The 57,671-nt window shown below is 37.2% G+C and carries 56 protein-coding genes, 1 tRNA gene and 1 pseudogene (1 of these 58 running past the window's edge); 32 read left to right on the top strand and 26 right to left on the bottom strand.

Going from position 1 to position 57,671, the window contains the following annotated elements:
- From ABR854_RS22370 to ABR854_RS22350, 5 genes are all read left to right on the top strand, one after another.
- Positions 1-381, top strand: partial view of an OmpA family protein gene (locus tag ABR854_RS22370; protein ID WP_350268079.1) — the 3' portion only. It extends 1,500 nt beyond the left edge of the window; 381 of the gene's 1,881 nt are visible here — the last part of the coding sequence; its start codon lies beyond the left edge, outside the window; it ends in the stop codon at positions 379-381.
- 139 nt (positions 382-520) lie between these two features.
- Positions 521-1,462 carry a thioredoxin-disulfide reductase gene (gene trxB, locus ABR854_RS22365; protein WP_064197294.1) on the top strand — a complete coding sequence of 314 codons (942 nt, stop codon included), beginning with the start codon at positions 521-523 and terminating at the stop codon, positions 1,460-1,462.
- 104 nt (positions 1,463-1,566) lie between these two features.
- Positions 1,567-2,691 (top strand): peptidoglycan DD-metalloendopeptidase family protein, encoded by a 1,125-nt coding sequence (locus tag ABR854_RS22360; RefSeq protein WP_350268078.1) that lies wholly within the window; start codon positions 1,567-1,569, stop codon positions 2,689-2,691.
- A gap of 96 nt (positions 2,692-2,787) precedes the next feature.
- Positions 2,788-3,507, top strand: a complete 720-nt coding sequence (gene bshB1, locus ABR854_RS22355; protein ID WP_350268077.1) for a bacillithiol biosynthesis deacetylase BshB1 — start codon at positions 2,788-2,790, stop codon at positions 3,505-3,507.
- 230 nt (positions 3,508-3,737) lie between these two features.
- Positions 3,738-4,712, top strand: a complete 975-nt coding sequence (locus ABR854_RS22350) for an NAD-dependent epimerase/dehydratase family protein (protein WP_350268076.1) — start codon at positions 3,738-3,740, stop codon at positions 4,710-4,712.
- Here the strand turns inward: ABR854_RS22350 and ABR854_RS22345 are convergent.
- The 8 genes from ABR854_RS22345 to ABR854_RS22310 form a co-directional block, all read right to left on the bottom strand.
- Entirely contained in the window at positions 4,709-5,893 is a 1,185-nt protein-coding gene (locus ABR854_RS22345) for a glycosyltransferase (RefSeq protein ID WP_350268075.1), read from the bottom strand. The genes ABR854_RS22350 and ABR854_RS22345 overlap by 4 nt on opposite strands.
- A 41-nt stretch (positions 5,894-5,934) precedes the next feature.
- The gene (locus tag ABR854_RS22340) at positions 5,935-7,044 is read right to left on the bottom strand and encodes a glycosyltransferase family 4 protein (protein WP_350268074.1); all 1,110 of its coding nucleotides are present in this window, start codon (positions 7,042-7,044) and stop codon (positions 5,935-5,937) included.
- A 13-nt stretch (positions 7,045-7,057) separates the two neighbouring features.
- Positions 7,058-7,132 (bottom strand) — tRNA-Val (locus ABR854_RS22335).
- Between the two features lie 151 nt (positions 7,133-7,283).
- The gene (locus ABR854_RS22330; RefSeq protein WP_350268073.1) at positions 7,284-8,600 is read right to left on the bottom strand and encodes an MFS transporter; all 1,317 of its coding nucleotides are present in this window, start codon (positions 8,598-8,600) and stop codon (positions 7,284-7,286) included.
- Positions 8,601-8,629: 29 nt separating this feature from the next.
- Positions 8,630-9,421: a sterol desaturase family protein gene (locus ABR854_RS22325; RefSeq protein ID WP_350268072.1), complete on the bottom strand. Its 792-nt coding sequence runs from the start codon at positions 9,419-9,421 to the stop codon at positions 8,630-8,632.
- Positions 9,422-9,424: 3 nt separating this feature from the next.
- Positions 9,425-10,189 carry a LamB/YcsF family protein gene (locus tag ABR854_RS22320; RefSeq protein WP_350268071.1) on the bottom strand — a complete coding sequence of 255 codons (765 nt, stop codon included), beginning with the start codon at positions 10,187-10,189 and terminating at the stop codon, positions 9,425-9,427.
- Positions 10,170-11,006: a 5-oxoprolinase subunit C family protein gene (locus ABR854_RS22315; RefSeq protein ID WP_350268070.1), complete on the bottom strand. Its 837-nt coding sequence runs from the start codon at positions 11,004-11,006 to the stop codon at positions 10,170-10,172. Before ABR854_RS22315 ends, ABR854_RS22320 begins: the two co-directional genes overlap by 20 nt.
- Positions 11,007-11,042: 36 nt before the next feature.
- Positions 11,043-12,059: a LacI family DNA-binding transcriptional regulator gene (locus tag ABR854_RS22310; protein ID WP_502881225.1), complete on the bottom strand. Its 1,017-nt coding sequence runs from the start codon at positions 12,057-12,059 to the stop codon at positions 11,043-11,045.
- 344 nt (positions 12,060-12,403) lie between these two features.
- On the opposite strand from ABR854_RS22310, the gene ABR854_RS22305 reads away from it, so the two are divergent.
- From ABR854_RS22305 to ABR854_RS22275, 7 genes are all read left to right on the top strand, one after another.
- Positions 12,404-13,591, top strand: coding sequence for a glycoside hydrolase family 88 protein (locus tag ABR854_RS22305; RefSeq protein ID WP_350268069.1), 1,188 nt, complete (start codon positions 12,404-12,406; stop codon positions 13,589-13,591).
- Positions 13,592-13,660: 69 nt separating this feature from the next.
- Positions 13,661-16,798 carry a SusC/RagA family TonB-linked outer membrane protein gene (locus ABR854_RS22300; RefSeq protein ID WP_350268068.1) on the top strand — a complete coding sequence of 1,046 codons (3,138 nt, stop codon included), beginning with the start codon at positions 13,661-13,663 and terminating at the stop codon, positions 16,796-16,798.
- Between the two features lie 58 nt (positions 16,799-16,856).
- The gene (locus ABR854_RS22295) at positions 16,857-18,476 is read left to right on the top strand and encodes a RagB/SusD family nutrient uptake outer membrane protein (RefSeq protein ID WP_350268067.1); all 1,620 of its coding nucleotides are present in this window, start codon (positions 16,857-16,859) and stop codon (positions 18,474-18,476) included.
- Between the two features lie 128 nt (positions 18,477-18,604).
- Complete coding sequence (locus tag ABR854_RS22290) at positions 18,605-20,479, top strand: heparinase II/III domain-containing protein (protein ID WP_350268066.1); 1,875 nt, start codon at positions 18,605-18,607, stop codon at positions 20,477-20,479.
- Positions 20,480-20,512: 33 nt separating this feature from the next.
- Positions 20,513-21,340 carry a sugar phosphate isomerase/epimerase family protein gene (locus tag ABR854_RS22285; protein WP_350268065.1) on the top strand — a complete coding sequence of 276 codons (828 nt, stop codon included), beginning with the start codon at positions 20,513-20,515 and terminating at the stop codon, positions 21,338-21,340.
- A gap of 22 nt (positions 21,341-21,362) precedes the next feature.
- Positions 21,363-23,279, top strand: coding sequence for a heparinase II/III domain-containing protein (locus tag ABR854_RS22280; RefSeq protein ID WP_350268064.1), 1,917 nt, complete (start codon positions 21,363-21,365; stop codon positions 23,277-23,279).
- Between the two features lie 21 nt (positions 23,280-23,300).
- On the top strand, positions 23,301-23,972 hold the full coding sequence (locus ABR854_RS22275; RefSeq protein ID WP_350268063.1) for a 3-keto-disaccharide hydrolase: 672 nt from the start codon (positions 23,301-23,303) through the stop codon (positions 23,970-23,972).
- A 68-nt stretch (positions 23,973-24,040) separates the two neighbouring features.
- On the opposite strand, the gene pxpB is transcribed toward ABR854_RS22275, so the two are convergent.
- Positions 24,041-24,709, bottom strand: coding sequence for a 5-oxoprolinase subunit PxpB (gene pxpB / locus ABR854_RS22270; RefSeq protein ID WP_350268062.1), 669 nt, complete (start codon positions 24,707-24,709; stop codon positions 24,041-24,043).
- 82 nt (positions 24,710-24,791) lie between these two features.
- Positions 24,792-26,660 (bottom strand): LTA synthase family protein, encoded by a 1,869-nt coding sequence (locus ABR854_RS22265; protein WP_350268061.1) that lies wholly within the window; start codon positions 26,658-26,660, stop codon positions 24,792-24,794.
- A 108-nt stretch (positions 26,661-26,768) separates the two neighbouring features.
- Between ABR854_RS22265 and ABR854_RS22260 the strand changes: the two genes are divergently transcribed.
- The 4 genes from ABR854_RS22260 (at position 26,769) to ABR854_RS22245 (ending at position 30,332) form a co-directional block, all read left to right on the top strand.
- Entirely contained in the window at positions 26,769-27,056 is a 288-nt protein-coding gene (locus ABR854_RS22260; protein ID WP_350268060.1) for a hypothetical protein, read from the top strand.
- Between the two features lie 131 nt (positions 27,057-27,187).
- Positions 27,188-29,071, top strand: coding sequence for an ABC transporter ATP-binding protein (locus ABR854_RS22255; RefSeq protein ID WP_350268058.1), 1,884 nt, complete (start codon positions 27,188-27,190; stop codon positions 29,069-29,071).
- 103 nt (positions 29,072-29,174) lie between these two features.
- Positions 29,175-29,630, top strand: coding sequence for a VOC family protein (locus ABR854_RS22250; protein ID WP_350268057.1), 456 nt, complete (start codon positions 29,175-29,177; stop codon positions 29,628-29,630).
- 66 nt (positions 29,631-29,696) lie between these two features.
- Complete coding sequence (locus ABR854_RS22245) at positions 29,697-30,332, top strand: DedA family protein (protein WP_350268056.1); 636 nt, start codon at positions 29,697-29,699, stop codon at positions 30,330-30,332.
- Positions 30,333-30,394: 62 nt separating this feature from the next.
- Here the strand turns inward: ABR854_RS22245 and ABR854_RS22240 are convergent, their stop codons facing one another.
- Positions 30,395-30,913 carry a gamma carbonic anhydrase family protein gene (locus ABR854_RS22240; RefSeq protein WP_350268054.1) on the bottom strand — a complete coding sequence of 173 codons (519 nt, stop codon included), beginning with the start codon at positions 30,911-30,913 and terminating at the stop codon, positions 30,395-30,397.
- Positions 30,914-31,190: 277 nt separating this feature from the next.
- On the opposite strand from ABR854_RS22240, the gene ABR854_RS22235 reads away from it, so the two are divergent.
- Positions 31,191-32,018 (top strand): universal stress protein, encoded by an 828-nt coding sequence (locus tag ABR854_RS22235; protein ID WP_350268053.1) that lies wholly within the window; start codon positions 31,191-31,193, stop codon positions 32,016-32,018.
- Between the two features lie 51 nt (positions 32,019-32,069).
- Here ABR854_RS22235 and ABR854_RS22230 read toward each other — a convergent pair whose 3' ends face one another.
- The 4 genes from ABR854_RS22230 to ABR854_RS22215 form a co-directional block, all read right to left on the bottom strand.
- Complete coding sequence (locus tag ABR854_RS22230; protein WP_350268052.1) at positions 32,070-34,445, bottom strand: PA14 domain-containing protein; 2,376 nt, start codon at positions 34,443-34,445, stop codon at positions 32,070-32,072.
- 41 nt (positions 34,446-34,486) lie between these two features.
- Positions 34,487-36,010 (bottom strand): DUF1501 domain-containing protein, encoded by a 1,524-nt coding sequence (locus ABR854_RS22225; RefSeq protein ID WP_350268051.1) that lies wholly within the window; start codon positions 36,008-36,010, stop codon positions 34,487-34,489.
- Positions 36,011-36,013: 3 nt separating this feature from the next.
- Positions 36,014-37,903 carry a DUF1800 domain-containing protein gene (locus ABR854_RS22220; protein ID WP_350268050.1) on the bottom strand — a complete coding sequence of 630 codons (1,890 nt, stop codon included), beginning with the start codon at positions 37,901-37,903 and terminating at the stop codon, positions 36,014-36,016.
- A gap of 217 nt (positions 37,904-38,120) precedes the next feature.
- Positions 38,121-38,546: a hypothetical protein gene (locus ABR854_RS22215; RefSeq protein WP_350268049.1), complete on the bottom strand. Its 426-nt coding sequence runs from the start codon at positions 38,544-38,546 to the stop codon at positions 38,121-38,123.
- Positions 38,547-38,815: 269 nt separating this feature from the next.
- On the opposite strand from ABR854_RS22215, the gene ABR854_RS22210 reads away from it, so the two are divergent.
- The 3 genes from ABR854_RS22210 to ABR854_RS22200 all read left to right on the top strand — a co-directional run bounded on the left by ABR854_RS22210 (position 38,816) and on the right by ABR854_RS22200 (position 39,672).
- On the top strand, positions 38,816-39,088 hold the full coding sequence (locus ABR854_RS22210) for a hypothetical protein (protein ID WP_350268048.1): 273 nt from the start codon (positions 38,816-38,818) through the stop codon (positions 39,086-39,088).
- Positions 39,089-39,196: 108 nt separating this feature from the next.
- The gene (locus ABR854_RS22205; RefSeq protein WP_350268047.1) at positions 39,197-39,340 is read left to right on the top strand and encodes a hypothetical protein; all 144 of its coding nucleotides are present in this window, start codon (positions 39,197-39,199) and stop codon (positions 39,338-39,340) included.
- A complete protein-coding gene (locus ABR854_RS22200; RefSeq protein WP_350268046.1) occupies positions 39,340-39,672 on the top strand; it encodes a hypothetical protein in 333 nt (110 codons plus the stop codon). The genes ABR854_RS22205 and ABR854_RS22200 overlap by 1 nt, the downstream gene beginning before the upstream one ends.
- 252 nt (positions 39,673-39,924) lie before the next feature.
- Here ABR854_RS22200 and ABR854_RS22195 read toward each other — a convergent pair whose 3' ends face one another.
- Positions 39,925-40,077, bottom strand: coding sequence for a hypothetical protein (locus ABR854_RS22195; RefSeq protein WP_350268045.1), 153 nt, complete (start codon positions 40,075-40,077; stop codon positions 39,925-39,927).
- Positions 40,078-40,134: 57 nt separating this feature from the next.
- Between ABR854_RS22195 and ABR854_RS22185 the strand changes: the two are divergent.
- The 12 genes and pseudogenes from ABR854_RS22185 to ABR854_RS22130 all read left to right on the top strand — a co-directional run bounded on the left by ABR854_RS22185 (position 40,135) and on the right by ABR854_RS22130 (position 45,644).
- Positions 40,135-40,562 (top strand): annotated as a pseudogene (locus ABR854_RS22185) (DUF4494 domain-containing protein).
- A 4-nt stretch (positions 40,563-40,566) separates the two neighbouring features.
- A complete protein-coding gene (locus tag ABR854_RS22180) occupies positions 40,567-40,800 on the top strand; it encodes a hypothetical protein (RefSeq protein ID WP_350268042.1) in 234 nt (77 codons plus the stop codon).
- Positions 40,801-41,161: 361 nt separating this feature from the next.
- Complete coding sequence (locus ABR854_RS22175; RefSeq protein WP_350268041.1) at positions 41,162-41,905, top strand: hypothetical protein; 744 nt, start codon at positions 41,162-41,164, stop codon at positions 41,903-41,905.
- A 206-nt stretch (positions 41,906-42,111) separates the two neighbouring features.
- Positions 42,112-42,570 (top strand): hypothetical protein, encoded by a 459-nt coding sequence (locus ABR854_RS22170; protein ID WP_350268040.1) that lies wholly within the window; start codon positions 42,112-42,114, stop codon positions 42,568-42,570.
- Entirely contained in the window at positions 42,567-42,833 is a 267-nt protein-coding gene (locus tag ABR854_RS22165) for a hypothetical protein (protein ID WP_350268039.1), read from the top strand. The genes ABR854_RS22170 and ABR854_RS22165 overlap by 4 nt, the downstream gene beginning before the upstream one ends.
- The gene (locus ABR854_RS22160) at positions 42,833-43,228 is read left to right on the top strand and encodes a hypothetical protein (RefSeq protein ID WP_350268038.1); all 396 of its coding nucleotides are present in this window, start codon (positions 42,833-42,835) and stop codon (positions 43,226-43,228) included. The genes ABR854_RS22165 and ABR854_RS22160 overlap by 1 nt, the downstream gene beginning before the upstream one ends.
- Positions 43,229-43,432: 204 nt before the next feature.
- Positions 43,433-43,879, top strand: a complete 447-nt coding sequence (locus ABR854_RS22155; RefSeq protein ID WP_350268037.1) for a hypothetical protein — start codon at positions 43,433-43,435, stop codon at positions 43,877-43,879.
- Between the two features lie 73 nt (positions 43,880-43,952).
- Positions 43,953-44,255, top strand: coding sequence for a hypothetical protein (locus ABR854_RS22150; RefSeq protein WP_350268036.1), 303 nt, complete (start codon positions 43,953-43,955; stop codon positions 44,253-44,255).
- 95 nt (positions 44,256-44,350) lie between these two features.
- Entirely contained in the window at positions 44,351-44,716 is a 366-nt protein-coding gene (locus ABR854_RS22145; protein ID WP_350268035.1) for a hypothetical protein, read from the top strand.
- 71 nt (positions 44,717-44,787) lie between these two features.
- On the top strand, positions 44,788-45,066 hold the full coding sequence (locus ABR854_RS22140; RefSeq protein ID WP_350268034.1) for a hypothetical protein: 279 nt from the start codon (positions 44,788-44,790) through the stop codon (positions 45,064-45,066).
- Between the two features lie 24 nt (positions 45,067-45,090).
- Positions 45,091-45,324: a hypothetical protein gene (locus ABR854_RS22135; protein ID WP_350268033.1), complete on the top strand. Its 234-nt coding sequence runs from the start codon at positions 45,091-45,093 to the stop codon at positions 45,322-45,324.
- Positions 45,325-45,389: 65 nt separating this feature from the next.
- A complete protein-coding gene (locus tag ABR854_RS22130; protein WP_350268032.1) occupies positions 45,390-45,644 on the top strand; it encodes a hypothetical protein in 255 nt (84 codons plus the stop codon).
- A 131-nt stretch (positions 45,645-45,775) separates the two neighbouring features.
- Here the strand turns inward: ABR854_RS22130 and ABR854_RS22125 are convergent, their stop codons facing one another.
- From ABR854_RS22125 to ABR854_RS22080, 10 genes are all read right to left on the bottom strand, one after another.
- Complete coding sequence (locus tag ABR854_RS22125) at positions 45,776-46,327, bottom strand: hypothetical protein (RefSeq protein ID WP_350268031.1); 552 nt, start codon at positions 46,325-46,327, stop codon at positions 45,776-45,778.
- Positions 46,328-46,329: 2 nt separating this feature from the next.
- On the bottom strand, positions 46,330-46,653 hold the full coding sequence (locus ABR854_RS22120) for an STAS-like domain-containing protein (RefSeq protein WP_350268030.1): 324 nt from the start codon (positions 46,651-46,653) through the stop codon (positions 46,330-46,332).
- Positions 46,637-47,668, bottom strand: coding sequence for a hypothetical protein (locus ABR854_RS22115; RefSeq protein ID WP_350268029.1), 1,032 nt, complete (start codon positions 47,666-47,668; stop codon positions 46,637-46,639). Before ABR854_RS22115 ends, ABR854_RS22120 begins: the two co-directional genes overlap by 17 nt.
- A 317-nt stretch (positions 47,669-47,985) precedes the next feature.
- Positions 47,986-48,471, bottom strand: coding sequence for a hypothetical protein (locus ABR854_RS22110; RefSeq protein WP_350268028.1), 486 nt, complete (start codon positions 48,469-48,471; stop codon positions 47,986-47,988).
- A 12-nt stretch (positions 48,472-48,483) separates the two neighbouring features.
- Entirely contained in the window at positions 48,484-49,677 is a 1,194-nt protein-coding gene (locus ABR854_RS22105) for a helix-turn-helix domain-containing protein (RefSeq protein WP_350268027.1), read from the bottom strand.
- Between the two features lie 265 nt (positions 49,678-49,942).
- Positions 49,943-51,793 carry a hypothetical protein gene (locus ABR854_RS22100; protein ID WP_350268026.1) on the bottom strand — a complete coding sequence of 617 codons (1,851 nt, stop codon included), beginning with the start codon at positions 51,791-51,793 and terminating at the stop codon, positions 49,943-49,945.
- Positions 51,794-51,839: 46 nt separating this feature from the next.
- Complete coding sequence (locus ABR854_RS22095; protein WP_350268025.1) at positions 51,840-52,889, bottom strand: hypothetical protein; 1,050 nt, start codon at positions 52,887-52,889, stop codon at positions 51,840-51,842.
- Positions 52,890-52,897: 8 nt separating this feature from the next.
- Positions 52,898-56,494 carry a phage tail tape measure protein gene (locus ABR854_RS22090; protein WP_350268024.1) on the bottom strand — a complete coding sequence of 1,199 codons (3,597 nt, stop codon included), beginning with the start codon at positions 56,492-56,494 and terminating at the stop codon, positions 52,898-52,900.
- Between the two features lie 58 nt (positions 56,495-56,552).
- Complete coding sequence (locus tag ABR854_RS22085) at positions 56,553-56,987, bottom strand: hypothetical protein (RefSeq protein ID WP_350268023.1); 435 nt, start codon at positions 56,985-56,987, stop codon at positions 56,553-56,555.
- A 3-nt stretch (positions 56,988-56,990) separates the two neighbouring features.
- Positions 56,991-57,671, bottom strand: a 681-nt coding sequence (locus ABR854_RS22080; protein WP_350268022.1) for a hypothetical protein, incomplete at its 5' end; no start/stop codon positions are given.

The following is a 57,671-nucleotide window of genomic DNA, read 5'->3' as shown; positions in this document are numbered from 1 at the left end:
GATGGAAAAATAATTGATATTTTGCTCGACCCAATCAAAAAAGACGTAAAAACGGTATTGAATAATATCTTTTTCGATTCTGGAAAAGCTGAACTACGCCCCGAGTCATTTACCGAACTTGATAAACTGCAACTATTATTAACACAAAACCCGTCTTTGCAGGTAGAGATTTCGGGACATACCGATGATGTAGGAAAAGATACTGAAAATCAGCTACTTTCAGAGAAAAGAGCCTTGTCTGTAGCTGATTACCTTGTAAAAAAAGGTATAAACATACAAAATATTAAGGTTAAAGGCTACGGGAAAACAAAGCCCATCGTCCCGAATACTTCCGAAGAAAACCGTCAAATCAACCGACGAATCGAAATGAGTATTTTGTAAAGTTGGCGTTTAGGTCTTTTTTGCCGAACTTTGCGATATAATTAATTTGTTAGACAATAAATAATTTAGGAATTTTTCTTTCAACAGAAATTTTCATCATTCAATTAAACAAGTCCCCCTTTAGGGGCGGAGGGGTTATATGACACAAGAACAAGTAGATGTTTTAATTTTGGGTTCAGGCCCAGCGGGTTATACAGCAGCAATTTATGCAGCACGTGCAGGACTAAAACCAATGATGTATCAAGGTGGACAACCTGGTGGGCAGTTGACAATCACAACCGATGTTGAAAACTTTCCAGGCTATCCAGAAGGAATTCAAGGTCCTGAAATGATGGAAGATTTTAGAAAACAAGCTGAGCGTTTCGGACTTGATAATCGTTACGGAATGGCAACAAAAGTTGATTTTTCAACACCAAATGCCCATAAAGTAATAATTGATGATACTATCGAGATTACAGCGAAAACTGTCATTATTGCCACAGGAGCTTCGGCAAAATGGCTTGGTTTAGAATCAGAGCAACGTCTCAACGGCTACGGTGTTTCGGCATGTGCAGTGTGTGATGGATTCTTTTTCCGCAAACAAGATGTAGCAATTGTAGGTGCGGGCGATACTGCTTGCGAAGAAGCTCACTACTTATCGAAACTTTGCAATAAAGTATATATGTTGGTGCGTCGTGATGAATTCCGTGCATCGCAAATCATGCAAAACCGTGTAAAAAACACACCAAATATTGAAATATTATTCAATACTGAAACGCTCGAAGTATTGGGAGAAGATGGAGTAACAGGGGCAAGATTGAAAAATACAAAAACCAACGAAGAAAGTACAATTGATGTAACTGGTTTCTTCGTTGCGATTGGCCACCAACCCAATACACAAATTTTCGCAGATTATATCACACTTGATGAAGCAGGCTACATTGAAACCGAAAAAGGAAGTACTCGAACTAATATTGAAGGGGTATTTGCTTGTGGTGATGCTCAAGATAAAATCTATCGTCAGGCGGTTACAGCAGCAGGAAGCGGCTGTATGGCAGCCCTCGACGCTGAGCGATATTTAGCCTCTCAAGGCTTGCATTAATCAGATTTATTACTTAAACTTGTTATTAAATGTGTCCATTCAGTAATTTTTGGCATACTTTTAGTAACAAGTTTGGTGCTGCCTTATAACCAAAACAAAAAAATATGAAAAAGGCTATATTACCAATTATCATTGCATTGGCTTTTTCAAGTGCAACTTTTGCCCAACGTGAGCGAGGGTTAAAATTGAATAAACCAAATATTCCTTCTAAACAGAAAGAATCAAATTCTAAAGACAAAAACTTCAATAAGGACAAAAAAGAAGATGATGAATTTAGTTTTGAGGAAGAACCAAAACTTCGATTTGTCAACGAATTTGAAACACCCAAAGTGGTTGAATCTGCACCTGCAGTCAAAATCGAACCTATCAAAGAACTCAATACTGCGGTCCATGAAGATACTTCAAGTATTGATGAAGGTGAAGTGCAAATTGTTGAAATCGAAGATGAGGCTCAATTCGTAGGAAGTGACGAAATGGTAAAAATTGCCAGTTATTTCTCAGTTTGGGATACTGACTCTGTTGATCCTTATGGTATTGATGCCAAAGAGTTTGATGATGTCGTTCCGATTCAATTATATGATATTTCACAAGGAAGATACTGGGCTGGGCCATTAAGTAAAGGTGTAACCAACTCGCCATTTGGATGGAGATGGAAACGTTGGCATACTGGTCAAGACCTTGATTTAGAAACTGGAGAACCAGTTTATGCTGCATTTGATGGAATCATTAGGGTTGCAAGTACCCGTGGAGCTTATGGAAGATGTGTCGTAATTCGTCATTATAATGGACTCGAAACACTTTATGGACACCTATCAAAAATCAATTTTGAGCCAAACACAATCGTAAAAGCAGGTGATGAAATCGGTAAAGGTGGAAGTACTGGACGTAGCTCGGGGCCTCACCTTCATTTTGAGACCCGTTACGAAGGAAATCCATTTGACCCAAGAAATATTTTCAACTTTAGTCCGAGTCAAATCAATATAGTTTCGCAAGATTTCTTAATGACATCTCGTGTGTATGATTATCTGAGAGGTGGTGCAAGTAAAGGTGATTTCGAGTACGATGAACCAGTTGCAATTAATAGAAAAATGTGGTACAGAGTGCGTTCAGGTGAAAATCTTAGTGAAATTGCAAACAAATTCAATACATCGGTTGCTGAAATTTGCAAACTAAATAAAATACGCTCTTCTTCTCGCTTACGTGTTGGCTATCGGCTACGTGTAAAGTAAGAATTAAAAGAAAATACAATGAAAATCAGCGACGTGAAACTTTTTACGTCGCTTTTTTTTTATATCATAATACAGTTCAACAATATCAAGTAACAAATGAAATTAGATTTAGTTGTGTTGGCCGCTCATCCCGATGATGCAGAAATGTCGTGCGGAGGAACAATTGCCTCAGCCATAGCACAAGGAAAAAAAGTAGGCATCATCGATTTTACCAAAGGCGAACTCGGCACCCGTGGCACTCCTGAAATCAGAGCATCTGAAGCAGCAGCAGCATCAAAAATCCTGAATATATCAGCCAGAGAAAACCTTGGTTTTAGAGATGGTTTCTTCAAAAACGATGAAGAGCATCAACTAAAATTAATAGCTGCTATCCGCCGTTATCAACCAGATATAGTTTTGGCAAATGCTATCGAAGATCGCCACCCAGACCACGGAAAAGGTGCCGCTTTGGCAGTAGATGCTTGTTTTTATTCGGGTTTAAGAATGATTCATACATTCGAGACTGATGGAACCCCTCAAAAAGAATGGCGACCCAAAGCATTGTATCACTACATTCAAGATAGATTTATCAAACCAGACTTGGTTGTTGATATTTCAGATTATTGGGAGGTGAAAGAAGCATCTATCAGAGCTTATAAAAGCCAGTTTCATGACCCGAATAGCACAGAACCTGAATCGTATCTAACAAGTCCTGAATTCTTAGAATTCTTAAAAGCTCGTTCACAGGAAATGGGGCACATGATTGGTGCAAAATTTGGTGAAGGATATACTAAAACAAAGATAATCGGCATTAAAACCCTCTTTGACTTGATATAATAATTTTTAGATTTTAAAATATAAAACCCCAAGCAACAAGAATACTTTGATGTTAAAAGTTGTAGATAAATTACATATTTAGTGCAAAAAATATATATTAAGTGGTATGATTTATCTAAATAGTAATCATTTTAATAAATCTTTGTGTCTTTTATATAATTTTTAGGTTTCATTTATTAAATTTGTACTTTATTTAGAATTTAAAATATTCATTTCGATAATTAAATTACATGAAAAGAGCATTAGTTTGTGGAGCAGGTGGTTTTATTGGCGGCCATTTGGTTAATCGCTTGAAAAGTGAAGGTTATTGGGTAAGAGGTGTAGACTTAAAATATAATGAGTACGGTAACGGAAATGCAGACGAATTTGTAATTGGAGATTTGACAGACCCCGTTATTTGTCATCAAGTAGTTGAAGGTGGTTTTGATGAGGTATATCAATTGGCTGCTGATATGGGTGGTGCAGGATATATTTTTACTGGCGAAAATGATGCAGCCGTAATGCATAATTCGGCACTTTGTAATCTAAATATGTTGCATGCAGCACAACAAGGTGGAGTAAAAAAAATCTTTTATTCTTCATCGGCTTGTATGTATCCTGAATATAACCAACTTGATCCAGAAAACCCAAAATGTTCAGAAGAATCAGCATATCCTGCTGCTCCTGATAGCGAATATGGTTGGGAAAAACTTTTCAGTGAACGTTTGTATCTGACTTATCAACGTAATTTAGGTATCAATGTCAAAATAGCTCGTTTCCATAATATTTTTGGACCACAAGGTACTTGGAGAGGAGGTAAAGAGAAAGCTCCAGCCGCAATTTGCCGTAAGGTAATAGAGGCAGTTGATGGCGGAACTATCGAAATTTGGGGTGATGGAAAACAAACTCGTTCGTTTTTGTATGTTGACGAATGTGTTGAAGGAATCCGCCGTTTGATGGAGTCTGATTTCTCTGGCCCTGTAAATATTGGTTCTGAAGAAATGATTTCAATCAATGATTTTGCTAAATTAATTGCTGAAATTTCTGGTAAAAACATAACCATCAAGAATATCACAGGCCCGGAGGGCGTTCGTGGAAGAAATTCAGATAATGCTTTGATTCAAGAAAAATTGGGTTGGGCACCATCTAACTCACTGAGAGATGGAATCACCAAAACATATCATTGGATTGCTGAACAAGCAATTAAAGAAGTTGAAATGGCTTAATTAATTTCAAGTAAAGATTTAATAAAATTTTCACTACTGTGATTTTTTACAAAAACACTTGCTCTTTCGGGGTAAGTGTTTTTTGTGTTTTGGAAGCTTATAATCGCCTGTTTTATTTCTTCTGGATTGAATCCATCAACAGTTATGCCTAAATTGTATTCACGAGTAAGGTCTCCCACAACTCCAAATTTTGTTGCCAAAACTGGTTTATTATGTCTTGCTGCTAAGCCAATTACACCGCTTGAAGAAAAGAAATTGATATATGCTACCGATACAACATCACTTTGCCCAACGTACGCTTCCATTTCATCATCATCGACAAATCTACTTTCAAACTCAACTTGTAGTTCTGGTCTTATAGTTTTTGCAGTATCTAACGCTTGCATTAATGCAGCTCGATTTGCTTCATGGATTTTTCCTACTACCAAAAGGCAAGTATTTTCTGCATCACCGGCTGTGAGTTGTTGCATTGCTTTTAGTAAATTCACTACATTTTTTTTCTCATCAATAAATCCAAAGGCCAAAAAAATCTTTTTATGAGCAGCAATCTTGTATTTTTCTCTGATAACTAAGCCTTCACGAGTTGGATAATCATATACTGGGTCTGGAAGATAGGTGAAAATTTTCGTTCCCAATGTCTCATTCATATTTTTGATAGTTTCTCTATCATTGAATATAAAAACCTTTTTTAGCTGAGCATTGCGGCACATCCACCAAGTAGTAAAAAGTTTTCTTGCCTTCGTAATAGTCGATTTTTGTTTGGCTCTTAAAGTCGAATCTTGTGGAATTACACGTGGGTATGGATTGAACATTATTCCACTGAGTTGGCACGGAAAACGACTACTTCCAATCGTATGCTGAAACATATCAAGCATCATCATAATTACTCTATTTGCTTGATAATCAGTTGCATAGCGAGTAATGTGTTTCCAAATTATTTGGGTAGACTTGATAATCGTCAAGCCTGAATTAAATGGTGCAAATTCTTCTTCAGTAAAGAAAGTTATTTTCACATTCTTGGCAGTTGTTTTTACTGAGGGAATGTTTTGTGCATCGGGATTGAGTAGAAATATATATTCATCGTTTGATGGATGATTTTCTAAAAATCGGAGGATATTCTGTATATGACCTAAATTATGACCAACTAATCTGACATATATATCACAAATAATAATTCGCATATTTTAAGTTTTTTAGGCTTTTGTTTAAGTTATTTGAAGTTTTACAGCACACTTTTATAGACTTCAAGTGTTTTTTTTGCAGTAATTGTTGGTGAAAAATCTTGCAAACGTTTTCTGCCTTTTTGTATTAATTCTGTTCGTAAATCAGCATTTTCAATGACTTTCTCAATCTGAAAAGCAATATTTTCTTTGTCATCAGGATTAAAATATAGAGCAGCGTCCTGTCCAACTTCTGGAAAGCAAGAGCGGTCGCTTAAGATAACTGGGCAATCACAGGCAAATGCTTCAATGATAGGAATTCCGAAGCCTTCGTATAAAGAAGGATAGACAAATGCTATTGCATTTTTATACAACTGATAAAGCACATCATCACTATCAATTTCATGGTGAAGAATTTGTTTTTCTACTTTTAATCGAATAAATAACTCTTGTTCAGATTGGGTAAATTTGCCATTTCCAGAACAAATTAGATATAAATCATCTTGTTTCTTCAGAATAGGGGCTATTGATTCAATATAAATATCAAAATTTTTGTAATTATATCTACTCCCAACATATAGTAGGTATCTTTTTGGGGTTGAAATTTTAATAGTAGGATTGGGTTGAAAAGTCAAAAAATGAGTAGAATGATAGATTACCTCTACTTTTTCGGGATCAACTCTGAAGATATCCAAAATATCCTGCTTTGTATTTTCTGAAACGGCAATGATTTTTGAGGCTTTATCTAAGATTTTTTTCTTCTGATTTATATCAAATCCATCTAAACCTGCATATTGAGTAGAGAATTTTTCAGGAATTACATCGTGATGAGTGATGACAAAAGGTTTTTTTCCAAGAAAAGCTTGAAAATAATCTTTGAAATAAGTTGGATGAAAAACATCATAATTCTGCCGAGCAATTTGTACTGCACTATTCAGTCGATTGATATGCGAAAAAAGCATATTGGTTTTGGCATAACCCAAGAAAAAACTGAAAGGAGTTACGTGCTTTATCTCACCATTTTTTAGGTAATCATTATTCGAAAATAAGAGAGCTAAATCAACCTCAACACCTTGTTCGTATTTTAGATTATACATCAAGTCGTAGAAATATCTTGCTACTCCGCCATATTTTGAACCTGAAAATGATTGGTGGTCATAAAGAACTTTCATAAAGGAGAAAAAGTAGGACGTATCGGGCTCGAACCGATGACCTTCGCCTTGTCGAGGCGACACTCTAAACCAACTGAGCTAACATCCTGTTTTTGAATAAGTTAGTAGTACATTTTTCAAACAAATCATTTGATATTCAAAACTAATATCAAATATTCTGATACTATTATAACTGTACTGCAAAAATTGTATCACAAAGATATGATTTTTATGCTTTTCTACCAACCATTCTGACGGTTTTAATGATAAACTTTTTTTGATGGCACTCGCATCAGTAATATAAATCCAACAATAAAAAATACTAAAATTGTTAGAACTGAGTTTCGCATATTGCCAGTTAGTTGTCCAACGAAACCAAAAATAAGTGTTCCGAGTGTGATAGCAACTTTTTCTACAATATCATAAAATCCAAAATATGATGCAGTATCAGTTGTATTATCTGGAATTAATTTTGCAAAAGTAGAGCGAGAAAGCGATTGAATTCCGCCCATTACTAAGCCTACTACCGCTGCAATGACATAAAATTCATTTTGAGTAGTGGTGAAATAAGCTGCCAAAGGCATAAATGACCAAATGAATATAAAAACCAAAAGTCCTTTAGTATTTCCGAATTTGCTCGACAACCATGAGGCCAAATATGAGCCAGGAATGGCAATCAGCTGAATAAGCAAAAGTGTAATGATGAGTCCCTGCTTCTCGATGTGCAATTCTTTATCCGCAAAAATTGTAGCTACATAAATAACTGTCATTACACCCATATCATAGAATAAAAACGCCATTAAAAACTTAGTGATGAGTTTATTTTTTCTGACTTCTTTAATAACCTTGATTAATTCTTGAACACCAGTGGTTAGACGGCCTGTTTTAAATGACTTGGGCTCATCTTTCGGCAAATAATAAAACGGAATTTGAGCGAATAAAGCCCACCAAAGTCCAACAGTTAAGAATGAAATTCGAGCTGTGAAACCTGAGTCAGAATCAGCCTGAGTTAAACCAAATAATGTAGGCTGCATAATCATTAATAAGTTGACTATCAGTAGTATAACGCTGCCAATGTAGCCCATCGTAAAGCCTTTTGCACTTAGATTATCAAAACGGTCTTCGGTAGCAATTACGGGGAGAAATGAGTTATAAAAAACAATACTTCCACCCCAACCAACAATCGAAAGCCCGAATGCAATAACGGCAGGGTTTACATTTCCCCTCGTAAAAAAATAAAAATAGGCACAACTGGCTGCTCCGAGATAACAGAAGATTTTCATAAAAAACTTACGACGCCCACTCGAATCGGCCAGTGGTGTAAGAATTGGGTTGAGAATAACGAGTAGGAGTGTAGCAGCTGAAATTGTGTAGGAGTATAAAACCGAATTTTGAATCTGAATTCCAAAGAAATCTACAATATCATTAATGACCTTTCCGTCTGCATCTTTTTCGGAAGTGGTTGCCAGAAAATACATCGGAAAAACAACTGTTGTTATTACGAGGTTATGTACTGAATTCGCCCAATCATACATTGTCCAAGCGTTTAGTACCTTCTTTTTATTTTTTTCAAACATTGTTTTAATAGTAAGTTAGTTTGACGGTTTTAATGTTGAGATAAAAGGTCAGATTGTGTTCTTTCTTTTAGTGCTATAAATTCATTTTCGTAATTTTTGTCAAGTGTTCCCATTGCTCTATCCCAAAAACTAAAGTATAGTCCGTAATTATTTCTGAAATAATGATGGTGCTGATTGTGCATCACCGAGCTATTGAGCCATTTCCAGAACCAATGTTTATGTCCATTTTTCGGAAGCCATTCCCAACCTAAATGTCCATAAACATTATAGGAAGTCATAAAAACAAGGAACGAAAGCATGATGATTGGGTGCAAAGGTAGCACAAAAGCGAAAACGACAAAAATTCCTGCTTCAACAAAGCCTTCGAGTGGCTGAAATGAAAAGGATGTCCATGGACTTGGGTTAGTAGATTGGTGGTGAACTTTATGAAAGTACTTAAATAGTTTCGGGTGATGCATCAGGCGGTGCATCCAATAGAAATAGGTATCGTGAATGAGCAATGTCAGAAAAAACGATAGTATAAAATATCCCCAACCATAGTCAGAAATTTTGTAGTAAGTCAGTGTATAAGGTGAGATTATTGGGTTGAAAAGCAAAACACCAACGATTCCGAAAATGAGAAATGTTATTAACGAATAAAGTATTTCACGCTGATAATCAGTAGTTTTTGGGAATTTTAATTGAATCTTTTTGTAAGAGATTTTATTTTTTAATCCAACGTAATATATCAGAAATGAGATGCCAGCAATGACTAAATAACGCACAAGGCTTGAAGTAAAAATGAAAGTGAAGAGTTGATATAGGTTTTTAGGAAGGAGCATGGCTTATTTAATGGTTTCGATGAATATATTTTTGTTCAAAAGAGCATTTCTTAATTCTTCTGCAAATTCAACGGCGTGATTTCCGTCTCCATGAATACATACTGTATCAGCTTTTAGAGGGATTTCTATACCTTCTGTCGAAATGACACATTGTTTTTTAATCATCATAATTACTTGATTGACAGCGTCTTGTTTACTTTCAATCATTGCATTAGCTTGCGTTCGAGGTGTTAGATTACCATCGTTTTGATAAGTTCGATCGGCAAAAACTTCTGAGGCAGTTTGTAAACCGATTTTTTCTGCCTCGGCTATTAAATAACTTCCTGATAAACCATACAGAATTAAGTCTGGATGGATGGCTTTAGTTGCTCTGGCAATTGATTTTGCTAAATTGGCATCTTTGGCCGCCATATTATACAAGGCACCGTGTGGTTTTACGTGGTGAAGTTTTCCGCCTAATGCTCTAACTGTGCCGAACATTGCACCAATCTGATACACACAAATATCATAAACTTCGAGCGGTGAAAGCTGCATATTGCGGCGACCGAAACCTTGTAAATCAGGAAATGCTGGATGAGCTCCGATGGCAACTTTTTTTTCGAGAGCCAGTTGAGCAGTTTTTCGCATAATACTGGCATCGCCTGCATGAAAACCACAAGCTATGTTAGCCGATGAAATCAGCTCCATTAAAGCAGTGTCATTCCCCATCGGCCAAGCACCGAATGCTTCGCCCATGTCGCAGTTAAGGTCAATTTTTGTGCTTATCATTGAAAAATCTGATGCTTGTTTTTAGTTTTTGAAGTTCGAGTTCTTGTTTTAATAATAAATCTTCAGCTTCTTCAACCGAAACCTTTTTGAACATAAATGTGCTATTCATGTTGCTTTGAGCTAATTTAGGTAAGTCAACCGAAATAACATTTCCAAGTCGGGGGTAGCCTCCACTGGTTTGGTGGTCGGCCATGAGAACAATTATTTGCCCACTTGGTAGAAGTTGAATTGTACCAAAATCTACTGCCGAACTTACCAATTCTTTCTTTGTCTTTACTTCTAATGCTTCCGCATTCATTCTAAAGCCCATTCGGTTGGAATCTTTTGAGGTGTTAAAACCTTGATTTTCAAATGATTTTTTACTTTTTTCGGTCAGTAATTCAAATTCGTTACCCTCGGTGAAACGGATTGTTTTTGAGTGATCAAAGTTGGAAACTTGCCCTATATAGGGTAAAAAATTATTCTCAGACTTCTTAGTTGCCAAATACGCTCGGCTACCAGCAATTAATTTCTTAAATCTAAGAATATTACCAGTTTTTACCAAAATTGTTTTCCAGTTTACAATAGGCTCATTATCAATCGTTGCAGAAAAATCTGCTCCACCGATGATAATTACTGTATCTTCTTCAAACAATATCTCAGGGGCGGGAAAGTGCATTTCCAAAATAGGTTGATTTTCATCATTTTGTAGAGCAATATTTAGTAGTCTTACCGTAAATCTGTCCATTGCTCCGCTGGGATTAACCCCCAAATGTCGAAGACCATTATTTCCCAAATTTTGATATGTCGAAAGTATCCCTTTCTTAATGAATTTCACTTTTGAATCATTATTTTTCCTAAAATTAATAAATTTTTATTTTAATGACGATTCTCTAATAACTAATTGTGTATCAAGTACTATTGTTTCGGGTTCTATCTTATCGGCTTCGAGTTGTTTGAGCAATAACCTGACAGCCTGAGTTCCCATTTCTCTTATAGGTTGACTAATACTCGTTAGCGAAGGTGTGAGGTACATGCAAGTAGGCTCATTATTAAAACTAACCATGGCTACATCTTCTGGAATTCTAAGACCACGTTGTTTGAGTGCATACATAGTTGAAAACGCAATGTTATCACTCATAGTAAGGATGCCATCTGGCGGATTACTAAGGCTCATCATATTACTGGCCTGGATGATTGTATTTTCTTGTGTAAAATCACTGTGACTTACGTATTGTTCTTCATACTGCAACCCACTGCTTGTAATTGCTTCTTTAAAACCATCCAAACGTTGATTACTGATTTCAAGATGCGGCGGCCCAGCCAAGCAAGCTAATCTACGACAACCTTTTTCTATCAAGTGCATAGTAGCCCTAAAAGCTGCTTGTTTATTATCTACAATTACTTTAGAACTTTCAATTTTATCAGTATATCTATCAAATAATACGAGTGGTATTTGTTTTCGGATTAATCGGTTGATGTGGTCATAGTCGAGCGAATCACGAGCCAATGAAATAATAAAACCCTCAACCTGAGAGTTGAGCATATTTTGAATTTGTGCTACTTCTCTTAGATATGACTCGTTGGTCTGACAAACCATTACACTATACCCAGCTTGCATGGCAGCGTCTTCGATACTATTGAGCATGGAAGCGAAAAAATAGTAGCTCAATGCAGGCACAATCACCCCAATTGTTTTTGTACGATTTCCCACTAAATTTTTGGCCAGTTGATTAGGTTGGTAGTCCATTTCCTCGGCCAGTTTCAAAATTGCACCTTTAGTATCTGGGTGAATTTCTGGCATTCCACGCAGAGCCCTTGAAACTGTAGAAACAGAAATGTTAAGGGTTTGTGCAATATCTTTAATTGTCACAGGGTTTCTTCGCTGCATAATGGATAAAATATAATTTTTACAATATATTCTAAGTGACTAATAAGCTTTCAAATGTAAATAAAAAATTTAGCAAACGAAGGTAATATAAATTTATTGAGAGATAGTATAAAAATTAAAATAAATGCAAACGTTTGCGGTTACGTTTGCGGTTACGTTTGCATAAATTAATAAAAACTTATGTCTTTTTTCTACTATTTTTTCTTTGATAATTAATAATTGAGCACTATATTTATAAATATTAATAAAATTTATAAATAAATAGATAATTAAATTGACTTTTATCTACATATAAAAAAATATTTATTTATTGTATTTTTCCAATATCCTTAATTCGTAAACTAATGAGACAAATTAACCTCAAAAAGTATTCTCTTTCTCTATTATTGTTGTTATCAATTGCATCATTTGGACAGTCTAAACTCGATGTGAAAAAAGAATTTGAGTTCGCCGCCAAACAATATGAGGGTATGCTCGCTGCACATCAAGATTTGACAAAATTTCCACAGTCAACACAGCCAGATGGTTCTCCTCGTGATATGAAGTCTGACTGGTGGTGCAGTGGTTTTTTTGGTGGTTCGCTCTGGTATATTTACCAATATAATAATGACCCAAAATGGAAAGATGCTGCTCATAAATGGACGATGGCAGTTGAGAAAGAAAAGTTTAATACCCGCACCCATGATTTGGGTTTTATGCTCTATTGCCCTTTTGGGAATGGTTATCGGCTTACAAAAAATCCTGCTTATAAAGACATAATGCTTACAGGAGCGAAGTCTTTAGCAACGAGATTTAATCCTAAAATCGGTTTGATTAAGTCTTGGGAAAGCTTTAAAGGTGGCTATAAGTACCCTGTTATCATTGATAACATGATGAATCTTGAGTTTTTGTTTTGGGCAGCTAAAGAATCAGGCGATAAAAGCCTCTACAATTTAAGTGTAACGCATGCTGATAATACGATGAAAAATCATTATCGCCCCGATTTCAGTAGCTATCATGTATTGTTATATGGTGAAAATGGTGAAGTTTTGGCAAAGAAAACGCACCAAGGAGCGGCCGACGAGTCGGCTTGGGCAAGAGGCCAAGCATGGGGGCTTTATGGCTACACGGTTATGTATCGTGAAACAAAAGACAAGAAATACCTTGATTTTGCACGAAATATTGCCAATTTCTATCTTAAAAATCCTACACTTCCAGCCGATATGATTCCGTATTGGGATTTTAGTAAACAAGGCGAAGAACGTGATGCTTCGGCTGGAGCAATTTGTGCCTCAGCATTATTAGAACTAAGTACTTATGGTGGTAAAGATGCTAAAACTTACTACAACTCGGCCGTGAAAATGCTTGAAACATTATCTACACCTGCATTCAAAGCTGAACTCGGCAAAAATAATCATTTTATATTGATGCACAGTACGGGCCATAAACCCGGAAATTCGGAGATTGATGTGCCACTTGTTTACGCGGATTATTATTATTTGGAAGGTCTTTTGAGATATGAGGCTTTGCGAACAAAGAAGAAATTGTTCTAATATTCATTAAATCCACACTACTTTAAATAAAAATGTAAACGTTCATTCTAACATTCTATCCAAAATTCTATGAAACATCACTTACTTTTATTTCGACCTTTAAACAAAACCACCAAGTGTAGGTTTGTTTACACGCTTTTTACGCTGCTTTTTGCAGTTTGTAGCTACGCTGCTGACATCACAATCACAGGAAAAGTAAGTGATTCTGAAAAAGGGGAAACATTGCCAGGTGTAAGTATTACCATAAAAGGTACTTCTCGTGGAGCTACTACTGATGCCAAAGGAGATTTTTCTATAAAAGTCCCTAATAAAAACTCGGTGTTGGTATTTAGTTTTTTAGGCTATGAAACACAAGAAATTGTAGTAGGAAATCAGACAAACATCATTGTAAGTATGGCTACCGACTCAAAATCACTTGAAGAGGTTGTTGTGGTAGGTTATGGCACTCAGAAAAAAGTTAATTTGACGGGTGCAGTTTCTACAATCGACTCGAAGGCCATCGAAAATCGTCCATCGAGTAATTTGGCCAATGCTTTGCAAGGTACAAGCCCTGGACTAATCGTCACTCGCTCAAATGGTCAACCAGGGAGCGAAGGTATTGGTATTCAGATTCGTGGTGCATCATCGGCTAATGGAAATATCGACCCTTTGGTTGTGCTTGATGGGGTAACTGTACCGGGAAACACTCTTCAAACAATGAATCCGAACGATGTAGAAAGCATTAGTGTACTAAAAGATGCCGCCGCTGCTTCTATTTATGGAGCTCAGGCAGCGGGTGGTGTAATTTTAATTACTACTAAAAAAGCGAAGGCGGGTAAAGTGAAATTTAATTATTTGGCTCAACAAGGTACTGATTGGTCGATCAATATTCCAAGCCGAATGACACTTTTGGAAGAAGCCGAATTTTCTAATTTAGCCAAGAAAAATTCAGGAGCTGGCCCCGAATATACTGAGTTAGACCTTCAAAGAATCAGAGATGGTGTGCCTTATGTGGTAAACCCTGCCGATACCACTACTTATTTGTTTTATAATCAAGAACCACTGACTGACCAAATCTTGAAAAAATACTCCTCGATGACAACTCAAAATTTGAGTATGTCGGGCGGAAATGATAAACTAAATTTCTTGTTATCAGGTGGTTATTATGGAAAAGACGGAATCTTCAAAGTTGGCCCCGATAATTACAAACGTTATAATGTTCGCCTCAACATGGGTGCTCAATTGAGTAAAATCTTCTCAATTGATACTCGTTTGTCATATACAAAAGACCAGCAAGATGCAGTTTCGGGTGGTTTGAATGGTCAGGGAGTTATTTATGAACTTTATCGTTTGCGTACTCGTACACCGTTTTTTACTCCTGATGGACAATATAATGGGGCTGGTTCGGCCGCAACGGCTTATGCTCGCCTTGAATCGGGTGGGTATAATATATTGAAAAGAGACTTTTTTGATGGAACTGCAACTTTGCGAGCAAATAATATCGTAAAAGGCCTAAGGCTTACTGCCGTTGCAGGTACACAGTACCGTCTTTCAGATAGGAAAAACTTTGCTCGAACAGTTCCACTTTGGGGACGAGGAAAAATACTAAGTTATGTGAATCAGGTTAATAGCTATAATATTTTTGAAGAATTAATTAATAATACCAACTTACAATTATTAGCAAATTATGATATTGCTATTGCTCAAAAGCATAATTTAGGTGTATTAGTAGGTTATAACTACGAAAACTTTAGACAGGAAAGTGTAAGTGCAGGAGCAACCAACTTGGTAAGTAATGATTTGCCGACGCTTAATTTGGGCGATGATAAAACAAAAACTAATAGCCAATTTATCGGAACAAATGCTTCGCAGTCGGTTTTTAGTCGATTCAATTATAATTATGATGGTAAATATCTCCTCGAAGCAACTATCCGACGTGATGACAACTCAAAACTTGCCCCGGGCTTACGAGTAAAATATTTCCCATCGGCTTCGGCGGGTTGGAATGTTCACCGTGAGGGCTTTATGAAAGATGTAAACTTTCTTTCTGAATTTAAACTTCGTGCTTCTTGGGGACGCTTAGGTGGTGCTTTAGGCGGAAGTATCCTTGGTAATTATGATTATCTCAGTCAGTTGAGTCGTGGTTCTGCCTTAGTTTTGGGAGATTCTCGTGCTTCTTATCTTTTTCAAGGCTCTATTCCATCACAATCGCTTTCATGGGAAACCATCGAAACAACCAACGTTGGTTTTGATATTGGCTTGCTAAAGAACAGGTTACAAATCAATGGTGACTATTACGTGAAATATAACCGTAATATGCTCACTCCACAAAACTTACCTGCGGTGATTGGTATTGGCACACCTCGAAAAAATAACGGTGAACTAAAATCATGGGGTTGGGAATTGGAAGCACGTTATAGAGGACAAATCGGTAAAGATTTTTCTTATACTGTTGCCGCCAACCTTTCGGATAACCAGAATGAGTTGATTAATTTTTCAGCAAGAAACATCGTTGGAGCCGGAACTAACGGCATCGTAGAGGGTTATCCACTGAATAGTATATTTGGTTATAAAACCGACGGTTATTTTTCAACAGCCGATGAAGTAAAAGCGTGGGCATTTCAAGATAACCGAACTGGTGCAGGCGATGTAAAATATTTAGACCTCAATGGCGATGGTAGAATCAATGTTGGAAAGGGAAATACATCTGACTTCGGTGACCTTGTGTATCTTGGCACAACTCAACCTCGCTATGTGTTTGGTACAACGCTTGGGTTTAACTTTAAAGGTTTTGATTTTACGGCATTTATTCAGGGAGTTGGTAAGCGTTCGTTCAGACCAGAAACTCAAACAATTGCTCCGCTTATCGTAACATGGAAGCAAGCACTGGGCATTCACCGAGATTATTGGACTCCTGAAAATCCTGATGCCTTATATCCACGTCCGTTTCAAGGAGGCGACCACAACTATCGTGTGTCTGACAAATGGCTTTTGAATGGCCGCTATGCACGTTTGAAAAATCTACAAGTGGGTTATACAATTCCTGAAAAAGTATCGAGTAGATTGAAAATTTCGAGAGCCAGAATCTTTTTCTCGGCACAAGATATTCTTACTTTCTCGAAGTTAGGACAATTTAAAGGGTATTTTGACCCAGAACAAAGAGACAATATCGAAAATGATTATCCATTTTTTGCTACTGCTTCGGCAGGTATTAACTTAAATTTTTAAGTTATAAAAGATATAAAAATCTGATAATCAACGATTAACCAATTAAAATATTTTTCTTATGAAATCTAAATTCAAATATATTCTTTCGACTTGTCTGCTATTTTTGGGCATGACCGCTTGCGAAGTTGACCGCCTTCCCGAAACATCAATCAGCGATGCCACCTTTTGGCGTTCGGAAACAGATTTGATCGCGGCAACAAATTATCTATATACATTTATTCCTGCATTTAATAATGAAGATGTCTGGTCTGACGATGCAATCGGATTGACTGCTAATAGCATTAGCGATGGTTCACGCCTTGCACCTGCCACGGATGGAAATTATAGTAATCCTTATATACTGATTCGAGCGGCCAACAATATCATCGAAAAGGCCCCTCGTGCTGCTGAAAATACCAGTGTGGCGGTTATTGATAGATACGTGGCAGAAGCCCGTTTTTTTAGAGCTTGGGGCTATTATAATCTGGTTCAGAGATATGGAAATGTGCCATTGATTCTCAAAATTTTGGACGATAATTCGCCAGAATTAACTGCCCCAGCCAGTCCGAGAGAAGAAATTATTTCACAAATTTACCAAGACCTTGATTTTGCTGCATCGAAATTGCCAACGATGGCGGCACTTGGAACTGCTAATTTTGGACGTATTTCAAACACAGGTGCATTGGCATTTAAGGCTCGTGTGGCACTTTTTGAAGGTACCCGCTCAAAATTTCATAATTATGGCGACTCAAAAACGCACCTGACATTGGCAGTAGCAGCAGCCAAAGCAGTGATTGATAGCAAACAACATAGCCTTTTTGCAAATTATTTTAATCTTTTTCAGTATGAAGGCGAAGGATTACAGAACAAAGAGAATATCATCGTCAAACAATACGGTGTTAGCCTAACTGACCGAGTTTTGGTGCATACTTACTATAGAGGAACCATTGAAAATGGTAATAAGAGTCCAACCAAAAGTTTGGTAGATTCATATTTAATGAGCGATGGGTTACCGACTTCAAAATCACCACTTTATAAAACACCAGTGAAAAGTACTGATGTATTTGTCAACCGTGATGACAGATTAAGTCAGACTGTGATGAAAGCTGGAGACCCTTATATTTTTACTAAAAAAGTGTTTGATATAGCCAATATAGTTTTCCAAAAGACAGGGTTCTGTTTCAGAAAATTCTCAAATATTGATGATTGGAATACGCAAGCATCTTCAATCGACCGCCCAGTGCTTCGATACGCCGAAGTATTATTAACGTATGCTGAAGCAAAATATGAGTTAAATGAAACAATCAGCGATGCTGACTTAGATTTATCTATTAATTTGCTGCGTACAAGAGGTAAAATTGCTAAATTGACTAATGCTTTTGTAACGACAAATGGCTTAAATTTGCGTGAAGAAATTCGTCGTGAACGACGCATAGAATTGGCTCAAGAAGGACATCGTTACTGGGATTTGATGCGTTGGAAAACTGCCGAAATTGAATTGCCAAAGCCAGTTTTAGGTAATTTCTTCTTTAAAACTGAATTTGGAGCTTCAACACCAGCTGTTGTAACCCCCGATGGTTTTATTTTAGTTACAGCCGCCAATTTCCGCAAATTCGACCCCGCAAAAGATTATTTATGGCCTTTGCCATTGAATGAGATTTCGTTGAATCCGAATCTCAAGCAAAATCCAAATTGGTAATTTTTTGAGTTAAATTGCCCTTTCTGAAGCATTTCAGAAAGGGCTTTTCTTTACTTTTAAAGTTTAGGTAAATAAAGTAGTACATTTCTGTAATTGATTCGCTATCAACCCTTTGCCAGTTCTAATCAATGAAAACTAAATTTATATTCTTCTTTCTTGCGTTGGGTTTCTTTACTAACGAAACTTGTGCACAGTTGAAGTACCTCAACGAAGCAACCCAAGTACCCGCTCACCCACGCATTTTGTTGTTGAAAGGTGAAGAAAATGCTATCAGTAGAAATATAGTAGCCGACCCAACTTGGGCAAGCTTGAATCAACTCATCATTGATGAAAGCAATAAAATTATTCCGTTACCAACGCTCGAACGCATTCAAATTGGTCGTCGATTGCTTGATAAATCGAGGGAGTGTCTGCGAAGAGTATTTTTTCTGTCATACTCGTACCGAATCACAAAAGACAAAAAATATTTAGAAAGAGCGGAAGCCGAACTCGTAAAAGTTTCACATTTCAGCGATTGGAATCCGAGTCATTTTTTAGATGTAGCTGAAATGACAATGGGCGTTTCGATTGGCTACGATTGGCTTTACGATGATTTATCTGTTACCTCAAAAGGCATCATTAAAGAAGCAATTCTAAAAAAAGGGATTGAGCCATCGCTTGATAAAAAGTATAATAGTTGGCTAAAAGCATCGCACAATTGGAATCAGGTTTGTAATGCAGGAATGACCTACGGAGCTATGGCGATTTATGAAGAAAACCCAACGCTTGCCCAACAAATAATCGACCGAGCCATTGAGTCAATCAAGCTACCGATGGAAGATTACAAACCCGAAGGAGCATATCCCGAAGGTTACAGTTATTGGGGCTACGGCACAAGTTTCAATGTGATGTTTTTAGATGCAATCCAGCGAGTTTTCAATACAGATTTTGGTTTATCAGCAACGGCAGGATTTTTGAAAACGGCTGGCTACATGCAAAATATGGTAGGTTCTTCGGGCAAAAACTTTAATTATTCAGATGCAGGAAATGGCAGCGGACTAAACCCCGCAATGTTTTGGTTTGCTAATAAAACCCAAAATTCAAGCTTGTTATTTACCGAAAAACAGTATTTGCAAGGCAAAGATAAATCAATGCACCGAGATAGGCTTTTGCCCGCTACCATGATTTGGGGCAAGGATATAAGTTTAGAAAAAGTAACCGAACCAAAAGAAATGATTTGGGTTGGGCAAGGCAAAAATCCTGTGGCTATGATGCGTACTTCGTGGTCGAAACCCGATGCCATTTATGTGGGTTTAAAGGCTGGTTCTCCTTCAGTCAATCACGGACACATGGATGTTGGTTCGTTTGTGATGGATGCCAACGGCGAACGCTGGTCGATGGATTTTGGCATGCAAGAATACGAATCGCTCGAATCAAAAGGCGTAAAACTTTGGGGAATGGCACAAAATTCGGAGCGTTGGCAGGTGTTTCGCTACAATAATTTAGCCCACAGCACACTCGCTTTCGATAATGAATTTCAGAAAGTTGAAGGGTATGCGAGTATCAATCAATCCTCTAAAAATCCTAATTTTTTGAGTGCGGTCAGCGATATTAGTGGGGTTTATAAAGGCAAAGCTACATCTGTCAATCGAGGTGTTGCCATTATCGACAAAAAATATGTTTTGGTAAAAGATGAAATAACAGCCGCTGAAAATGAGACGACCGTTCGTTGGGCAATGCTCACGCCCGCTGAGGTAAAAATCAGTAATGATGGAACGGCCGAACTCACGCAAAAAGGCAAAAAACTGCAACTGAAAGTGAGTAGCCCGAGTAATGTTACATTGAAAACATGGTCAACCCAAGGTTTGCATGATTATGATGCCCCGAATACGGGTACAACTTTGGTAGGTTTTGAAATTAAAATTCCGGCCAATAGTAGCATTTCTCTCGATGTTTTATTGATTCCCGAAGAAAACAAAGTAAATTCAAAGACAAAAATTCTTCCATTGAAAGACTGGAAATAATCAAAAATCTATTCACCCTAACCTTTTTTAACGATGACTTATTCAAGAAAAACTTTTTTGAAACACTTAGGAATAACAGCCTTGAGTGTTCCTGCATTGTCATTTCAGCAAAAGACTGCCTCGCCTAAACTTACAATAGGCTTGGCTTCTTATACGCTACGAAAATATTCGGTGAGCCAACTCATAGATATTTGTAAACGCCTTAATATCAAAGATATAGCACTAAAAAGTTTTCACCTTTCGCTTGATGCGAGTGATAGTGATATTCAAGCAACTATCTCAAAATTTAAAGAAGCAGGATTGAATATCTACGGTGGTGGAGTAATTTACATGAAAAATGAAGCCGAAGTACAAAATGCCTTTCGCTACGCTAAAGCGGCAGGTATGAAAATGATAATTGGTGTACCTAATCACGATTTACTTCCATTGGTTGAAAAATATGTGAAAGAAAACGACATCAAACTTGCCATTCATAATCATGGACCAGGAGATGAAGTGTATCCTACGCCCGCTACCGTCTATGATAAAATTGTGAATTTGGATAAACGAATCGGTCTTTGTATTGACATTGGTCACGTAGTTAGGTTGGGTATGAATCCGCTTGAGGCCATAAAAAAATATGGACATCGAATGTATGATATGCACTTAAAAGATGTTGATGGAACGGTTGCCAAAAGCGAATCTATTCAGATTGGGCGTGGTGTAATTGATATTCCCAAACTCATGAAAGCACTCAAAGATGTTAATTATCAAGGCGTTATGAGTATCGAATACGAAAAAGATGCCGAAAATGCCGAAGGTGGTTTGGCCGAATCGGTCGGCTATGTGCGTGGTATTTTGGATATGATTGACCGTTATTAACAACTCTTTATTCAACAATCAGATGAAAAAAATACTCTTCTTTTTAACATTGCTTTTTAGCACAATACTTTTTGCACAAGTAACCCAGCGGAACATTTTTGCCAAAAAATATACGCTCGATGAGGTAAAAAAAACGTTGATTCCGCTCAAAGAATATCACCCATATCCTAAAACTCCTGAAGAATGGCAAGCAGCTGTGCCTGACAGTGTTTTGCAAGAAATCGTAAAAAATGGCGAAAAACTAATTGACTTTAAGTATGAGGCAATTTCAGCAACTACTTCGCTTGACTACTTGCGTTCGGGCGACCGTGAGCGTCACGGCAAATTATCTTATGGCAAACGAAACGCACTCACGGATTTGATTTTGGCCGAAAGTGTCGAAAATAAAGGTCGATTCGTTGAAGCAATTATGAATGGAGTTTGGTCAATTTGCGAAGAAAGTTATTGGGGTGTTCCTGCCCACATCAGAGGTTTACCCGATGTAGAAAACCCTGTTGTAGATTTGTTTTCGGCCGAAACTGCTTCTGTTTTGGGCATGGCCGACTATTTTGTGGGCGATAAATTAGATAAAATCAGTAAGCTTCTACGCAAAAGAATTTACTACGAAACCAACAAACGTATTTTTGAGCCAATGCTCACAAAATCAGATAGTTACGGTTGGATGAGCAAAACAAAACCAGTTAATAACTGGAATCCATGGATTATGTCGAATTGGATTTCGGCTACTTTAATGCTTGAAAAAGACGAAAAACGTCGTGCCGAAATGATTTACGGAACAATGCTCGGAACTGACCTTTATCTAAACGGCTTGGGCGAAGATGGCGGTTGCGACGAAGGGCCAAGCTATTGGTTTGCCGCAGGTGCAAGCGTGTTTGATTGTCTTGAATTATTGGGCAATGCTACCAAAAATCAAATCAGTATTTATGATGAGCCACTTATCAAAAAAATGGCTTCGTATGTCTATAAAACGCATATTAACGGGCATTATTTCGTGAATTTTGCCGATGCCGACCCAAAACTTCGCCCTGATGGATTGATGCTGTATCGTTTCGGAAAAGCTTTGAATGATGAAAAAATGATTCAGATGGGACAATGGGCATTCAAAAACTTTACTTCTGCTTCGATGGGTGGAAGTTATCACCGTCCACGCCGAATAGAAAACTATCTGTCTATCAAGCAAGTACAAAAAGAATCGGCTCCTTATGTGCCAGTCAATGATGCTTGGTTTGGTGATATTCAGGTGCTTACGGCACGAGCCAGTAATGGATTTTTCATGGCAACTCATGGTGGACATAACGCCGAAAGTCACAACCACAACGACGTGGGTGATTTTATGTTATACGCTAATGGTGAACCTGTGATTATTGATGCAGGACGTGGAAATTACACGGCTCGTACTTTTTCAGCCCAACGCTACGAATTGTGGTTTACGCAGTCACAGTACCATAATTTGCCTATAATCAATGGTTTAGGACAAAAAGCAGGCCGAGAGTTTGAAGCAATTAATGTAAAAAGTACCATTTCGGAGAAAGAAGCTACACTCAATCTCGATATAGCAAATGCTTATGATAAAAATGCAGGAATTGTATCTTGGAATAGAACTGTGAAATTGAATAGAGTAAAAAATACCGTTGAACTAACCGATGATTATTCGTTGAGTCAAAAACCCACTTCGCTGAAACAAGTTTTTATGACAATATGCACGATTGATAACTCGGTAGCGGGCAAAATTACGCTCAAAACACCAAAAGGGCAATTCATAAATCTACAATATGACCCAAAAGTCTGGGAAGTTTCGACCGATTTACCTTCAACCGAAGGCATGGAATATGTAAGTTTCAAAACCAAGTGGGATAATCTGCCTGTTCAACGAATTATTTTGAACTGCAAAAATTTGGCACAAAAATCAAAAAATTCATTTACTTTGGGTCTTAATTAAATCAGAAACCCTCAATCCGAAATGAAATATCTTGTTGTACTTGTTCTAAGCATTTTTAGCTTAGAGAAAACCTTTGCCCAAACTATCCATTTATACAACGGCAAAGACCTTAATAATTGGTATAGCGATGTGCCTGCCACCGACAAAGACCCAAATCTCAGAAAATCGTTTATCATCAGAGACGGAAATTTGGTGAGTATGGGAACTCCCGAAGGCCATCTATTGACCAAAGATAAGTACGAAAACTATCGTCTTGAATTAGAATATCGTTTTGCAGGAAAACCGGGTAATTGTGGTGTTTTGGTACATGCTTCAACGCCTCGCTCATTGTATGGAATGTTTCCGAAATCTATCGAAGTACAAATGATGCACGAAAATGCAGGAGATTTTTGGTGTATCGTAGAAGATATTAAGGTAGAAAACATGGAAGCACGACGTGGACCAAAAGAAAGTTGGGGAATAACCGAAGGTAAAGAGCGAAGAGTTAAAAATCTGACCGATAACTCAGAAAAACCACTCGGTGAATGGAATAAAATGACAATCGAATGCCGAGGCGATAAAATTAAAGTTTGGGTAAATGGCGATATGGTCAATGATGGTTTTGGTGCAACTGCCCAAAAGGGACAAATCGCTCTCCAAGCCGAAGGTGCAGAAGTAGAGTTCAGAAAAGTAGATTTAACGCCGCTAAAGTAGTTATTTGTGATTGGCAAACTGGTTATTTGTTACTTGTTATTAGTCAATTTTATATACCAGTTTTCCAATCACAAGGCAATAAATTTTACTAAATCACCCGCTTTTAGGAGAGTGATTTCAGTGGCATTAGGTGTATAAAGTTGTAATTCCGTTCGGCCGATTAGTTGCCAGCCTCCAGGGCTTTCTGAAGGATAAATTCCTGTTTGATTTCCCGCAATACCCACACTTCCCGCAGGAACTTTCGTGCGTGGCGTTGCTCTACGAGGAGTAGCAATTCGAGCATCCAAACCACCCATATACGCAAAACCTGGTAAAAATCCCATCATATATACTCTGTATGTTGGGGCTGTATGTAATTCAACTACGTGTGCTTCGCTAATCTGATGATAATCAGCTACATAGCTTAAATCCTCTCCCTCATAAATTACAGGTATTTCAATTGTTCTTGCTACATAACTTTCGGTTTTACCGATATTTTCATAACTTTTAATCAAGAAATCTTTCACAAAAGCATAAGCCGATTTGAACGAAATATAGTTTTTTCTGACTAGAAAAACATCATAAAAGATAGTCAAAGAAGCATAAGCAGGCATTGCTTCTTTCATGCCAATAAAAGCATTTTTGGAGCAATATTGATATAATTGCATAACTGTATCATTGATTTTTTCATCAATGACATTGCCAAAATCAATCGTTATGGCCGAATCGCTTAGTGAGAAAATTTTGTAATTAAGCATGATAATAATGTTTGTAGAACAATTTCTAAATTGTTCTACTGGTACTACACAACTTGGCAATCGGACTGCCGAGGCAGTTGTGCTACTTTAGCCACGAATTTTCAATTAGTCCATTTCTGTAATATTGAATGTAGGCTTTCAGTTGTTTTGTCTCAAAATTATTTATTGACTTATCAGATTTTAAATCAAAACCTTTGGCTTTGCCATCAAGGCTCATTTCTACATATTTATTTTCTGATATTAATCTAAAAACCCCCGAATTTAATTGAAACGCTAAACCTTTATTTCGAGCAAAAATAGATTCACCGAAAGGTAAAACTTGTGTTTGTTCAATATTCAAAAAATCTAAAACAGTTGGTAAAATATCAGTATGCTGGCAAATTTTTAAGGAATCAGCCTTGTTTTTTAAATATGTAAGTGTTTGATTATTAGGGTGATATAAGATTAATGGTACGCTATAAGCTCCCGTTGGCGTTGCGTATTTTTTTTCGGTATTAAACTGCGTATGGTCAGCAGTAATCACAAAAAGTGTATTCTGAAACCACGTCTGTTTAGCCGCAGTTTCAAAGAAATGCTTCAAAGCTAAATCCGTATATCCCAAACTTTCGTGAATTTCGGCTGTTCCTTTTGGGAATTTTCCTCTGTACTGAGCAGGAATCGGGTAGGGGTGGTGCGAACTCAATGTAAAAATACAGCCTACAAATGGTTTCTTTTCTTTTGTGAGTTCGGAAGCAAAATACTGAAAATAAGGCTCATCAAAAATTCCCCAGTTTTTATCAAAATCTGTTTCCATTTTCTCTTTAGGGTATTGATTTAGACCGTAATATTTATCAAAGCCAGCAAGTTGCGAAAAGCCCTCAAAGCCCATTGAGCCATTTCTTGCACCGTGAAAGAATGACGAAACGTAACCGTGTTTTTTTACGATATTTCCCAATCCTGCAAATTTATTCGATTGATAACTTGAGGTAATAAACGGTTCTTCAATCAATTGCGGAATGGCAGCCGTAATAGCAGGCATGGCAATGATTGATTCTCGGCCGTTAGCAAAACAATTTTCCATGAAAAGACTGTTTTTGGCCAAAGAATCCAAGAATGGTGTATAACCTTTGTAAGGATTTTTATAGCCCATATATTCTTTGCCAAAACTTTCGAGAATAATAATCACAACGTTTTGGGGTGTAGCACTTGCCGAAAAATGCGAACTTCTATCTCGCTTAATCAGTTTCTCAACTGTCTGATTATCAGTAAAAAAAATAACTTTTTCTGTGCCTTTGGCATCAATCGTAGTTAGAAATGTAAAGGTTGTGTTGAGAGTTAGATTTCCCAGATGATTATCATGCTGCTCAAATGCCTGATTGATTCTGAGTGGTTTTTCTTGAAATCCACCTCGGAAAAATAAGATTGTAAAACCGATTCCAAGTAACCAAATGATGGATTTTAAGATTATTTGACGATAATTATTTCGCAAAGAAGTTTTAGCAAGGTTGAGACTATTGGGCGTAAATTTAACAAAAAGAAAACTTACAAAAATCCATAGAAAGACCAAATACCAATAAGAACCAATTAGGCTAAATGATTGAGCAAAAACATCACCTATGATGCCAAAAACTTCAAAAATTGTTCGTCGGCCGATGAATTTATAATATTCAAAATCGGCAATATTTGTCCAAAAGAAAACGATGTTTGGAATCCAGTAAAGATATTTCAAAAAGCTTTGATAACTTTGTTTTTCAGTAAATCTAAACGGCAATAAAGATGCGATTGTAAAGAGAATATTACTGATAAAAATAGCCGACAAATCGAATTTTACACCATACAAAAAAGCATAGCTAATTTGTTGAGCATCAGCAAATTGAAAAGACTTGATATTGAAAACAAGAAACAAAAATCTGAGTAGAAAATAAAAGATAAGCAACCATGCAATACGCTTCAACCACACAAGTAAATACATAAGAAAAGCCCCAGTTTGGGTTAATTTTTTGTTAAATTTGGTGCAAAATTAATAAAAATAAGGTCTGACAGTACTTCTGACCTAACAATCTTTCACTGTAGTAAAAAGATGGATTTAATAACATTCAAAAATACTCTCAAAGAAAATCAAGTTCCGAAAAACCTGCCAATTTTAGTGCAAGCACTTTGGCATGATGCCAAAGGCGATTGGGAAGCTGCCCATAATATTGCCCAAACTAAGGAAGGAACGCTCGCTTATGACCAAATTCACGCCTACTTACACCGCAAAGAGGGTGACAAATTTAATGCGAATTATTGGTATCGCAGGTGTGGAGAATCAATGCCAAAAATTTCACTTGAAGAAGAGTGGGAAATACTTGTGAAACGATTTCTATGAGGTCTGAAGGTACATCTGACCTAACTATCAAACGAAATAAAGTTACGTTCCACGAATAAAGTATTAAATTGCATAAAATTAAAGAATTGGTAGTCATTTGAAGTTTATCAGATGATGTTTAGCAGAAATATATGAATTATTTATCGGCCGAAAATATCGGAAAAAATTTAGGAGAGCGTTGGTTGTTTAAGAATCTTACATTTGGGATTTTACAAGGCGAAAAAGTGGCATTGATTGGCTCGAATGGTTCAGGAAAATCGTCGATGCTCAATATGATTATCGGAAAATCGGATGTAGATGGTGGCGAAATTAGCATCAGAAAAGACATCAGAGTTGGATATTTAGACCAAGAACCAGATTTTCAGGCGGGTAAAACTGTGATGGAAACAATTTTTGCTATTGAAAATTCTAATACAAAAGCGGTTAAAGAATATGAAGATGCCTTGCTTTCGGGTGATGATAATCGAATTGCGAGAGCCATTGAGCAGGTTGATAATCTAAAGGCTTGGGATTACGAAACCAAAGTTAAACAGATTCTGGGGAAACTGGGAATTGAGTATTTTGATAAACTCGTGGGAAATCTTTCAGGAGGACAAAAAAAACGTGTAGCTCTTGCCCGTGTTTTAATCGAAGAACCTGATTTCTTGATTCTTGATGAGCCTACTAACCACCTTGACCTTGACACTATCGAGTGGCTCGAAGGCTATCTTTCTTCCTCAAATATTACCTTGCTTTTGGTTACTCACGACCGCTATTTTTTAGATAAAGTATGTAATAGGATTTTGGAACTGTCTAATAGTAAGGTTTTTAAGTATGCAGGAAGTTACGCTTATTATTTGGAGAAAAAAGAAGAACAAGAAGCCGTTGATGCAGCAACGCAGAAAAATTACCGAAATTTATTGCGTAAAGAGTTGGAATGGATGCGTAAGCAACCGAAGGCTCGTGGAACAAAATCGCAGAGTAGAATTGATGCGTTTTATGAATTAAAAGAAAAGACTGTCAGAAAAGGCCCCGACGAAAAGCTTGAATTGAGCATGAAAATGGAGCGTATGGGCAGTAAAATCATGGAGATTCAGCATATCAGTAAGTCGTTTGATAATAAAAAACTGATTTCAGAATTTAGCTATACTTTTAAGCGTGGCGACCGAATCGGGATTGTGGGTAAAAACGGCATGGGTAAGAGTACAATGCTCGAAATTCTGACCGAACAACTAAAACCCGACATGGGGCGTGTCGTAAAAGGCGATACCATCAAGATTGGGTATTATTCGCAAGCGGGTCTTGATTTTGATGAAGGCCAACGAGTAATAGAAGTAGTGCGTGAAATTGCGGAGTACGTAAAAATGGCAGATGGTTCTGAACTTTCAATTTCAAACTTCTTGACGCTCTTTTTATTCCCACCAGCTATGCAATACAGTTATGTAAGCAAGTTGAGTGGAGGCGAAAAACGTCGTTTGCAATTGCTTAAAATTTTGGTTCAAAATCCAAACTTCTTAATTCTTGATGAGCCAACCAACGATTTAGACATTGCCACACTCAATGTTTTAGAAGATTTCTTGTTGAATTTTGGCGGTTGTTTGTTAGTTGTATCGCACGACCGTTATTTCATGGATAAATTGGTTGACCACCTCTTTGTATTTGAAGGCGATGGATATATCAGAGATTATCCAGGGAACTACACGGATTATCGCTCATGGAAAGAAGATAAAGAAGAGCAAGAATTAGCCGAAAAAGAGAAACAAGCTCATTTAAAATCTGCCAATTCAACGCCTGTAGTGGCTGTTCAACCGAGTGAGCCCAAACGTAAGATGAGCTTTAAAGAGCAGAAAGAATATGAAAGTTTAGGTACAGAAATTGAAAGCTTAGAGAAGAAAAAAGCTACTTTAGTCGAAAAAATGAATGCAGGCGAAGGTTCGCATGATGAATTGGCTGCTTGGGCAAAAGAATTTGAAGAAGTTTCAAATCTAATCGAAGAAAAAGAATTTCGCTGGTTAGAATTGGCAGAACTGGCTTGATATTGGTTGATTAGTTTTTCAAGGAATAGTTCTCTTATAATTACTTTTAGAATACAATTCTTAATTTTTAATTCTCAATTTTTAATTTTCTAAACCCAAGCCAATGAATTATTTTAGAATAACAACTGTTTTTTTATTATTGATAAGCACCGTAAGTTTTGCACAAAGCCAATCTGCTATCGAGATTCAAGGCTATAATCATGTAGGACTTTACGTGAAAGACCTCAGAGAAAGTGCAAAGTTTTACCGTGAGATTATTGGTTTAAAGCCAGTTGACGTGCCAGATAATTTAGTGGCTATCAGACGTTGGTTTCAGATTGCACCAAATCAGCAGTTACATTTATTGCTTGGTCGAAACGAGCCAGTGACTAATAATGATAAAAATGGCGGGCATTTTTCGCTAACAATTCCGAAAAACTCTGCTGATAAAATCGAAGCATTTTTGAAAGAAAAGGGCTTAGCTTATGTTCGTCAGAAACGTTTCGATGGGGCTTTTCAAATTTATGTGACTGACCCCGATGGTTATGTAATTGAGTTGAATGAGCCGAAAGTTGAGTAATTGAAAATTTTACTTCCAACAACAAAACCGATTGTTTGAGAGACAATCTTTAGAACAGAATATTCAATGGAACAGATTAGCGAATGGTTTAAATATTTGATGGACTCCAAAGAGTTGATTCAGACTGGTGGATTGATAACAATTACATTGATTATATTTATTGAAAATGGTATAATCTTCGGATTCTTCCTCCCTGGCGATTATCTTCTTTTTCTTTCAGGAGTTTTTTGCGGTACAAAAACGCTTGATGTTCCTATTTCGTTATTGATGGTATGTATTTTTTCAGCTGCTGTTTTGGGGTCGCTTATAGGCTATATTACTGGTCGATTTTTTGGAAATAATATTCAAACCCGACCCGATTCGCTTCTTTTTAAGAAAGAGTATATTATCAATACCCACAAATATTTTGAGAAATACGGTAGCCAAACTTTGATAATTGCCCGTTTTTTGCCTGTTGTTCGTACTTTTTCGCCAGTTTTAGCGGGAATTGTAAAAATGAATTTTTACAAATTTATGCTTTATAACGTGTTAGGCGGATTGATTTGGACGGTTGTTTTAGTAGGCGGAGGCTTCTATTTTGGCGAAAAATTCCCTTGGATAGTCGATTACGTTCAATACATTATTTTCTTCTTCTTAGGAATCACAACTTTCACAGTCATTAAAGGTTATCTTAATGCAAAGAAAGAATTGAAAGATATGTGAAGTTTCTAAGGAAGGCTTCGGACTGGGCGTCCTCCTCAAAGCGAAGCCTTCCTTCTTTTACCCTAATTATTGTCTTTAAACCAACCTGCGTACATCACATAATTGTTGGCAGTTCGCATAAAAACTTCTCCGAGTTCGGGTGTTACGGCTTTCAAAAACTTCGCTGGATTTCCTGCATAAATACTGCCTGCTGGTACAACCGTATTTTGTGTTACAATTGCTCCTGCGGCGATAATTGAGTTTTTACCGATAACTGCTCCATCCATAATTATTGCTCCCATTCCTACCAAAACCTCATCTTCAATTGTGCAGCCATGCACCACTGCATTGTGGGCGATACTCACATTATTACCAATAATAGTTTTTGATTTTTGGTAAGTACAATGAATCACTGCACCATCTTGAATATTTACACGGTCGCCCATGATGATTGAATTTACATCGCCACGTATAACTGCATTAAACCAAACTGTGCAATCTTTTCCCATCGTTACATCACCAACGATGGTAGCATTTGGAGCAAACCAACAATTTTCGCCATTCAGAGGCATTTTTCCTAAAACTGGTAAAATAAGAGCCATATTAAATTATTTTCTGTTGCTTATAAAAGTAAATGAGAGATTCTTTAAGTTCTATGAACGTAAAGGTAAAAAAATGATTTTTAATACTTGTACTTTGATTGATTTCTATAAGTACAATTTTTACCAAAGACAGGTGAATGGTCAGGTTAAAAGCTGATTTTTAGCATTATTTAGGGAATAAAGAATCAGTTATAAGATTAGTTTTCATCATAGAAACTTACGAGTTTGAAGAAGAATTTTACCAAAAAATAAAACCTCACCAAATCTCGAAATTCAAATGAAAAAGATACTTGTTCCTACCGATTTTAGCCCGATTGCTAATAAAGCTCTTGATGTAGCCGTAAATATTGCACGTTATAACGGAGCAACAATTGAGTTACTCAATGTCACGGTTTATCCCGTACAAGATATTAATACCTATTATTCGTTATATGGAGCATCGGGTGTGTCGATTGATGATGCTTGGAAGAATGTTTTAACCGAAGCCAAAACTGAACTCGATGAGCTTATTGCCAAATATGAAGATGTAAGAATTAATGCTTTAGTTGATGAAAGCAGTGATAGATTTATAGATTCGGTCTTGAATCATAAAGCCGATTTGATTGTCATGGGTTCTAATGGGGCAGAAGGGTTTAAAGAGTTTTTTGGTGGCTCGAACAGTGAAGAAATCGTAAGAATGGCTTCTTGCCCAGTTTTGGTTGTGAAAGGCCACAAAGAAACATTTGAGCCTAAGAAAGTTGTCTTTACGGTTGATTTCACCCATGAACAATTTCTTAGAAAAGCGATGTATCACTTGCCCTTTAAAGATGCTGAATTACATTTCTTATATGTCGATACAGCTCTAAAAGTGGTGAATTATGCCGAAATTAAAGAGAAATTGCAAGAAATGGCGGATAGACTAAAATTATCAAATTGTAAGTTTGTGATTCGAGAAGCTACAACTGTTGATGCAGGAATTTTAGACTATGTGGAAGAAATCGATGCCGATTTGGTGGTTATGTACACGCACGGTCGCACAGGAATCAGCCATTTCTTTAGGGGAAGTATTGCTGAAGATGTTGTAAATCACGCCAGTGTACCAGTATTTACTTTTGTTGAAAACTAAGTAAAAAAGGAAGACTTCACTTTAAGTGAAGTCTTCCTTTAAAATATTTCATCATTTATCCACCAAAAACTCTTGACGCAGTTTTTTCTCTCCTAACTCAAGTTCTACAAAATACGTACCTTTGGCGAGTTTATTAGTTGGCAAATACTTGGTTTGTGTACCCAAACTTTCAGAATAATGGTCGATTAATGTTACAATCAATTGGTCTTTTGAGTCTTTCAATAATAATTTTACATAACTCGGTTGATTAATTCTAAAGATAATTTCTTTCAACTTAGAAGTTTCTGTGTCTTTGGTTGAAAACTCCGAACTATCAGTTGGAGCGGTTGTTCTTTGATTCGCCACAAATGCTGCTTGGATACAGTTTGCAATGTTTGCTTTGAAAACTGCACTACTATTTACCTCAAAACCTGGCAATAGTACAATACTATTTCCTGCTGTAAACGAAATATCTTTGGTTGTTGGTACTAAACTTTGAGCTTCAATGCGTTTTTTTGCTTTAAATGCACCATCGGCAAGTGTCTCTTTAATAAGTTTAAGTGTATCTGCTTCGCAGTTGATATTTATGCCTTTACAATTGCAGTTATTATCAAATTTATCATAAGAAGTCAGTGGATCGTTATCATTGCAAGGAGTACCACTTGGATTACATAAAATAGCATCAAAAGTTATTTTACTAAGCCCAGAACAACCAGCTCCCCAGTTATTAATAGCTGAAATAAGAATATATCGAGCTTTTATATTATTAAAATTGGGCCCTAAAAAACCTGAATAATCAGGTAAACCTTGGGCTTGGGGCCAAGAATATGTATTTCCTAAAGCTTGCCAAGTAGTTCCATCAACTGAATAATCAATGGCTACTGTCTTAAATCCTTTATCGGTTTCGTTTGCCACATTATAATTCCACACTCTCGAACTTGAAAACTTATATCGGTCTGTAAAATCATACATTATCCAGTGTGCATTGCTTGCCCTTGCAGGATTTGGATTCGGATTTTGAGTATTCGTACACGAAACCCACGAACCTTCTTTTAGTGTAGTCAAATTATCTGTAGGTTTACAATCGTCATAATTTTGGTATCGGGCAGCCGAATCATCGCAATCTGGGCCAGAGCATGGTGTGCCTACGCAATTACATTGGGCATCAATTTTATCATTATTCGTAAACGGGTTATCATCGTTGCAAGGTGTATTTTGAGCTATGCACGAAATCTCACATTTATAATCGTATATATAGAAATTTGGCACACGCTTCCATTGACGGATTTCGTGGAAAGGTGTTTTCCAATAAAGATTAAAATGATCTCGCCAGCTACTTTCTTTATGTCGGAATTCAAAATAATAGTATTTTCCTTTTTCCATGAAAAGTGGTCCGATATTCTGAAAAACTGAGTTTTTATGTTCAGTTTCATCAATTCCGTACAAAACTAAAGCTTGGTGCGATTGTTTATTTTCAATTTTATCATCTGAACTCAGAAAGAAAAAAGTCTGATTATCGCCAGTGATGTTAAACTCATAATTACCTGAAACAGGTACAGTTAAGAAGCCTTGAACGAGTGTACCATAGTTATCTTTTGTATAAGGAACTAACGGTCCATAAGCACCTTTAAGCTTTTCTCTTCGGTCGGGGGTTAAAGGAAATTTAGGGGCATTAATGAGGTCATTTTCTACATAATTGCCAGTAATATTATCGTAATAGTATGCTTCAACCAGTCCTTTTTCACCTACACAAGTATTTGGTGCAGGGGAAGTTCCTACACAATTACAGAAGCCATCTTGTTGGTCGTTGGTTGTTGTAGCATTGCCATCATCACAGGCCGTTCCTCTTGCTGGGCAGGCTTGTCCGCAAGTATATTCATAAATATAATTAAAGTCGATAATTGACCAAACTACTGTTGTTGCCGAAGCTTTTCTCCATTGTAAACTCACAAAATCGTCACCATTAGCTTCAAAGTTATATAACTCAAAATAATAATATTGGCCGCCTATAAGCTGAATATTCTGAGAAGTTTGCCCTGGTTCTTTGTTATATTCTGTTTCGTCTGAATAAGTCGTAATTTCTGCTCTCTTTAATTTATTTGCTGGTGAATCGTTGGTACTCAAGAAAAAAATTGATTTATCATCACCAGTAATATTGAAAATATAAGTATCTGTTGTTGGAACTTTGATAAAGCCTCTTATTATTGATGCAAAGTAATCGTTATAATTAGTAGGTGTCTTGGTAAGCCCTAACATTTGAGAGCCATCTGGGCGACTTGGAAAATTTTCCAAGGCAAATAAGTCACTGCTATCTGGCGATGATGTAAACCCCGTCCAGTAGCTCCACTTTACTTGTCCAGCAGCACCTACGCAATTTTGAGCAAAAGAGCTTTTATTGATGATAAAAAATACCACCAAACAGTATATATATATGGAAAATCTTTTCACGGATGAAAAATGTTTTTGTGAAAACTATACTAAAGTGGAAATCAATAAGACAGACACCCTTCGGGTTTATCTTCGTTTGAGATAGTTGTACCATTAAAATTCATAAAGCCCACAGGATAAGTGTTTGGACTGTAGGAATAAAAATTTCTCAAATTAGGTAGTGCATAGCATAAGTCATACGGGCTTACACCGTACCAAAGTGCCAATTCGGCATACATTTCATCGGTAGAAATCGAAGGAATGAAATTTCCTCTGAACGAAATGTTCTGTGTGTTGCTTGAGCTTACATCCATTCTTGGAAATCTACCGAAGATTCTTCCTCCATTTACTGCTCCACCCATAACCATCGTATTTCCACCCCAAGCGTGGTCAGAGCCAAGACCATTAGAAGTAATTGTTCGGGCAAAATCTGAAATTGTGAAAGTCGTTACGTTTTCAGCGATTCCAAGCTCGGCAGTAGCATCATAAAAGGATTTCAAGGCATTACTGATATTAGGAAGTCTTTGGGTTAAACCATTCACGAGATTATCGTGCATATCCCAACCACCATAATTTACAAAGAAAATCTGCCTTTTGGCCCCTAAATCATTTCTTACACTCATTACTTTAGCCACTGCTTGAAGATCTTTTTCTATGCTACTCGTTCCGAAAGTTGTGGTCATACTCGGTACTTTTATCAGAGCATTCTTAAAAACTTCAAATGAGTCAATTGAGCTCTTGGCTGTTGAACTATATGTTTTATGCAGCAGATTTGCATAAGTTTTTGAAACCAAACTATCAATAGCATTATTACGGAGGTCGGTCATGATTCCTGAGTTACTCCACCATGAAGGAAGTGCCGTAATACCAACATTATTAGCGTCGATATTATTACTGATCGAATACTCTGCTACGGTTTTTCCTCGTTGAAAATTATTTTTTCCGCCCAAAGAAATATTCATCGAAATATCTTCCATGCTGTTTGAAGCATGAAGTAAATCGGCAAGGCGACCACCAAAACCAAGTGCATCTCGACTTTGTGGAACGGATGTTTGCCATTGCATGATTTGGTCTGAGTGCGAATAAATACCCAGTGGAAGTTTCTTTAACCCACTTTGATATTCGGCTTTGGTCATAACTGGCTCTATCAAAGTGCCAATATTTGCCATGAAAGATAGTTTTCCGTTATTGAAAAGATTCTGAACACCAGTCATGCTTGGATGTACACCATACGAACCATAATTGCATGGTTGTCCTCTGAAACCACTACATCGTGGGTTATTGAGTGGCAGTAAAGAAGTATTTGTCTGAATAGCAATATCAGACCGCACATTTTTATAATCATTGAAACCATTATCACCACCAGCGTTTGTTCCTAAGGGAATCAACATATTAAAGGAATCTATTCCGCCCGAATATAGCACACAAACAAGTGCTTTATAGTCATCGGTAGCAGATGTACGTAACTTAGAAGCACTACCACTCATTGCACCATTCACCGCTCCGAGGCTCGTTAAGGTACTCAAAAGGGTGGTCGAACCCATCGCACCACAACCTACTTGTCTGATAAAATCTCTTCTATTCATGGCTTATTTATTGATTAGGTAGTCGGGTGATGTCATGATTAAATAAATAGCGAGTCTTACTCTACGAAAGGCTTCGGTCGTATTCGGTACACCGTTTGCATCTTCTGAATAAGGCATACCTTTAATAGCTTGACTAATGGTATTTAAGGTTTCAGTCGAAAGGTGACCATTCGCCAAAACGAGATTATATTTATCTAAAAGTTGCGGAAGTTTATCGTTTCTTGCTAATACATAATCTGAAACTGTATTAAACTTGGGCTCTTGGTTGGGTTTGTAAGTTTCGCCAGAAAACAATACACTATAATCAATCGGGTCGTCATTGATTAACCAAGCGTTGAGTGCATTGAAATACCCAGTGAGTGTCTGTGAGCTTAGTAATTGAAACTCTGGCCCAACTTTTCCTGCATCTTTCAAAGGGCCATTAGGAATATAATCAGGGCTATAAAAATTAAAAACTGAAGGTGATGAGAGCGGGCGTTGCGAAGTTTGGTCATAAACTCGTGTCATGGAGTTTCTGTAAATTCCACCAGTTGCGATCAGATTCAATCCTTTTATCAAATTCATGTATCTTACGAAAGGTTCACGGAGTTTTCCAAAAGTTTCAGTATCATCGCCACAGCAATTTCGAGCTTCAGGGTCAAGTAAAATTGCTCTAATGACTGCTTTTAAATCTCCTCTTACACCGCTACCATTATTATTGAATACAGTTGCTACTCGCTGAATAAAAGCTGGACTTGGATTTGAAGTAACTAATCGTTGAATCAATCGGCGAGAAATAAATGGGCCAACATTTGGGTGGTTAAAAATAATATTGAGAGCATCTTGAATGTCAGCCTCACCTTGCATGGCAGTTCGGCTGGCGGTTGGGTCAACGGTCGAGCCAAGAAAAGTTTTTGATCCTCGCTCGTGTCCATCAACAATGCGTGGGTTTGTTTTCCAAGTATTTTTCTTAGCATCACTTGAATCCAAACCAAAAAACTTCATTCTGAGTGTATAACTCCAAGTGTTTTTTGGGCTTGCTCCTAAGTAAGTAACGTCGCCCCAAGAAAGTCCTGTAAATACTTTGGCCAAGTTTTCAATGTCATCATTATCGTAGGTAGGAATTAAATGCCCATTTGCATCTTTTTTTTCACTTCCATCTAAATTTAGTTCGTATAGCCCAATGGTAAATAATTGCATGATTTCTCGGGCATAATTTTCATCAGGGTAGGTTTGTTTTGCTAAATCAGTGGCATGGTTATTTAAAAAAGTAAGATAAGAACCCATTGCCGGATGATATGTAATTTTATCAAGCAATGTACGGTAATTGCCGAAGGCATTATCCATCAGCACATCATAATAACTCGCTAATGCGTAAGGATTTCCATCAAAAGCTGAGATTCGAGAAGTAACCAAAATTTCACTCAAAGCAAAAGCTACTCGCCAACGTAGTTGGTCGGGGGCAGTCATACAACCTTGAAACCAAGCCGCATCGAAATGCCAATTGCTTACACCAACGTTATTAAGCGTATAAGTATTTACGCCGTTTTTGATATTGAGCGAATCGACCATTGATTGATGGAGATTCTGAACATAAGTTTGGGTTCTGAAACTATTTGGCATTGCCAATTGAGTGTCGAGCCATCTTTCGATACCTTGATTAGCAACATTTTGAATTTCAGTATAAGTACTACCAAAAGTGGCTTGTGAAAGGAATCTTGATGCGGCACTATAATTGGGGAGGAATCCTATACTTGTAAGAGTGCGTTGCCCATTAATTGAGGTTGAGCTGGACGTTACATTTACTTTTTGAAGATTTCCCTTTCCAATAATAGTAGTTGTTTGTTGTGCAACTGTGATATGAATTTCAAGACAAATGAGGAGTAGAAAAAATATATGAATTTTTATTTTCATTGATTGATTCTTTAGGATGTACACGGTTAGAATAGCAATAGGTTAGGTAGTAAGGTTTTGTTAATATAAAAAAAACCTCCCAATAATTAAATTTTGAGAGGTTTTTCAGCAAGATCTTGTGATTCCAATAGGGTCAGTGGAAACCCTATGAAAAAAATTGATAATTAACCACTTAGGCGTCTCTCATACGCCTACTGTCAGCAAGACTGTGAGCAAACTAAGCTCTCATTAGCGATTTTTGTGAGACATACATCCCCGCCATATAAGCTCGTTTCACAGGTGGTTTCTTGCTGAGAACCTTAAAAGGGTTCTGCTCAAGCATCTTTCGCTGAAGCTGAATCGTGTAGCGGGCATCATTCAATGCTGCTGTTAATTCATCAACTCTACGTTCATACTGTTCTTTTGCCAATTCCCACATGCTTATTTCTATTTTTGATTCTTTCACTGGTTTGGCATTATTATTAAAATATCCCTTTTCGACCTCAAAAAAGCTTTCTAAAATAGGAATGTCATTTTCATTAAATGTGTCAAAAGTCATTTTATGCTGAAGGCCAGTATATGATATACCTAATGCTTCAGCTAATTTACCTCTTGCTCTTTTCTTTCTTTTATCATTAAGTAAGTTTTCTACTAATTCTTTCATGATTTTTGGGAATTTTATTGTTCGTAATTCTTCTAATTCGTTGATTATAAGTTAATTATACTTTATTTAGAATTAATCTAAATATCAATAACGTTAATTACAAGTAATTTACTTGGAATTTAAAAGTAAATTAATGTATATTTGTATCAAATATTAGTACAAAGATTAGCACAAAGTTTTAGTTATACAAGGAATTTACAATAAAATTCAAAGTAAAGCGTAGAAATACGCAGTTAAAACAGTACAACTACCTAAAAAAACTAACCAACATGAAAAATTTTGCTGACCGAAAAACAACAATTAAAGACCACGTAAATTATTTAAAATCTGTCAACAAAGAAACTTATAATCAAATGATGGTTGAGTTGGCTGAGATTGGTAAGCTTGCATATTTTACAAAAACTTTATTGGTATTTCATACCAAAGATTTAAGGAATGTGCATGGGCCAGTGATGAATATAATCATAAAATACTTGGGCTTTTCTGAAGATAATTTTAAGAAAAATATAGTTCCCGAACTCACTAAACTTGAAGCAGCATGAAAACAATCCTTGGTTTCATCACCGCTCACCCGATCGTGAGTATAGTCATAACACTAATCATATTATTCTTTTCCTGGATAATATGGGAAGTTAAACACCCTCATTACTATGATGGAGAAAACTTTTAACACAACGCTCACCGCACTTTTTGAGCAGTACTGGTTTGTAATTTTTTCAGCAATCATAGTAGTCAGTATCGGCACTTGGTATTGCTATAATATTTATAAAGACTTTAAACGTGGTTCATACTAATGGCAGCACAAAACCAAACCACCTTTGTCGATACAACCGATTATGGCAAAATCGACGATACCTCACTGGCTCGTGAAATCAGCAAATACGAAGCCCTTTCAGAAGCCAGTAAAGAGCAGCTCAAAAAAGGCTTAGCCAACGTCGAAATCTGGGAGTGGATGTTCCGTGAAATTCTCGATCGCAAGCGAGCTTTCACAATCCCACAGTTTCAACAGTTCAAAATGGCTATCCAATATTACAAAGATCTTGAAGATGAAGCCCGAAGAAATAAAGCTGTTCGCATCAATGCAAGTCGAGCTCGACAACCAGAACCGCTTCGTCACTCGGCGTGAACTTTTCAAGCTCGTCACTCAAGCCGACCAAAAAGGATTTGACGGCCTCAAGCTTTTATCCGAAGCCCTCAACCAAAAATATTTTCAATCAGACTGCAATCAACTGATTGAATCCCAAACATGTAAGTCAGTGCAGGATCACACCTGCCCGCATTGTAAAGTAGAATTTCAAAGCGATCAAGCCCTGAAAGGTCACGGCCCAAATCGCTGCAAAAAACGCCAACATAAGTAATAGGTATTCAGAGTTAATTATTAGTAATCATGCTCTGCTTTGCGGAGCATGATTCTCAAAGACATCAGAACCCTGAACAAAGTTGTGTGGATTATATTTTCATCATAGCCAGCTCTCTGAGCTGGCACTTGATTCAGGGTTGAATAGAAGTACTTCACGGGGGGATGTTTCATGGTTTTAGCCCCCCTAATGAAGTTTAATCAGTGTTTTTTACTTTATTTTTTTTCGATATGTCAAAGTGGTATCAAGCAAACGTCAGCTTCTACAAAGAAGACTCAAAAGGCAGAGCCGTAAAAATTACGGAAATTTTCCTTGTAAGTTCCGTATCATACACCGATGCCGAAGCTCGTGTACACGAATCGTGGCCAGTAACACCCCCGACTTTCAGCTCAAGCTTTCAAAAGTCAATTATCACGATGTATTCTTTGTCGAAAATGGCTCCGAAACCTTCTTCAAAGTAAAAGTATGCTTCGTCAGCTTCGATGAAAAATCGCAGAAAGAAAAGCTAATACCTTTCAATATGCTTATCAATGCCGATAAGCCCGAAGAAGCCTGCAAACTGATCGCCGAACGCCTCGGAACATGCGAAGACTACCAAATCACAGATGTTAATAAAACTAATATTCTGGAAGTCCATTTTCCAGTAGAAACTGAATAAAATTATGGAAACAATGGGTAGTTATTTTGCTAAATGCCTTGAAAAAAAGGAACAGATTGACCCAAATGAGCTACAAACTATAATGCAGAATCAAGCCAATAGTTTAGGTGTGTCAGTTTTAGTAAACGTTGATGGAGCTGATGTGCAATGTCCAGAATGTCTTAGAAAAGTAAGTAAAAATGAGTTGGATACTTTTCGTGGAATATGTGAAATCTGTACTGAAGAACAATTAGCATAAAGATAATAGCTTGAGACTGAATCGAGTATTCTTTCAAATTTAGTCACTGTAAACTTCTCACTACTACCATGTTGGTAGCGGTTGAGTCTCAAGTGCCAGAACACTGCCTTAGACTGGTCAAACGAGGAAACAAACGGTTAGACGTTCCGTACATTTCACGTACGTGAGGATAGGTAAGGGAGGCTGCGGCTTCAATAGTGAGTCATTACTCATCGCTGTTCGATTCAGCTCCTATTCACAACAAACCCCGAAACGCCGATTAATTGATGCCGCAGCAGCCCACCCCACGGGGTGGGCTAATCAAGCCAAATCTTCGGGTAAGGGAAAATATTGCCAAAACTTTCAAAATTTTCAGAAAATCATGAATAAGTCAACAGTCTCAGCAGGCACACTTGCCTACCAAAGAAGTGGAAAAGTAACAATTGATTTCCTCAAAACATTCAATGTATGCCTCGATTTCGTATTCAAAAACAATCAAATGCGTAAACGTCAAATACAAGACCTAATCGACCGTGGCATTGACCTCAAAGCAAAGCGAGACTCCTTCAAAAAGTTTAAAGAATATCAACGCTGGCTCGAATCCGAAGGCGTTCTTCCCTGGCTAAATGGTGCAGTCGAAACCACCCTCGAAAAACTCATTTCCTTCTTCCGTACCGAGTTTCAAAAAGGAAAAGTAAAGCTCAATAATCAGCTGCGTTTCACATACAGTTATTTTCAGCAGTATTATAACTCACTGCATCGTACCGAAGGCAACAGAGTGTGCCAAAACACCATCAAAAACCACTTTCAAAAAATCCAACGTTCCCTCGGAAGCATATTTTCCGAAAAATACCGTGGCCAGCTTGGTCTTCCTGATCAAAACACCAATTGCATCGTCCTGACAATTGCACCAAATATAATTCAATACCGTGACGACCGTCACACCAAAGTCTTATCAAGCCAGGAGCCACGTCTAAAGCCATCAAACAGGCCTCAGAGAGAGCGTGCAGTCGAGCAACTTAATCAACAAGTTATCAACATTTCCGAAGATGTCAACACCCGTGGCGGCCTTCAATCGCTCGATAAAATCTTCGAAAATCTCACAGCCTCTTTTTTTTCCCGATAGATAGCCCAAAATTTTCGTATAAAGTTCATTTCGTTCATTGAACTTCAAACTGAACTCAATCGGAAATTAGGGAGCATACGCCGAACGCCTTCGGCGGCTGTCAAAATGTCCGAGAATCGGAAAAAGTTCGATGAAAAAAAATGAACAAAAAATTTGCGGGGCGGCGGCGGGCCACCCTCATTAGATAACCTTTTGCCAAATTTTCTATGGTTGCCGAAAAATCAACACCCGAAAACCTTATTGCCGATAAAATGAATGCAGTCTTCATTTTGTGGGTCGCCTATAAAAATCAAATATCAGAGCGGGGCAATAAAACCTTCATGTATTACCTCCGATACGCTAACGATAAAGACTACTCAGGCAATCATACCGAAATCAATCGTTGTATCTCACTCATACACGAGCGGCTCAGCCTCGATTACCTGGAGCAATTCAACACCCCTGAGCGAATCATCCTATACCGAAACCTTAATCGTGGGCAGGCACTTCAAGGTGTCAATAATCCCAAGATTTTTGAAATAGAACTCAAAAACGGTTTCATCGAAAAGCAACCAACCATCTATGCAAAAAACCTAAGCACTGACCGAGAAAAAAAAGGCTGGGCCGATGTCTGCAAATACTTTGAGGATTTCTCCAGGACCCAAAAAGCCCTAACTAAACAATGAAAGTAGATTTCGGCCTCGATTCAATCATGATGAAGAAAATCGAAACGCTCGCAAGGCTAACAATGATTCTTAACACATCAGAAAAAGAAACCAAAGCACAAATACAAATCGGTCACGGCCGACTAATCCTAAGTGTGCAGCGGCATTGTGATTACGAATCATTTCCGCTATACACTTTTCAGCGGCCATACCGAGTAATGAGTTACCCAGAGCTCGACGAAGCAATCGAACAAATGAACTTTTACATCAAATACGCAGACTAATGAACCTCAATACCAAAATCACTGTGCAGCAGTTTGTCACAATCGCCGAATACGCACATGCCATCAGGCATTACATCGAAACAACCCAACATGAGCGTTCAACCATTGCCCGCTATAAATGGACAATCGACACCTTTGCCGACAACATCAATTTCAGAAAATACAAAATCTGGAAATCACGCAAACCCAACAAAGTCTATAATTTTCAAATAACCGTTGATGCAGCTCTTGCCATGCTCGAATCCCTCCAGCTCGAAGGCTCAGTCACTCATGCTCAGCAAGAAGTAATCAATCTATTACATCAACTGCTTATCAATAAAGGCTTTAAAAGCGAATCTCTAAACTTTCAAATCTCAAAACATGAAGAATTATATACTACTATCTCGGCTCAATAATAAAGTCCGAGTGCATAATATAAGAGCGATATCCGAATCAAAAGCACACCAATTTGTCAAGACAATCCTAAACCAAAATCATAAACACGATTACCAGGATATTAAAGTCAAGACAAAGCACCAAACTCACGATGTAGATTCAGCAATGCAGCTCTACACCAAACTTAAACAAGCCAATCAGTTCACCGTAAAACAATAATCAAAATGCAAGTCGTCACTTTTTTATCGCCCGAAAAATTCCCAAATCTTAGAGGAACTTCAAAAATTGCTCCTGCTGCCATCACTATCAAAGATGATAGAATCGGCATAAATGTCAATTGTTTCAATCAATTGAATAAACTATGGCCAGACTTCACAAACCTGCATTTACTTGAATTAGAAACCTTAGATGAAGAAAAGAAAACCGTACAAAAATATTTTCTTGTACCCTGTAAAGATGAAAAAGCCTGGAAAGTAAAACTCAATTCAAAAAACTCTTCATGCTCTTTTGTATTAAGGGGTCTTTGTGAATTACTAAGTAAAAAATGGTCAATTCAAGATCCACTTATACTACATAAAATTCCGATATCCGATACCCCCCAAATCATAAAAGAATACAAAGGTTTCCAAATCGAAATCTCAAAAATCGAAGCGATTAATAAAAGCAAGTAAACAAAAAAAGCCTTTCGACTCCGACATCGAAAGGCTTAAAAAAAGAATTTTTCACAATTAACACCACAAATATATGTTTTTTTTCTCAAAAGATTCATCAAAAATCACAAATGGCATAGAGCTCATACTTTCAAACATTGCCGAAGAATATCACGGCGAAGTCTTCATTGAGTTTCAGGAAGTAGTCGATTTCCTCGAAGCCTTCATAAAACGTCTCAATGATTTCATCGAAAGCAGCTATGATATGTCAATTCTCGGCCATGCTCCGCTCGTCACCTACATTCCAACCATCATCAAAGAAAAAGGCTGGATTGACATCACCATCACGGTCGGCGATATCCTAACCTGTAAAATCATCAAAGCAAAATCTAAATAATGCCTGAAACCTGCGGCCATCAATGCTCATTACTTCGGCAAGGCTTATGTATAGGCTGCCGTCAAATTAATAATAATCAAAAATCAATCAAACAAATGGAACAAACAACCTCAAAAATCGAAACCTGGGCAATCATCGAGTTTCTCGGTCACAAAAAAATGGCAGGCATCGCCACCACCGAAAACTTCGGCCCCTCAGTCATGCTCCGTGTCGATGTTCCCGAAACCTCACGTCAGCCAGCATTCACCCAGTACTACGGAATGTCTTCACTCTACTGTCTTTCACCGGTAACCGAAGAAGCCGCCCGAAAAACCGCCGAATCGCTCAACGTAACACCCCCAATTCCTTACGAACTTGGTAGAGCAATCGAAAAATCCTTCTTTGAAGGACAACAATCAGTACTGGCTTTAGCCGAAAAGTCAAAAGAGCAAGTAATAACAGGCTCAGAAGATAATTATTAACAAAAAAAGGAGGCCACAGCAGCAACTGTGAGCCTCCAAACATCAATTCCAACCGTAAAATTATCATTGATATGGCAAAAGTAAAAAACAATTCGACAGCTCCAAACGATGAGCAAAAATTTCGTTTCAAACAAGGCTATTTTGGGCTAAAAAGCACGAGCTACATACCACCCGTAGTAATGGAAAAAATAGCCGTTCACGGCAAGTACTGGTCCCCGTATCAAATCGAGCAATACCTACTCGAAAACGACCAAAAAGGCCAACCAAATTCTCTAAAAGGTTGGTATTTCACCAACGAAGCAATCAACGTATTAATCACCCAAGGCTACAAAGTCTTTATCAATAAATAAGTATAAAAACTAAACGATAAAACAATGGCAAAATCAGACCTATTAGTGCTTCAAGAAATGGCAAATTCAGATTTAGACGTCAGATGTTCTCCAACTGTTGTAGAAGTAAAAAAGGTAACACAGGGTGGACTATTGACTTTTGGTATAGATGCTGATTCTTTCAATAAAATTATTGGTTCAAGTTTTGGACAAGAAAAGTATGTTTGTGTGTGCTATATTGCTAACGAAAAGCAATTTTTTGAGATAAAGAATAAATAAGTTTAATTATAATTTCGGCACTAAAATATATTTAGTGCCGAAATTATAAAATCTTGTCAAAAATCATGAACCTAAACGGATACTGGTACAACCCCCTCAAAGTCTTCAAAATCTCCGAAATACAAGAGCATATACAAGAAGACACCGATGCACTCGGCAATGTTTTGTCCAAAAAGCCATACTATAAATTTACTATCTATTTTGATATATTTGATACACATGGTAATCGAGAACAACTACATTACGAACGATACGATAAAGCCTTAGTTTATCAAACCCTCGAAAGAATCAAAAATGAAATCGTTGGGCTAAAGTGTTAATTATCAAATCTGATAATTCTTCGTGTTAGAGAGAAACCAACTTTGAGTACTACGCTCTCAGAGTGTCACCAAGATAGAAAAGTGCTAAGGACAAAAAAGATGCGTAGAATTTGGTTATAAGTTTGTAAAAATTATTTCCTATTAATCTTTACAATTAACTCAAGAAACAATTCAGTAAGCTTTTTATACTCTACAAAAAAAAGATTTTTATCGTCGTCAGTGATAATAAATTTGTTATTTTGAACAGGAGAGTTTGTGACAATTCTTTTTAATTGATTTACTTTATTTAGGAGCGATGAGATGTTATTTTTACAATCATTAATTTGACAAATTTTAAACAAATCTTCTAAATTTGATAGATTACTTGAAGAAATTTTAAAAGTAAATACCGTATCACTAAAATCAATATTTTCATTTAGAACGGTAGTATAAATTGTCTTTAAATCATTTTTGATTTGAGATATTTCTGAAATTAATAGGTCTTTTTCAATTCTTTCATTTGCTTGATGTTTCTGTATTGTAACCGCAATAAAAAGCCCAATTAATGACGTTATCACCAAATTAGCAAAATCTACCAAATTTATTTCACTTACAAATTTGAAGTATTCATAACTTGATGTAAAAAAGCCAAAAATTGAGCTTATAAATACAATTATTCCATATTTTAAATATTTTCTTAGCATAATTAGCTATGGGCATTTGTTATGTACTCGTTTATTTCATTTACCAAATATGGTTCTTCTTCTGAAATAAAAACAACATTATTCTTAACCACATCTACGCCAAAATCTTTAGCTAACGTCCCAAAAGCTTCATCTAAAAATGATGTTGCGTAGCCATGAGTTCCATCTAAAATTATCTTTAACTTATATTTTAATTTTAATATTTCTTCAAAGCATCTTTTTAATACTGTTTCATAGAACTCTTGTCCAGAAAATTTTCCGTCAGTCCTATACCTTGCACCTGGTGTTGGAGAAAAGTCTTTTGATATTTTAAGCGTTTTTTCCATAATATTCACAATCTTTATTTAATTCCCAATAATAAAATGTCCCATAAAAACTATTCTTCAGTAATATACTTTTATTGTTTTGAAAGTCAATAAAAACATCGTTTGTTATAACAACAAAATCTTTAAAATAATTCTGTTTGTATTTATTGAATACTGATGGTAAACCTCTTCCTCTATAAGTTAATCCTGTTCGTGAGCCTATTTTTCCTTCAAATGCCGTATTTAATAAGTCAATATTGCCACTAAATAGTTTTTTTAATGTTTGAGAAAAATTAAGGTTTAAGGTTTTGATGATGCCTACTCCATTATCTACAAACGCAAAAGAAGCCTTTTTATTGATATCATCGTGATTTACAGATAAAACCCATTTCTTTTTTCGAGAATTTGGATAGGCATGATTTACTGAGTTTGCCATTAACTCAATAAGCATTCCTTGTATTGGTTGATTCCTTTTCTCAATACCTGTAACAGTTTTCATTGCTTGCAGAACTATTTTTGCTGTTGATTCTTGTTCTACTACTTCTACACCTTTAGTTATTATAGTGTCGGGTGATATACTGTTTTCTTCGTCAATAGCCCCAATTACATAATTAAAGAAGCCCGATTTTTCGATAACTTTTTTTGCTTCTTTATCTTTTGGTTTTTTCCCTCTTACCCTTATTCCTTTATTATTTAACTCTTGAATGACGGATAATAAAATAGCTATTGAACCATTTGTAATCGTTTTTACATTTACTAAATTTATGTAAACTTCTCTGTTTCTATTTCGATGATTTTTAAGGTTATTTAAAAATTGTAGAACTAATTCTGCATTTTCCCTGAGTGAAAAAACATTCGGAGGTCTGAATACCTCACTATTACTTACACTTTTTAGCCAATTCTTTTGTTTTAGACTCAAACCTTGATTTTGTTTGTTTTTTTCTCTTTTCCATTTTTTATGCTTAATATTTTTTTGTTGTTTTTGGGACTGTTGTAATACTAAGAAGTGTTTCAGTTTAGGCTCAATTTTTTTCATCTATTTTAACAGCAATATATGATTTGAAAGGAAAATATTTACAGTGTTACAAGAAAATTTCCAACGATTCGCAAGTGCGATGCTGGGGATTGGTTTTGGTTAACTATTTTATTTAAAGGCATTTATGCTCTTGAATAGAGCTGGGAATAAACAGAGTTTGTATGCTAACTCCTTCCAAATGTTATCCAAGATATATTAGTGCTAAGGACTAAAAAAAATAGACAACTTGTCCTAATTGCGTGTCGAAGTGACATTTGGAGTGCTTTTGAAAAAAAAAAACTCCAAATACCTTGTCACACCTAAAATATAAAGAACCCTTAAACTGCTGCTTTCTTATAGTTCTTATCTATATTTAGTTTTTCAAATTCTTGAAAAATTTGCATTGGAGTTGCATTTATTGAGTAACAATCAATTAATGTGTTAAAAACAGTCTCCATATCGGTTAAATATGCCATTCTTGGGTCTGCATTTCTCCTTCCATTTTGACCTTTTTCCTTCCCACGGGTTAGATATATATTTTTTTCTTCTCTAACAAATTCTTTGATTTCTTTGAATTTTGCATTTCTTGACGGTATCATTCTTTTTAAAAGTCTTTCAATGCCTTTGTAATAAATTTCATGTTTTTTCTCTGGGTCATCTGAATCTTTTAATAATAACTCTTTGAGTTCATTTTTTGACTTTAAATCTCCTTCAAAGTTGACAAAAAGCGATTCTGTTTTAACATTATCAGCTTTTGATATAATTTCAAGGATTTCTTTTTGATTTTTACTAATCGTCTCTTTTTTTGTCACAACATTTTTCATTCTGATATATTTTTAAGCGTTTAATAATTCAAATTGTTCTTGTATTTTATCCTCAGAATCTCCAACAGCATCAAAGATTGAGTTAAATTTATTAAGAATATCCATATAATTAGTATGAAGATATTGTTTATGATAACCCCAATACTCCTTACCTTTCCTTGACATATCCCAACAATAAAAATTGTAGATTATTGAAGGGTGTATGTTGTTTTGAGAAGCATATTGATTAACAATAGTGTAGTCATTAATAAATGGATAAATAAATTTAGCCTTTTCCGTTGGCAATAAATACTCCCTTGCAAAATCATTAGCCGCATCTTCATCAAGTAGAAACAAATCAGACTCACCAGTTAAATGATAAACATTACTACCAATATCGTCCAATTCAAAAAGAACGTGGTATAATTCATGTAGAAGCGTAAACCATATAGTTGAATAGTTTTTCTGTAAGTCAGTAATTACTATACAGGGCTTATTATTAATAATGAAAGTAGCACCTTTTACTTGAGTTTTAGGCAAGTATGGCTGGTAAATAACGGTTACACCTGCTTTAAATAAGGCTTTTGCAACAATGTATAGCCCATTTTCAATATTTTTGGTATAAGGGCGTATTTGAGAAACTAAATCCTTTAAAATGTTTCTATCAAACTCATACGGATTATTTATTTTTTCCAAATAGTAATGGGCAGATTTGACCCAAAAGTAAAGCATCTTATTGCTGTAATTACGCTTACTTTTACTAAATGCGATTCCTATTTTATTTTCGTATTCATAAATACTTTTGATTTTAAAAAAAGACAATATTTTTTCTTCAATATCGTCAAAATCATTTACTGATTCAAAAAACTTGATACTCGATTTTAATGCTTTAATATCAAAGTTATTAAGGATATAGGTTCTTTTTCTTGCTTTTTCAAGTTCGGCAACAAATTCAATTGGTAATTGAGATGCAAAAAGTTTGACTATTTCAGTTAAACTAATGTCTAAAAAATTAGCTATTTTTACTAAATTGATTAAATCAACTCTTTTAGCCTCATTATTTAAAATTGGCAATAATGATTTTCGTTCGATGTCAAGAGCCTTCTCAACTTGTAGTTGAGAGACTCCAAGTTGCTTTACTTTTTCTTCAAAAAGTTCTTTGATTGATACCTTATCAGTACTTAAGTATTCAAAAAAGTCGCTAAATATGTCAATTTTGCTGTTCATTTGTTTTTAAGGTAAATTTTCCGAACAAAATTAACATATTATTAGGCGTTAAACAAGTTTTTAGGTAAATTTTCCGAAATTATTTTGTTTATAGAATATTGGGAATAAAAAGTTGCGTTGGCCCATTTCTAAAAGTCAGTGAAACGAAATTCAAGGCAGTGCGTGCGAACAACGAGAGCCGCTGCCGCCGACATTTCGTTTCACGTCGAAGGGCTTTTTTAAGCTCAAGCAAAAAAAAATGTACAATTACAAGGCCAAAACCCTTTCAGGAAATAACCTCAATCTCAAGCTCAAAATCGTGGTGTTTTCTATTATTTCGTAGCTTAATCTGCTTTTGATTAATCAAAAACCACACTCCTCTGTGTTGCGTCACCCTAAAAAAATCAAGTTTCAAATAATTCACTAATGTATCATTACAAGTAGCTTTTACTTTCTTGCCTTTCTTGCGGCTCAGCATTCTTTTCCAAAACTTTTCATACAGGCCATTGGCATCCACTCGGCTCAGCGAAACCCCATTCATTTCCGTCATAGCCTTATTCTGCTCAGCATTATACCAAAAAAAACGTGCCGCTGGCGTCTGCTCCTTCAAATCAAAGAAAACCGATTTTCCCACGCTCAAGCATTGAGAGCCATACGTCACACCCAAAAATTTATAAGGTATCAGCGGCAAAAGCTTCATGCTCAAGAGCTGAAAATCTTCGGCCAAGGTGGGCATATCATCAAACCATCCAGTCGGAGCAATCGCCTTTTCAGCCTCAATCACCGTCGAATAGCTCAGCTTATACCTTGTCACATCCTCATAATCAATCCCGCCTCTTAAGTCAAGAGCATCCGCCTCAATCATCTGAGGTGCAGCATCAAAAATCGGGTCAATCTGTATCAATCTAAGCTGTTTATTCACTGTGTCAAAATCCCACGTAGTGCCAGTTATCGCATTAAACTCATCAAACATATCTTTTACCGTAAAACCAACGGGCATATAATCTGCGTACTTAATCGCCGTCTGATAAACGTTAAAAGGCATCGCAATCACTGGGCATTGCTGAGCCATATCAACCATGCTGCACACTGCCTTATCTTTCCACAAGTTCCAATCACTCTCTACCAAGGTAAAACCCATTTTGGCCGCCAACTGCTCAAAAATCCATTTCCATCGAAAGCACGGTGATATCGGATACTTTGTCCTTTCCTGTTCACTATTCAAAATCAATTCACCGTTAATATCCTTAGTGTTAAGAGCTATCGACGCTCCAGGCTTCTCACCATAAAAATTGTTGTCCAAAATCGTTGGGAAAAAGTAGGGTTTATTTCTCACCACATTCTTTCGAGTACCGGGCAAAACACTCAAGTATTTAGTAGGCTGAAAATCTAATATTTCGTATAATATTCCATAAACCCCCGCCGTAATCACCATTTCAATGGTAATCTTCAAATTAGCCGCACGCAGGCCCGTACGCTTGACCGATATCTGTTTATCATTTATATAAAAATAATTCGTCTCATCGCTCAGGTCATCAAAGCTCGTTTGAGCTTCAAAAACCCACTCGTCAAAATCCCTTTTTTCCTGATATAATTTTGGCATAAAAACATGCTCATAAAAAGCAGTACCACCATCAAAAAAACGCATTCTATACTGGTTTTTCTTCAGTAGCAGTTCTCTCAAGCTCACAGTCGCCACACTGGGCAATATAATATCAATCATTTTATCGAGGCTCACTGCCACAATATCAATCGTCTTTTCCTCCGTCAAGAAAGTATCACCACCCAAGTCAACGGCCTGTATAGCACCGTTCCACCATTTGGCATCCATTCCCCCAGGCGTCGCAATCACATCAATCGTCGAAGCCCTATCATTTGCCCGTCTAACCTTAACTTTGCCCTCCAAAGCAGTCCGTCCCGCCGCCCGTAAACTACCATAAATCTCCTTGCTGACCTCCGATTTCTGCAAATGACCAATCCCCCCAACGGCTTTTTTCAAGCCGTCAGAGCTCGGAATACTAAAGCTATAAGCCTTATCACCCTGCAACTTAAAACCCACCAATGGGCTATTTTGCTGAATAATAACCTCCTGCTCCTCAAATAAACCGACCGAAGTATTGTTAATAAGTAATTCCATAATTTCTTTAAAAAATCTGTTGACTGTCAACTGCCGACCGTGGACTCTATACTTTTACACTGCGGTTAAAGTTCTCACCTCTAAACTCAAGCGTAGCTTCATCCTGAATTTTTGTATTATAAAAATCATCATAATTTTTGGTGGTGCAAACAATCGGCTTCAGCTCACCACCATCACGCAAATAAACTTTTCTCGATACAATCACCTCAAGCAAATATTTGAGCCATCCTTGTTCCAAATCCGTAATCGTAAACGAATACCTATCTATCCAACCTGCACTCTCAAGCTTTACTTTTCTACGATTTTCCGACACCTGCACATCAAATTCCTTACTATTTTTCTGCCCAGCTGTTACGCTCACCGTATCCCACAGCCCAAAACTATTCAGCACCAACAGCTGCACATCATAAGCCGAGCCCTTAGTAAGATGGTACTCACGCTTTTCCGATATCCGAGTGCTACCGTTCTCAAGCCAAACTGTGTAGTTTGCTATATATTTTTTGTCAATCTCAGCAACAAACAGAGCCGCCACAAATTCAGGCGAAACATCCACACATAGCAGCTTATCTTTCATATATCCATCCACCACCACCGACTTCACAAAAGTCTGATTTCCCGCCGATTTCAAAGATATTTTCAGCACCACATCATCAACATTCTCGTTGTAATTCATCAAAAACCAAAGCCATTCATTTGCCTGGTAATTTGTCTTCTGTACCACTGGTTGCACCGTCAAAAACCGCCCAAAATTTTCCGTCCAGCTGTACCCTAAAACACTTGCCGCAGGAATAATTTTTCGGCTCACAGTCTGGCTTTTGTTCGAGTTATAATACCGCAAATCAAGCTGCTGCACAAAGTTATTATAGACCGCATGGCCGTTCCTAAAAACAGGCATCGCAATCGCATCGCCCACTGGTATCAAATCCTGCACATCATAGAGCATGTAGCTATTGCCATCATGCTCGCTCAGTAGCGTATCAAGCTTAGTACCTGCCAAGCTCACATCGCATTTCATCTGCGAAATCACCTCGCCATTGATGCCCACAAAACTCAAATCAGTAAAGTTTTGACCCATCAAAATATCATATCTTGTCATAATAAAAATTACTTGGGGCTTAGTTTTGAATTATAAATCATCGCATCCTCATTGATGCCACTCTGGTAATTAATCTCCTCGCCAATATATTCAATGTCATAAGGTGCAAGTCTTACTTTTAAATCATCTAATTTACTCTCAAGCTTTATAATCGCATTAGAGTTCATCGTTATCACATTCGCCAATTTCCCCAAAATATCATTACTGCCAATGTTCGCCACTGGTCCAGCTCCACCGCCCGACATACTGGTTATACTTTGCCCAGCATTTGCACTCTCAAGTATCGGCCTAATCGCCGCAAAAACAGGGCTGCTCGTTGCCTTGGCATTAAGCATAAACTCATTTTTGTGGCCAATCATCAAACCACCTCCTTTGCCATCATTTACTGGGAATTGCCATTCATTTGGAGTCCATCCACCCGAAAACAAAGATGGCAAAGCTGGCAATGGCTGAGCCAAAACCGTAGCAGCTTGCATTGCTCCCTGAGCAATCACAAAAGCCACCGCAGGAATACCAAACATACCCGTTTGCCCAAGAACTTTACTCGCACCAATGGCCGTATTGATCGCAATACTTGCCAAGGCATTAGCTTTCTCCGCAATCGCCTGTTTTCTTCTAATTTTTGCAACCTCAAGCTCGTGTCTTTTCTCAATGCTGGTTTTTCTCTTCTCATACTCATCCTCAGTTATCAAGCCATCATTGAGCTGCTTTTCCAGATTTCTTTGCTGTCGGTCCAACGACTTATCTTGTCTCATTTCCTGTCGCTGAAACCTCGAATCCACAATCGAGAAAAGAGCCTCTTGAGTACTTTTACCAAAATCAAGCATCAACTTTTCGGCTTCGTCCAGCTCCTTGATGTAGAGCTGAGTGCCACGCTTAATCATGCTTGCCAATTTGCTCGCACCCTTAGCTTCATTTTGTCCAGTCTTATACTGAGCATCATCTTGCAACTTCTGCACATCAGCTAAGTATTTTTCCCAAACCGACAATTTTTGGTCTGCCGTCGCTTTTTCAATATCAACATCAAACTGCTGCTTTCTCAAAGCAATTTTAGATTCTAAAATCAAAAGCTCATCACCTGCGGCTTCTGCCTTGGCTAATTTGGCTTCTAAAATCAGCTTTGCAGTTTGCTGAGCGGCTTCCAAGTCGGCTTTTTCCTGCTTTTCACGGGCTTTTTCCTCGATTTCAGCCACATCATTGCCAAGTTTTTCAATAGCAGCTTTTAGCCAGCTTTCAAAGCTGCTTTGGCTCAGCTTTTTATCTTTTACAAGCTGCTCGTTAGCCAGCTTTTCACTCAAGTATGCATCATGTAGTTGTGCTTTTTTCCGATCATTCTCATCATCAATCATGTCGATTTTCATCTTCACAATCTCATCAATGAGCTTCGCTTCATTTTTAGCTACTTCTTCCTGAAGCTTCTTCGCATCACTGATTTCCTTATCGCTAGGAATAAATGGAGGCAGTCCTGATGGTGGGGGAGTTCCTGTTGGAGTAGTTGGTTTTGTTTCAGTCATTTCACCCTTAAACCCTTTCCATGCCAAAAATGTGCTGTTAGCCGTTTGTCTCAACTGTTCGGCTCTTTTATTCATTTCTGCCAAATCATAGACAATAACTTTTGAGCCAGTTATATCCCACTTTAATTCTGTGAATTTTCCATCTTTGTTTCTTGGTAATGTTTGAACTCGGTTAATTTCTGCGGACAATTCCCTGAGCTCTTTCCTGGCATTTTGATTGTCCTTTGCTGTTTTACTAATCAAATCTTTATTAATTATTTGCAACATCGCCCTTTGTTGCTCAATAAACTCTCGTGTTTTTTGAGTGTTGATGCTGATTGCATTACCATACTGGTCAACCTGAAAACTCGCATTTGGCATAATGGTAATTATCTGGCCAATCACATTTTTTAACTCTTTTTGGCTTTCAGCCGATTTATCTTTTGATAATTTATCATATTTTTCCAAAAGAGGTTTTACTTGTCCGTCAAGTTTCCTTACCACATTTGTTTGGTCATCAAACTGTTTATTGATGTCCTTTTCCGTCGCCAACAGCTTATTAAGTCCATCCACAATCGAAGAAGTCATGTTCTGAAAAGCTTTTCCGATGGCTGATTCTGAAATAAAATTGTTCCAGTTTTTAGATAGCTTCTCTAAGTTGGCAGCAAAGTTGTTGTTTTTGACATTGAAAGCATCAGTTATTCTGCTTCCTTCCAAAAATGCCTTCGACGCCATTTCCTGCTTCTCTCTAACATTATCAAGTTGAGTTCCTAAAATACCCAATACTTCAACCACCTGAGTATCCGATAATTTTAGCGTATCCAATGTTTTGGCCAACTCAGTACCACTCAATTTTGATAGTCTTTGAGCTAATTCTAATAAAAATTCATTTGGCTTTGTATTAATTAATTGCTCCACTTCTTTGCGAGTTTTCCCAAAGAAATTGGCTACTTTATCTGTATTGTTGGCCGAAACTAAAAGTGTCTTGGTTAAATTGGTAGCAGCTGTTGTGGCATTAAATCCAGCTTCTTCAAAAGCAGCTCCTAAACCCAAAGTTTGCGTCAGTGTAGGTCTCAACACTGGTGGGAGTTGCCCCATCGTTAAAGCAAACTCAGTCATACTACCCGCTGTTGCTGTACCATTATCAGCGAGTGTTTTTATGGCACTGGCATCTCTGGTTATTGCTTCGCCAAAACTTAAATCTTTTGTTTCAGCAAATAATTGCTTTAGTTTCCCAAGTTTTGTTGTAGTTTCTTCAACTCCTCCTGGGAAGTCCTTCTGCATCACCACAACCGCTTGGTCAGCTGCTTCAACAAAACCTCTCAATTCTTCTTTAGGCACATTGAGCAAACCGCCTTGGGTGGCTATGTTTCTTAGTTCTGGGTTCTTAGTTCGGGTGTCTATCTTAATTAGCTCTTTATTCAGGGCTTCAGCTTCTTCAGTAGTGGTCTGGAAAGCTAATTCTAAATCCGAAATTGCATCCGATTTTTTAGCTAATTGGTCTATCTTTTGCCCAATTTTATCAAAAGCAGCACTTAAATTATCAAGGGCCATAGATGCAACAGCACCACCAATTCCACCAATAAACGCAGACTTGAGTCCATCTTTTAAATTGCCAAAAATTGGTGAAGCTCCTCTTGCGGTAGCTTTTCTGCTACTGATAAGACTTTCAACTTCTGTACTTTCTTTAATCCTTTTTTTATTCAAATCACTCTGCAAATCAGACTCCTTCATCAACTCGTCCTGAAGATGCTTTGAATAATTAATTAACTGCTGAGTAGTAAGCCCACGAATCCCATTTACTTTGATGGTTTCTCGAATAGTCGCAATATCACGCTGCTCTGCCGTCACCACGTCTCTAATCGCCTGGGCTTCTGCCTTATGCTGCTTTGCTTGCTCCGAGCCAATCGCATAGCGGTTAGTAGCTTCACGGTTATGCTCCGCTATCTTTCTGTTCAGCTCTTTCTGAGATAAGCCCAACACGCCCAGCTCTTTCCGAGCGGCCTCAATCTTCTCTTTCATAACGCTCATGGCGTTATTCAAAGCTAACTCTTGAGTGTAGCTTGTAGCTGTTTTTTTAGCTTCTTCAAGTTTTTTATATTCAGCTTGCAAGTAGCCAAGCTGATTAATCCCCGCCCTGGTATCTACACCCACAACGAGCTGTAAGCGGTCAGTTTGAATTGATGACATTTCCGAAATTGTTGAAATCTGTAAGAATATCCTGAACTATTGAGGTTTTCAAAACCTCCTGAAGCACGGCCAAACGCCCAAAAATTGGCCTCATTAAAATGCGTTTACGTTTGCGGCCCTTTTCCGCAAGCTTTGCTCTATAATCTGCCTGAGTCACTCGCACACCCTTATGGTAGCCACGGCCTGCCCCCATATCCGTAAACCTGAGCGAGTCTCTATACAAAAAATGCAGGTCAATCATGCCACTGCTCCGTTCAAATATCTTTATCCTGATATTTTCACGGCTGGCATCACTAACCTGCACACCTCGTTTCTTGAGCATCGAGCCAATAATCTTCTCGGTACGCTCTACCCAGTCATAGACAAACTCGGTCGCTGTCCATTCATCTCGAAATTCAAAGCCCCATTTTTCCATGGTTTATTTGTTCCCTCGAAACTCAAACCAATTGGTTGCAACTCCTTTTCCTATTTGTTTTGATGAATCAACAACAAAACCACCACCCACGGCCGAACTTATGCTAATATCTGAGTTATAGTTAATTGTACCCGTTAGGCTCTGTAATTGAATATTTTCAATTATTCCTTCAACTAATACTCTGCCACATTCGCCAGGTGCAATTTGTTGCAGTGCAATACCCACAAAATCGGCGGCTGAATCAGTCGTTGTCATTTGCCTTCCATAGCGTTTCGATGAATTATACGCAACTGCCGAAAAGCGAGCAATTCCCTGAGTTGTATTATTTTGAATCGTAATTTGCTTATCAAGCACCTCTGGATAATATTCAAGAGCAGGATTGTACTCATCACAAATACCTGAGCTTCCTAAAGCACTATTGATTTCCGCAATAATTGTAGCATTAGATGTATTAGTATAATTTGAAGCAAAAACAATGTTTTTTATCGTTCCATCTTCAAATGTAACCGTCAATGTTCTGTTGGCTGATGTACAATCTCCAAGCCTTCTTCCAAGGGTATTGTTGACAGTATCGTTTGAATTAAGTCCAACTTGAATGCCAGACACGTCCAAACTTCCAAAAACATATCCTTTTACGCCACCGCCTCCTTTCACTTGGTTAACAAACCCTACAACCACATCAAC

The organism is Emticicia sp. W12TSBA100-4 (assembly GCF_040253585.1).
Taxonomy (GTDB): Bacteria; Bacteroidota; Bacteroidia; order Cytophagales; family Spirosomataceae; genus Emticicia.
Note: the sequence above shows the minus strand (reverse complement) of the source record. Positions and strands in the feature narration are given on the sequence as shown.

Coding starts and splice junctions, on each gene's coding strand:
- trxB (WP_064197294.1), top strand. CDS start 521: ATGACACAAGAACAAGTAGATGTTTTAATTTTGGGTTCAGGCCCAGCG.
- ABR854_RS22360 (WP_350268078.1), top strand. CDS start 1,567: ATGAAAAAGGCTATATTACCAATTATCATTGCATTGGCTTTTTCAAGT.
- bshB1 (WP_350268077.1), top strand. CDS start 2,788: ATGAAATTAGATTTAGTTGTGTTGGCCGCTCATCCCGATGATGCAGAA.
- ABR854_RS22350 (WP_350268076.1), top strand. CDS start 3,738: ATGAAAAGAGCATTAGTTTGTGGAGCAGGTGGTTTTATTGGCGGCCAT.
- ABR854_RS22345 (WP_350268075.1), bottom strand. CDS start 5,893: ATGCGAATTATTATTTGTGATATATATGTCAGATTAGTTGGTCATAAT.
- ABR854_RS22340 (WP_350268074.1), bottom strand. CDS start 7,044: ATGAAAGTTCTTTATGACCACCAATCATTTTCAGGTTCAAAATATGGC.
- ABR854_RS22330 (WP_350268073.1), bottom strand. CDS start 8,600: ATGTTTGAAAAAAATAAAAAGAAGGTACTAAACGCTTGGACAATGTAT.
- ABR854_RS22325 (WP_350268072.1), bottom strand. CDS start 9,421: ATGCTCCTTCCTAAAAACCTATATCAACTCTTCACTTTCATTTTTACT.
- ABR854_RS22320 (WP_350268071.1), bottom strand. CDS start 10,189: ATGATAAGCACAAAAATTGACCTTAACTGCGACATGGGCGAAGCATTC.
- ABR854_RS22310 (WP_502881225.1), bottom strand. CDS start 12,059: ATGCAGCGAAGAAACCCTGTGACAATTAAAGATATTGCACAAACCCTT.
- ABR854_RS22305 (WP_350268069.1), top strand. CDS start 12,404: ATGAGACAAATTAACCTCAAAAAGTATTCTCTTTCTCTATTATTGTTG.
- ABR854_RS22300 (WP_350268068.1), top strand. CDS start 13,661: ATGAAACATCACTTACTTTTATTTCGACCTTTAAACAAAACCACCAAG.
- ABR854_RS22295 (WP_350268067.1), top strand. CDS start 16,857: ATGAAATCTAAATTCAAATATATTCTTTCGACTTGTCTGCTATTTTTG.
- ABR854_RS22290 (WP_350268066.1), top strand. CDS start 18,605: ATGAAAACTAAATTTATATTCTTCTTTCTTGCGTTGGGTTTCTTTACT.
- ABR854_RS22285 (WP_350268065.1), top strand. CDS start 20,513: ATGACTTATTCAAGAAAAACTTTTTTGAAACACTTAGGAATAACAGCC.
- ABR854_RS22280 (WP_350268064.1), top strand. CDS start 21,363: ATGAAAAAAATACTCTTCTTTTTAACATTGCTTTTTAGCACAATACTT.
- ABR854_RS22275 (WP_350268063.1), top strand. CDS start 23,301: ATGAAATATCTTGTTGTACTTGTTCTAAGCATTTTTAGCTTAGAGAAA.
- pxpB (WP_350268062.1), bottom strand. CDS start 24,709: ATGCTTAATTACAAAATTTTCTCACTAAGCGATTCGGCCATAACGATT.
- ABR854_RS22265 (WP_350268061.1), bottom strand. CDS start 26,660: ATGTATTTACTTGTGTGGTTGAAGCGTATTGCATGGTTGCTTATCTTT.
- ABR854_RS22260 (WP_350268060.1), top strand. CDS start 26,769: ATGGATTTAATAACATTCAAAAATACTCTCAAAGAAAATCAAGTTCCG.
- ABR854_RS22255 (WP_350268058.1), top strand. CDS start 27,188: ATGAATTATTTATCGGCCGAAAATATCGGAAAAAATTTAGGAGAGCGT.
- ABR854_RS22250 (WP_350268057.1), top strand. CDS start 29,175: ATGAATTATTTTAGAATAACAACTGTTTTTTTATTATTGATAAGCACC.
- ABR854_RS22245 (WP_350268056.1), top strand. CDS start 29,697: ATGGAACAGATTAGCGAATGGTTTAAATATTTGATGGACTCCAAAGAG.
- ABR854_RS22240 (WP_350268054.1), bottom strand. CDS start 30,913: ATGGCTCTTATTTTACCAGTTTTAGGAAAAATGCCTCTGAATGGCGAA.
- ABR854_RS22235 (WP_350268053.1), top strand. CDS start 31,191: ATGAAAAAGATACTTGTTCCTACCGATTTTAGCCCGATTGCTAATAAA.
- ABR854_RS22225 (WP_350268051.1), bottom strand. CDS start 36,010: ATGAATAGAAGAGATTTTATCAGACAAGTAGGTTGTGGTGCGATGGGT.
- ABR854_RS22220 (WP_350268050.1), bottom strand. CDS start 37,903: ATGAAAATAAAAATTCATATATTTTTTCTACTCCTCATTTGTCTTGAA.
- ABR854_RS22215 (WP_350268049.1), bottom strand. CDS start 38,546: ATGAAAGAATTAGTAGAAAACTTACTTAATGATAAAAGAAAGAAAAGA.
- ABR854_RS22210 (WP_350268048.1), top strand. CDS start 38,816: ATGAAAAATTTTGCTGACCGAAAAACAACAATTAAAGACCACGTAAAT.
- ABR854_RS22205 (WP_350268047.1), top strand. CDS start 39,197: ATGATGGAGAAAACTTTTAACACAACGCTCACCGCACTTTTTGAGCAG.
- ABR854_RS22200 (WP_350268046.1), top strand. CDS start 39,340: ATGGCAGCACAAAACCAAACCACCTTTGTCGATACAACCGATTATGGC.
- ABR854_RS22195 (WP_350268045.1), bottom strand. CDS start 40,077: ATGAAACATCCCCCCGTGAAGTACTTCTATTCAACCCTGAATCAAGTG.
- ABR854_RS22180 (WP_350268042.1), top strand. CDS start 40,567: ATGGAAACAATGGGTAGTTATTTTGCTAAATGCCTTGAAAAAAAGGAA.
- ABR854_RS22175 (WP_350268041.1), top strand. CDS start 41,162: ATGAATAAGTCAACAGTCTCAGCAGGCACACTTGCCTACCAAAGAAGT.
- ABR854_RS22170 (WP_350268040.1), top strand. CDS start 42,112: ATGGTTGCCGAAAAATCAACACCCGAAAACCTTATTGCCGATAAAATG.
- ABR854_RS22165 (WP_350268039.1), top strand. CDS start 42,567: ATGAAAGTAGATTTCGGCCTCGATTCAATCATGATGAAGAAAATCGAA.
- ABR854_RS22160 (WP_350268038.1), top strand. CDS start 42,833: ATGAACCTCAATACCAAAATCACTGTGCAGCAGTTTGTCACAATCGCC.
- ABR854_RS22155 (WP_350268037.1), top strand. CDS start 43,433: ATGCAAGTCGTCACTTTTTTATCGCCCGAAAAATTCCCAAATCTTAGA.
- ABR854_RS22150 (WP_350268036.1), top strand. CDS start 43,953: ATGTTTTTTTTCTCAAAAGATTCATCAAAAATCACAAATGGCATAGAG.
- ABR854_RS22145 (WP_350268035.1), top strand. CDS start 44,351: ATGGAACAAACAACCTCAAAAATCGAAACCTGGGCAATCATCGAGTTT.
- ABR854_RS22140 (WP_350268034.1), top strand. CDS start 44,788: ATGGCAAAAGTAAAAAACAATTCGACAGCTCCAAACGATGAGCAAAAA.
- ABR854_RS22135 (WP_350268033.1), top strand. CDS start 45,091: ATGGCAAAATCAGACCTATTAGTGCTTCAAGAAATGGCAAATTCAGAT.
- ABR854_RS22130 (WP_350268032.1), top strand. CDS start 45,390: ATGAACCTAAACGGATACTGGTACAACCCCCTCAAAGTCTTCAAAATC.
- ABR854_RS22125 (WP_350268031.1), bottom strand. CDS start 46,327: ATGCTAAGAAAATATTTAAAATATGGAATAATTGTATTTATAAGCTCA.
- ABR854_RS22120 (WP_350268030.1), bottom strand. CDS start 46,653: ATGGAAAAAACGCTTAAAATATCAAAAGACTTTTCTCCAACACCAGGT.
- ABR854_RS22115 (WP_350268029.1), bottom strand. CDS start 47,668: ATGAAAAAAATTGAGCCTAAACTGAAACACTTCTTAGTATTACAACAG.
- ABR854_RS22110 (WP_350268028.1), bottom strand. CDS start 48,471: ATGAAAAATGTTGTGACAAAAAAAGAGACGATTAGTAAAAATCAAAAA.
- ABR854_RS22105 (WP_350268027.1), bottom strand. CDS start 49,677: ATGAACAGCAAAATTGACATATTTAGCGACTTTTTTGAATACTTAAGT.
- ABR854_RS22100 (WP_350268026.1), bottom strand. CDS start 51,793: ATGGAATTACTTATTAACAATACTTCGGTCGGTTTATTTGAGGAGCAG.
- ABR854_RS22095 (WP_350268025.1), bottom strand. CDS start 52,889: ATGACAAGATATGATATTTTGATGGGTCAAAACTTTACTGATTTGAGT.
- ABR854_RS22085 (WP_350268023.1), bottom strand. CDS start 56,987: ATGGAAAAATGGGGCTTTGAATTTCGAGATGAATGGACAGCGACCGAG.